Source organism: Planktotalea sp. (genome assembly GCF_965659345.1).
Lineage (GTDB): Bacteria > Pseudomonadota > Alphaproteobacteria > Rhodobacterales > Rhodobacteraceae > Planktotalea.
The window spans coordinates 57672-114931 of record NZ_CBFHVK010000002.1 but is presented as its reverse complement, the minus strand read 5'-3'; the positions used below and the strand labels follow the sequence as shown (position 1 = coordinate 114931).

General features: G+C 52.7%; 57 protein-coding genes (2 of these 57 cut by a window edge). 21 read left to right on the top strand and 36 right to left on the bottom strand.

Annotation, left to right across the window (positions count from 1 at the left end; all coding sequences use genetic code 11):
* From ACTG3Z_RS02010 to ACTG3Z_RS01995, 4 genes are all read right to left on the bottom strand, one after another.
* Positions 1 to 588 carry the 5' end (the start) of a thiamine pyrophosphate-dependent enzyme gene (locus ACTG3Z_RS02010; RefSeq protein WP_439140973.1) on the bottom strand. The gene continues 1065 nt to the left of window position 1, outside the view, so only the first 588 of its 1653 coding nucleotides appear in the window; the start codon lies at positions 586 to 588; its stop codon lies off the left edge, out of view.
* A gap of 157 nt (positions 589 to 745) precedes the next feature.
* Complete coding sequence (locus ACTG3Z_RS02005; protein WP_439140972.1) at positions 746 to 1756, bottom strand: cytochrome d ubiquinol oxidase subunit II; 1011 nt, start codon at positions 1754 to 1756, stop codon at positions 746 to 748.
* A 2-nt stretch (positions 1757 to 1758) separates the two neighbouring features.
* On the bottom strand, positions 1759 to 3147 hold the full coding sequence (locus tag ACTG3Z_RS02000; protein WP_439140971.1) for a cytochrome ubiquinol oxidase subunit I: 1389 nt from the start codon (positions 3145 to 3147) through the stop codon (positions 1759 to 1761).
* 151 nt (positions 3148 to 3298) lie between these two features.
* On the bottom strand, positions 3299 to 4009 hold the full coding sequence (locus ACTG3Z_RS01995; protein ID WP_439140970.1) for a type 1 glutamine amidotransferase: 711 nt from the start codon (positions 4007 to 4009) through the stop codon (positions 3299 to 3301).
* Between the two features lie 69 nt (positions 4010 to 4078).
* On the opposite strand from ACTG3Z_RS01995, the gene ACTG3Z_RS01990 reads away from it, so the two are divergent.
* Together ACTG3Z_RS01990 and ACTG3Z_RS01985 are read left to right on the top strand one after the other, a co-directional pair.
* Positions 4079 to 5338: a cytochrome P450 gene (locus ACTG3Z_RS01990; RefSeq protein ID WP_439140969.1), complete on the top strand. Its 1260-nt coding sequence runs from the start codon at positions 4079 to 4081 to the stop codon at positions 5336 to 5338.
* Between the two features lie 16 nt (positions 5339 to 5354).
* Positions 5355 to 6644, top strand: coding sequence for a glutamine synthetase (locus ACTG3Z_RS01985; protein ID WP_439140968.1), 1290 nt, complete (start codon positions 5355 to 5357; stop codon positions 6642 to 6644).
* Here the strand turns inward: ACTG3Z_RS01985 and ACTG3Z_RS01980 are convergent.
* Entirely contained in the window at positions 6641 to 7966 is a 1326-nt protein-coding gene (locus ACTG3Z_RS01980; RefSeq protein WP_439140967.1) for an ABC1 kinase family protein, read from the bottom strand. The genes ACTG3Z_RS01985 and ACTG3Z_RS01980 overlap by 4 nt on opposite strands.
* A 36-nt stretch (positions 7967 to 8002) precedes the next feature.
* Positions 8003 to 8437, bottom strand: coding sequence for a MarR family winged helix-turn-helix transcriptional regulator (locus ACTG3Z_RS01975; RefSeq protein WP_439140966.1), 435 nt, complete (start codon positions 8435 to 8437; stop codon positions 8003 to 8005).
* Positions 8438 to 8528: 91 nt separating this feature from the next.
* Between ACTG3Z_RS01975 and ACTG3Z_RS01970 the strand changes: the two genes are divergently transcribed.
* The 3 genes from ACTG3Z_RS01970 to maiA are packed head-to-tail and all read left to right on the top strand — an operon-like array spanning position 8529 to position 10953.
* On the top strand, positions 8529 to 10157 hold the full coding sequence (locus tag ACTG3Z_RS01970; protein ID WP_439140965.1) for an FAD-dependent oxidoreductase: 1629 nt from the start codon (positions 8529 to 8531) through the stop codon (positions 10155 to 10157).
* The gene (locus ACTG3Z_RS01965; protein WP_439140964.1) at positions 10154 to 10336 is read left to right on the top strand and encodes a DUF2783 domain-containing protein; all 183 of its coding nucleotides are present in this window, start codon (positions 10154 to 10156) and stop codon (positions 10334 to 10336) included. The genes ACTG3Z_RS01970 and ACTG3Z_RS01965 overlap by 4 nt, the downstream gene beginning before the upstream one ends.
* Positions 10333 to 10953, top strand: coding sequence for a maleylacetoacetate isomerase (gene maiA / locus ACTG3Z_RS01960; RefSeq protein WP_439140963.1), 621 nt, complete (start codon positions 10333 to 10335; stop codon positions 10951 to 10953). The genes ACTG3Z_RS01965 and maiA overlap by 4 nt, the downstream gene beginning before the upstream one ends.
* On the opposite strand, the gene ACTG3Z_RS01955 is transcribed toward maiA, so the two are convergent.
* The 10 genes from ACTG3Z_RS01955 to fnrL form a co-directional block, all read right to left on the bottom strand.
* On the bottom strand, positions 10950 to 12107 hold the full coding sequence (locus ACTG3Z_RS01955; RefSeq protein WP_439140962.1) for a phytanoyl-CoA dioxygenase family protein: 1158 nt from the start codon (positions 12105 to 12107) through the stop codon (positions 10950 to 10952). The two genes, maiA and ACTG3Z_RS01955, sit on opposite strands and share 4 nt — an antisense overlap.
* Before the next feature lie 168 nt (positions 12108 to 12275).
* Entirely contained in the window at positions 12276 to 12413 is a 138-nt protein-coding gene (ccoS, locus tag ACTG3Z_RS01950; protein WP_375266745.1) for a cbb3-type cytochrome oxidase assembly protein CcoS, read from the bottom strand.
* Positions 12410 to 14527 carry a heavy metal translocating P-type ATPase gene (locus ACTG3Z_RS01945; RefSeq protein ID WP_439140961.1) on the bottom strand — a complete coding sequence of 706 codons (2118 nt, stop codon included), beginning with the start codon at positions 14525 to 14527 and terminating at the stop codon, positions 12410 to 12412. The genes ccoS and ACTG3Z_RS01945 overlap by 4 nt, the downstream gene beginning before the upstream one ends.
* Positions 14524 to 14973, bottom strand: a complete 450-nt coding sequence (locus ACTG3Z_RS01940) for a FixH family protein (protein ID WP_439140960.1) — start codon at positions 14971 to 14973, stop codon at positions 14524 to 14526. Before ACTG3Z_RS01940 ends, ACTG3Z_RS01945 begins: the two co-directional genes overlap by 4 nt.
* 2 nt (positions 14974 to 14975) lie before the next feature.
* On the bottom strand, positions 14976 to 16400 hold the full coding sequence (gene ccoG / locus ACTG3Z_RS01935; RefSeq protein WP_439140959.1) for a cytochrome c oxidase accessory protein CcoG: 1425 nt from the start codon (positions 16398 to 16400) through the stop codon (positions 14976 to 14978).
* A 154-nt stretch (positions 16401 to 16554) separates the two neighbouring features.
* On the bottom strand, positions 16555 to 17427 hold the full coding sequence (ccoP, locus tag ACTG3Z_RS01930; RefSeq protein ID WP_439140958.1) for a cytochrome-c oxidase, cbb3-type subunit III: 873 nt from the start codon (positions 17425 to 17427) through the stop codon (positions 16555 to 16557).
* On the bottom strand, positions 17424 to 17648 hold the full coding sequence (locus ACTG3Z_RS01925) for a cbb3-type cytochrome c oxidase subunit 3 (protein WP_439140957.1): 225 nt from the start codon (positions 17646 to 17648) through the stop codon (positions 17424 to 17426). Before ACTG3Z_RS01925 ends, ccoP begins: the two co-directional genes overlap by 4 nt.
* A gap of 9 nt (positions 17649 to 17657) precedes the next feature.
* A complete protein-coding gene (gene ccoO / locus ACTG3Z_RS01920) occupies positions 17658 to 18383 on the bottom strand; it encodes a cytochrome-c oxidase, cbb3-type subunit II (RefSeq protein ID WP_439140956.1) in 726 nt (241 codons plus the stop codon).
* Between the two features lie 12 nt (positions 18384 to 18395).
* Positions 18396 to 19997, bottom strand: a complete 1602-nt coding sequence (gene ccoN / locus ACTG3Z_RS01915; RefSeq protein ID WP_439140955.1) for a cytochrome-c oxidase, cbb3-type subunit I — start codon at positions 19995 to 19997, stop codon at positions 18396 to 18398.
* A 119-nt stretch (positions 19998 to 20116) separates the two neighbouring features.
* Positions 20117 to 20854 carry a transcriptional regulator FnrL gene (gene fnrL, locus ACTG3Z_RS01910; protein WP_439141084.1) on the bottom strand — a complete coding sequence of 246 codons (738 nt, stop codon included), beginning with the start codon at positions 20852 to 20854 and terminating at the stop codon, positions 20117 to 20119.
* A gap of 43 nt (positions 20855 to 20897) precedes the next feature.
* On the opposite strand from fnrL, the gene hemN reads away from it, so the two are divergent.
* Positions 20898 to 22253 (top strand): oxygen-independent coproporphyrinogen III oxidase, encoded by a 1356-nt coding sequence (hemN, locus tag ACTG3Z_RS01905; protein ID WP_439140954.1) that lies wholly within the window; start codon positions 20898 to 20900, stop codon positions 22251 to 22253.
* A 10-nt stretch (positions 22254 to 22263) separates the two neighbouring features.
* On the opposite strand, the gene denD is transcribed toward hemN, so the two are convergent.
* Positions 22264 to 23229, bottom strand: coding sequence for a D-erythronate dehydrogenase (gene denD, locus ACTG3Z_RS01900; protein ID WP_439140953.1), 966 nt, complete (start codon positions 23227 to 23229; stop codon positions 22264 to 22266).
* 259 nt (positions 23230 to 23488) lie between these two features.
* On the opposite strand from denD, the gene ACTG3Z_RS01895 reads away from it, so the two are divergent.
* Genes ACTG3Z_RS01895 through ACTG3Z_RS01880 form a run of 4 tightly spaced genes read left to right on the top strand, consistent with a single transcriptional unit; the run spans position 23489 to position 26658 of the window.
* A complete protein-coding gene (locus tag ACTG3Z_RS01895; protein ID WP_439140952.1) occupies positions 23489 to 24247 on the top strand; it encodes an SDR family oxidoreductase in 759 nt (252 codons plus the stop codon).
* Between the two features lie 37 nt (positions 24248 to 24284).
* Entirely contained in the window at positions 24285 to 25133 is an 849-nt protein-coding gene (locus ACTG3Z_RS01890) for a fumarylacetoacetate hydrolase family protein (RefSeq protein ID WP_439140951.1), read from the top strand.
* Positions 25126 to 26049 (top strand): 2-hydroxyacid dehydrogenase, encoded by a 924-nt coding sequence (locus ACTG3Z_RS01885; RefSeq protein WP_439140950.1) that lies wholly within the window; start codon positions 25126 to 25128, stop codon positions 26047 to 26049. The genes ACTG3Z_RS01890 and ACTG3Z_RS01885 overlap by 8 nt, the downstream gene beginning before the upstream one ends.
* A gap of 18 nt (positions 26050 to 26067) precedes the next feature.
* Positions 26068 to 26658 carry a LysE family translocator gene (locus ACTG3Z_RS01880; RefSeq protein WP_375264865.1) on the top strand — a complete coding sequence of 197 codons (591 nt, stop codon included), beginning with the start codon at positions 26068 to 26070 and terminating at the stop codon, positions 26656 to 26658.
* 16 nt (positions 26659 to 26674) lie between these two features.
* Here the strand turns inward: ACTG3Z_RS01880 and ACTG3Z_RS01875 are convergent, their stop codons facing one another.
* The 8 genes from ACTG3Z_RS01875 to ACTG3Z_RS01840 all read right to left on the bottom strand — a co-directional run bounded on the left by ACTG3Z_RS01875 (position 26675) and on the right by ACTG3Z_RS01840 (position 34864).
* On the bottom strand, positions 26675 to 27439 hold the full coding sequence (locus ACTG3Z_RS01875) for a hydroxypyruvate isomerase family protein (RefSeq protein ID WP_439140949.1): 765 nt from the start codon (positions 27437 to 27439) through the stop codon (positions 26675 to 26677).
* A gap of 33 nt (positions 27440 to 27472) precedes the next feature.
* Positions 27473 to 28498, bottom strand: coding sequence for a branched-chain amino acid ABC transporter permease (locus tag ACTG3Z_RS01870; protein WP_439140948.1), 1026 nt, complete (start codon positions 28496 to 28498; stop codon positions 27473 to 27475).
* The gene (locus ACTG3Z_RS01865) at positions 28495 to 29358 is read right to left on the bottom strand and encodes a branched-chain amino acid ABC transporter permease (RefSeq protein ID WP_439140947.1); all 864 of its coding nucleotides are present in this window, start codon (positions 29356 to 29358) and stop codon (positions 28495 to 28497) included. Before ACTG3Z_RS01865 ends, ACTG3Z_RS01870 begins: the two co-directional genes overlap by 4 nt.
* Positions 29359 to 30066: an ABC transporter ATP-binding protein gene (locus tag ACTG3Z_RS01860; RefSeq protein ID WP_439140946.1), complete on the bottom strand. Its 708-nt coding sequence runs from the start codon at positions 30064 to 30066 to the stop codon at positions 29359 to 29361.
* The gene (locus tag ACTG3Z_RS01855; protein ID WP_439140945.1) at positions 30059 to 30787 is read right to left on the bottom strand and encodes an ABC transporter ATP-binding protein; all 729 of its coding nucleotides are present in this window, start codon (positions 30785 to 30787) and stop codon (positions 30059 to 30061) included. The genes ACTG3Z_RS01860 and ACTG3Z_RS01855 overlap by 8 nt, the downstream gene beginning before the upstream one ends.
* A gap of 52 nt (positions 30788 to 30839) precedes the next feature.
* On the bottom strand, positions 30840 to 32120 hold the full coding sequence (locus ACTG3Z_RS01850) for an ABC transporter substrate-binding protein (protein ID WP_439140944.1): 1281 nt from the start codon (positions 32118 to 32120) through the stop codon (positions 30840 to 30842).
* A gap of 46 nt (positions 32121 to 32166) precedes the next feature.
* Positions 32167 to 33921 carry an FAD-dependent monooxygenase gene (locus tag ACTG3Z_RS01845; RefSeq protein ID WP_439140943.1) on the bottom strand — a complete coding sequence of 585 codons (1755 nt, stop codon included), beginning with the start codon at positions 33919 to 33921 and terminating at the stop codon, positions 32167 to 32169.
* Positions 33922 to 33994: 73 nt separating this feature from the next.
* Complete coding sequence (locus ACTG3Z_RS01840) at positions 33995 to 34864, bottom strand: dioxygenase (RefSeq protein ID WP_439140942.1); 870 nt, start codon at positions 34862 to 34864, stop codon at positions 33995 to 33997.
* A gap of 331 nt (positions 34865 to 35195) precedes the next feature.
* On the opposite strand from ACTG3Z_RS01840, the gene ACTG3Z_RS01835 reads away from it, so the two are divergent.
* From ACTG3Z_RS01835 to mhpA, 3 genes are read left to right on the top strand one after another with little or no spacing between them, the layout of a single operon-like run.
* Positions 35196 to 35582, top strand: coding sequence for a YciI family protein (locus ACTG3Z_RS01835; protein ID WP_439140941.1), 387 nt, complete (start codon positions 35196 to 35198; stop codon positions 35580 to 35582).
* Positions 35583 to 35636: 54 nt separating this feature from the next.
* Complete coding sequence (locus ACTG3Z_RS01830) at positions 35637 to 36293, top strand: GntR family transcriptional regulator (RefSeq protein WP_439141083.1); 657 nt, start codon at positions 35637 to 35639, stop codon at positions 36291 to 36293.
* Positions 36294 to 37862 (top strand): bifunctional 3-(3-hydroxy-phenyl)propionate/3-hydroxycinnamic acid hydroxylase MhpA, encoded by a 1569-nt coding sequence (mhpA, locus tag ACTG3Z_RS01825; protein ID WP_439140940.1) that lies wholly within the window; start codon positions 36294 to 36296, stop codon positions 37860 to 37862.
* Here mhpA and ACTG3Z_RS01820 read toward each other — a convergent pair.
* From ACTG3Z_RS01820 to ACTG3Z_RS01775, 10 genes are all read right to left on the bottom strand, one after another.
* The gene (locus ACTG3Z_RS01820; RefSeq protein WP_439140939.1) at positions 37859 to 39469 is read right to left on the bottom strand and encodes an alkaline phosphatase family protein; all 1611 of its coding nucleotides are present in this window, start codon (positions 39467 to 39469) and stop codon (positions 37859 to 37861) included. The two genes, mhpA and ACTG3Z_RS01820, sit on opposite strands and share 4 nt — an antisense overlap.
* A gap of 138 nt (positions 39470 to 39607) precedes the next feature.
* The gene (locus ACTG3Z_RS01815; protein WP_439140938.1) at positions 39608 to 40741 is read right to left on the bottom strand and encodes an NAD(P)/FAD-dependent oxidoreductase; all 1134 of its coding nucleotides are present in this window, start codon (positions 40739 to 40741) and stop codon (positions 39608 to 39610) included.
* A gap of 223 nt (positions 40742 to 40964) precedes the next feature.
* Positions 40965 to 41570 (bottom strand): phosphoribulokinase, encoded by a 606-nt coding sequence (locus ACTG3Z_RS01810; RefSeq protein ID WP_439140937.1) that lies wholly within the window; start codon positions 41568 to 41570, stop codon positions 40965 to 40967.
* A 75-nt stretch (positions 41571 to 41645) separates the two neighbouring features.
* Entirely contained in the window at positions 41646 to 42803 is a 1158-nt protein-coding gene (argE, locus tag ACTG3Z_RS01805; RefSeq protein ID WP_439140936.1) for an acetylornithine deacetylase, read from the bottom strand.
* A gap of 3 nt (positions 42804 to 42806) precedes the next feature.
* Positions 42807 to 43991: a M24 family metallopeptidase gene (locus ACTG3Z_RS01800; protein ID WP_439140935.1), complete on the bottom strand. Its 1185-nt coding sequence runs from the start codon at positions 43989 to 43991 to the stop codon at positions 42807 to 42809.
* Positions 43992 to 43999: 8 nt separating this feature from the next.
* Entirely contained in the window at positions 44000 to 45373 is a 1374-nt protein-coding gene (locus tag ACTG3Z_RS01795) for an aspartate aminotransferase family protein (protein ID WP_439140934.1), read from the bottom strand.
* Positions 45374 to 45603: 230 nt separating this feature from the next.
* A complete protein-coding gene (locus ACTG3Z_RS01790; protein WP_439141082.1) occupies positions 45604 to 46842 on the bottom strand; it encodes a Tm-1-like ATP-binding domain-containing protein in 1239 nt (412 codons plus the stop codon).
* A gap of 105 nt (positions 46843 to 46947) precedes the next feature.
* A complete protein-coding gene (locus ACTG3Z_RS01785; protein WP_439140933.1) occupies positions 46948 to 48423 on the bottom strand; it encodes a tripartite tricarboxylate transporter permease in 1476 nt (491 codons plus the stop codon).
* Between the two features lie 10 nt (positions 48424 to 48433).
* Entirely contained in the window at positions 48434 to 48973 is a 540-nt protein-coding gene (locus tag ACTG3Z_RS01780; protein WP_439140932.1) for a tripartite tricarboxylate transporter TctB family protein, read from the bottom strand.
* Between the two features lie 97 nt (positions 48974 to 49070).
* Positions 49071 to 50021: a tripartite tricarboxylate transporter substrate-binding protein gene (locus ACTG3Z_RS01775; protein WP_439140931.1), complete on the bottom strand. Its 951-nt coding sequence runs from the start codon at positions 50019 to 50021 to the stop codon at positions 49071 to 49073.
* A 152-nt stretch (positions 50022 to 50173) separates the two neighbouring features.
* Between ACTG3Z_RS01775 and ACTG3Z_RS01770 the strand changes: the two genes are divergently transcribed.
* Positions 50174 to 50956 carry an IclR family transcriptional regulator gene (locus ACTG3Z_RS01770; RefSeq protein ID WP_439140930.1) on the top strand — a complete coding sequence of 261 codons (783 nt, stop codon included), beginning with the start codon at positions 50174 to 50176 and terminating at the stop codon, positions 50954 to 50956.
* Positions 50957 to 51077: 121 nt separating this feature from the next.
* Here ACTG3Z_RS01770 and ACTG3Z_RS01765 read toward each other — a convergent pair whose 3' ends face one another.
* Positions 51078 to 52229, bottom strand: a complete 1152-nt coding sequence (locus ACTG3Z_RS01765) for a DUF2130 domain-containing protein (protein ID WP_439140929.1) — start codon at positions 52227 to 52229, stop codon at positions 51078 to 51080.
* A 266-nt stretch (positions 52230 to 52495) separates the two neighbouring features.
* Between ACTG3Z_RS01765 and ACTG3Z_RS01760 the strand changes: the two genes are divergently transcribed.
* The 7 genes in view from ACTG3Z_RS01760 to ureG are tightly spaced (at most 9 nt apart) and all read left to right on the top strand, a layout consistent with a single transcriptional unit that may run on beyond the window.
* The gene (locus ACTG3Z_RS01760; RefSeq protein WP_439140928.1) at positions 52496 to 53329 is read left to right on the top strand and encodes an urease accessory protein UreD; all 834 of its coding nucleotides are present in this window, start codon (positions 52496 to 52498) and stop codon (positions 53327 to 53329) included.
* A gap of 3 nt (positions 53330 to 53332) precedes the next feature.
* Positions 53333 to 53635 carry an urease subunit gamma gene (locus ACTG3Z_RS01755; RefSeq protein WP_375264889.1) on the top strand — a complete coding sequence of 101 codons (303 nt, stop codon included), beginning with the start codon at positions 53333 to 53335 and terminating at the stop codon, positions 53633 to 53635.
* A 9-nt stretch (positions 53636 to 53644) separates the two neighbouring features.
* Complete coding sequence (locus ACTG3Z_RS01750) at positions 53645 to 53950, top strand: urease subunit beta (protein WP_439140927.1); 306 nt, start codon at positions 53645 to 53647, stop codon at positions 53948 to 53950.
* Positions 53950 to 55689, top strand: coding sequence for an urease subunit alpha (gene ureC, locus ACTG3Z_RS01745; RefSeq protein WP_439140926.1), 1740 nt, complete (start codon positions 53950 to 53952; stop codon positions 55687 to 55689). Before ACTG3Z_RS01750 ends, ureC begins: the two co-directional genes overlap by 1 nt.
* Positions 55689 to 56156 (top strand): urease accessory protein UreE, encoded by a 468-nt coding sequence (locus tag ACTG3Z_RS01740; protein ID WP_439140925.1) that lies wholly within the window; start codon positions 55689 to 55691, stop codon positions 56154 to 56156. The genes ureC and ACTG3Z_RS01740 overlap by 1 nt, the downstream gene beginning before the upstream one ends.
* Positions 56146 to 56775: an urease accessory protein UreF gene (locus tag ACTG3Z_RS01735; RefSeq protein WP_439140924.1), complete on the top strand. Its 630-nt coding sequence runs from the start codon at positions 56146 to 56148 to the stop codon at positions 56773 to 56775. The genes ACTG3Z_RS01740 and ACTG3Z_RS01735 overlap by 11 nt, the downstream gene beginning before the upstream one ends.
* Before the next feature lie 4 nt (positions 56776 to 56779).
* Positions 56780 to 57260 carry the 5' portion of an urease accessory protein UreG gene (gene ureG, locus ACTG3Z_RS01730; RefSeq protein WP_439140923.1) on the top strand. 143 nt of this gene lie beyond the right edge of the window, so only the first 481 of its 624 coding nucleotides appear in the window; its start codon is at positions 56780 to 56782; the stop codon falls past the right edge of the window.

The following is a 57260-nucleotide window of genomic DNA, read 5'->3' as shown; positions in this document are numbered from 1 at the left end:
CATCGCATCCGGATTTGGTTGAAACCGCGGAGCTGCCGCTTTGCGCGGTGCTTTGGGCACAGCAATATCTTCATAAAGCATGTCTTCCGGCAGCGACAAAACCACAGGGCCCGGCCGTCCCGACAAAGCCACACGGTACGCGCGCGATATATATTCCTGAAGGCGCGATGGATCATCAATTTCCGCAACCCATTTGGCGACTTGGCCAAACATCCGACGGTAGTCAATCTCTTGAAACGCCTCACGCTCAACCATGTCCCGTGCGACTTGGCCGATGAAGACAATCATCGGTGTGCTGTCTTGATAAGCCACATGCAAACCCGAACTAGCGTTGGTTGCACCGGGTCCACGAGTGACCATGCAAATTCCAGGCCGCCCCGTCAGTTTGCCATGTGCTTCAGCAGCCATTGCAGCACCGCCCTCTTGGCGACAGGTGATAAACGAAATTTCGTCTTCGCGTTCATGAAGCGCGTCCAAGACGGGCAAGTAACTTTCACCGGGAACACCGAAAACGTGCGTACTGCCTTGCGCCACTAAGAGATCGACAAGGTGATCCGCTGCGCGGCGTGTATTGGCTTGAGTGGGCATGGTAGATCCTTATTGCGCGCTGTAAAACGTCTTTACAGTGCGACCATACTCAAGCCCTTGCGTAAAAGAAAAGCGGAGTCTTTCAGGATCGCTTAGCCATAGCGCCAGATACGTAATATTTGCGTAGTTCTATGATCAGCAAAGGCAGTGAACTGCGCTAGTCGTAGCGCAGTTCCGTCGCTTTTCCGCGAAAAATGTAGTAAGAAAGCACCGTATACCCGATGATCGCTGGCAGTACGAACAGCGTTCCCAGAAGAATGATGAACAAGCTTTCAGGCGCTGACGCGGATTCATAGATCGTTAACTTCTCAGGCACCACATAAGGGTAAAACGAATACGCCATCCCGCAGTAAGCCAAGGTGAAAAGCGCTGTTGCTGCTGCAAATGGCGTCCAAGACAAACGATCATTCTCAAAAGGCATGCGGCGCAATTGTACCCAAAGGAAGACCACTAGCAGACCTGATAGGATTGGCAGCGGCGATAGGTACACGATCTCAGGAAAGCTAAACCACTTATCAAAGATCCGCGTGCTTACAAATGGCGTCGCGAGCGAGATAGATCCGATGCCAAGAATAAGCCCCCACATGCCACCCTTTGCCCAACGCACCGCGTGTTTTTGTAACTCACCATCCGTTTTCCAGATAAGCCATACCGCGCCGATGAAACTATATCCTACCGTCAGAAACACTGCAGTGAGCAGAGCAAACCCCACGTGCGGCAAAGTCCATGTTAGCCCCATAACATACATGCCCAGCATAAAGCCTTGGCTCAATGACGCCATAAGCGATCCCGCGAAAAATGCAGCGTTCCAAACCGGCTTTTGGGCAATCGGGGCTTTCGCACGCATCTCGAATGAAACACCCCGCAGGATCAAGCCAACGAGCATGATGAACACAGGCAGATAAAGCGCAGTAAGGATCACACCGTGAGCAGGCGGGAACGCGACGAGCAAAAGGCCAATTGCGAGCACGAGCCATGTCTCATTGGCGTCCCAAAAGGGGCCAATGGATGCAACAAGACGATCTTTCTCATCCTCTTGCGCCAGTGGCATCAGTAGTCCGACGCCCAAGTCAAATCCGTCCAGCACAACGTAGATCAGGATAGACAATCCCATAAGTGACGCAAACGCCCAAGGGAGCCAAACAGCCGGGTCTCCGAAAAAATCCATTCTTATTCTCCCGGCTGAAGGACGGGCACATCAGTCGTACCACCGCGCGGATATTGACGACTGGTGAGCGGTTCACCGCGCGTCGCTTTGCGGGCGAGATATGTAATGACACCCATATAGGCGATAATCAAAGCAGCGTAGATCACCAGATAGCCAATCAACGTGCTTAAAACCATGCCAGCGGGCACATCACTCACTGCATCTTTGGTGGATAAAACACCTTGCACCAACCAAGGCTGACGGCCAATTTCGGTCGTGTACCACCCTGCAAGCGTTGCGATCCATCCACTGAAGCTCATCGCGCTAAATGCAATCAACGGCAGTTTCGGCATGTGTCCAGCACCATATTTCCGCAACAGCACTACGCCAGCCCAAGACAAAAGCAACATAGCAATGCCTGTACCGATCATAATACGGAAGCTAAAGAAAACCGCAGATACCCGTGGGTGCAGGATCGTGCCATCCTCGGCGACAAAATCGTTCAGACCCGGCACAACACCTTCGGCTTTGTGCTTGAGGATATAGGACGCACCATTCGGGATGCTGATCTCAAAGTGGTTGGTTCGGTTTTCTTGATCAGGGATCGCAAACAAGATGAGCGGGACGTTGGAGCTTGTTTCCCAGTTCCCTTCCATCGCCGCGACCTTCGCGGGCTGATACTCAAGCGTATTCAAACCGTGCATGTCCCCTGCAAGTATTTGTAGCGGGATCAAGCCTGCAGCAGCGATGATGCCGACCCGCAGCGCGGATTTCACGTCTTCACCCTTATCCCCCCAAAGCATTCTGAGTGCAGAGATACCTGCGATCAAGAACGCGACGGTCAAGCCAGACGCGAGCATCATGTGCACAAAACGGTACGGCATGGACGGGTTGAAAATGATTTCAAACCAGTTGGTTGCATGTACGACACCGTCAATCAGCTCATAGCCTTGCGGGGTATGCATCCAGGAATTCAGAACGATGATCCAGAAGGTAGACATGGTCGTTCCGAAGGCGACCAAAAACGTCGCGAGCGTATGCACCCAAGATTTCACTTTGGATGCACCAAAGAGCATGATTCCCAAGAAGACCGCTTCGAGGAAAAACGCTGTCATAATTTCATAGGCGAGCAAAGGACCGGCAACGTTGCCAACAGTCTCCATAAAGCCAGGCCAGTTTGTCCCGAATTGGAAGGACATTGTGATACCAGAGACAACGCCCATCGCAAAGGACAACGCAAACACTTTGACCCAGAACATGTAGGCGTCCATCCATTTACGCTCCCCCGTCGCGCTGAAACGCAATTTGAAGAACAGCAACATCCAGCCCAGCGCGATCGTGATTGTCGGGAAAAGGATGTGAAAGGAGATGTTTGCACCAAACTGGATGCGGGAAAGTAGAAGCGTGTCCACCGAAGGGTACTCCAAGTTTAAGTAAGTTTTTGTATTGATAAACAGGTAGTGTGAAAACGCCGTAAACAATATCTCTGCGACAATCTGCGCGAGACATTTCAGCTCCGATGACAGGCCTCAAACACCAACCTGATAAGGCGAAATATGATGGCTACTCTTTATTCATCTCAAAGAAGCGCGCGATGCTCTCAGCATAGCTATCATTGTCAGCATTGACGGCCATCGATGCGCGCGCAGCATCGCCCACGCCGTCGGGGAGTTTGGGCGCATACTCTTCAATTAAAGCAGTCATAAACGCATGGCTCATCTCTGGATGGTTTTGCGTCGTGTAGACCTTGTCGCCAATATGAAACTCCGTGATCGCACAGTTTTCCGAAACGCTAAGGACGGCTGCACCTTTTGGTAACTGCGTCACCGCTTCAACGTGCGCAGCATATTGCGCGAAGCGGCTTGGCAGGTGTGCCATCCAAGGCATCCGTTTGCGAACCTCTGAATGTGCAACGCCAAATACCCAACCCTTGGGATTGGCTTCAACCGCGCCACCCAATGCAAGCGCAATCGCTTGATGGCCATAGCACGCGCCAAACATCGGGATTTCATTTGCGTAGATATCGCGGATCAACGCGAGCAAGCGTGCAACCCAAGGGTCCTGATCATGCACGGATGCAGGGCTGCCTGTAATTATCACACCATCAAAAATTTGGATGTCATCAGGAAAAATATCGTCTTTTACGTTAAAAGACGTCACCTCCCATCCTGCACGCACACTCGCTATAAGGCGCGAAAACTTCTCACCGTCCTTTGGATGCTGCTGTGCAAAAGCGCTTTCATCTGTGTTCGTCATTAGAACGGCAAGGCGCATGAAAAGGCTTTCCTTTTGAAGACATCTAATTATGGTTTTGTAACCTAGTGCAGGACCGCGACAAACAAAATGACGATCTGGACCCCGACCGACGATGGCTTTGCTGACCTAACGAGCCACGACACTTTTACCAGTGGTCCGCCGCATAATACATTCGCCCGCCTGCGCCGCGATGACCCTGTCAGTTGGACAGATTGGGACGGTGGCAAAGGATTTTGGTCAATCACCCGCTACGACGATATTTTAGAGATGAACCGCAACACGAAGGTGTTTTCATCCGCTCAAGGCATCCGGATGGAGGACCAAAGCTACGAAGAATATCTCGCAAGACGTACCTTTCAGGAAACCGACCCGCCCGAACATATGCAAATGCGGATCAAGCTGGCCAAAGCGTTTTCTAAAGGGGTGATTGCACAGTTTGAAGAGGACTTGCGCGGGCTGTGCACTGATATCCTTGATGAGGTTCTGCAGAACGAGCAGTTCGACGCCACCAAAACAATTGCGCGCGAATTGCCGATGCGCATGCTGGGGCGCATCCTTGGTACACCGGACGAAGACTTGCCCTGGCTTGTGCAAAAGGGCGACGCCTTGATCGCCAATACCGATCCCGATTTCACCTCTCACGTTATGGACAAGATGAGCACGGATGAGTTCCGTATGATGCCCTTCAACTCCCCGGCTGGTGCAGAACTTTACGCCTATGCCAAGGATTTGATGGAAAAGAAAAACGCCAGCGGCGATACCGACGGTATATTGCATCTGATCTTGCAACCCAGCCCTGATGGCACGGTCATTTCAGAGACCGAGTTTCGCAATTTCTTTTGCTTGCTTGTGGCCGCAGGCAACGACACGACGCGTTACTCTATCGCCGCTGGAATGCAGGCGATGTGCTATCAGCCTGAATTGCTCGGCCAAATGCACGAAGGCGGCGCAATTTGGGACACTGCCGCAGACGAGATCATTCGCTGGGCCACCCCCGCGCTCTACTTTCGCCGCACTGCGAACCAAGACTATGACATGCACGGCAAAACGATCCGCGAAGGCGAAAAAGTGCTCTACTGGTTCGCGTCGGGCAATCGTGACGAGAGCTACTTCAAAGACCCCATGCGTGTCGATCTGATGCGCAACCCGAACAAGCATCTTGCCTTTGGGCTTGGTGGTCCGCACCTATGCCTTGGCATGTGGCTCGCACGGCTAGAGGTCACTGTTTTGTTTCAGGAACTCAGCAAACGGATCACCCATATTGAAGCGGATGGGGAGCAGAAATTCCTGCGTTCTAACTTTGTTGGCGGGATCAAATCATTACCAGTGCGCATCAAACGCGCCTGAAACGGGAGAAACTGAAATGAAAGAACGACTGCGCGCTGTGTTTTGCGATCACCTGAGCATCATGCGAGGGAAATATCTGCCGAATTCCAAGATTGGTGATAACGAAACGCGCTTTTGCCGATCCACGTTTGGCGTGCATTACGACAAAGACCTACTGCCCTCCCCCGGCTCCATGATGATGGAAGGTTTGCCCGACATGGAGCTGCGCTGGAGCGGTGATAACATTCGCCCGTGCTGGGAAAACGGTACCCAGATCGTTCTTGGCGATCTCTACGATGCTGACGGCGCGCCACTCGAAATGTGCCCGCGCGGTGCATTGAAGCGCGCGATCGCAGCTTGGGAGGCCAAAGGCCTGACACCCAAAGTCGGGATCGAGCTGGAAGCGTTTGCCTTTATCCACAATGACGCTGGCGAGTTAGTGCCCTATGACAGCCTTGGCGCGGTGGTATACGGCACCGGCCCGTTCACTGATCCGCGCGGCTTTAACGATGCGATCTGGGATGTGGCTGAAGAGTTGGGTTTCAAGCTCGATATGATCACGGCTGAATATGACAGCCCACAGTTCGAATACACGCTCACCTTCGATGACGCACTCAAAGCCGTCGATGACATCATCCTGTTCCGTCAAATGGCGCGCGAAGTCGCGTTGAGCGAGGGTGTGATCCTCAGCTTTATGCCGAAGCCTATTGTCGAGGCAGGCGGCTGCGGGATGCATATCAACTTCTCCTTCGCGGACAAAGACGGCAACAACGCTATCGCCTCTGGCGATAAGGGCGGGCCAGATCACCTCAACGATCTCGCACGTGGATGCCTTGCAGGGGTATTGCATCACCACAAAGGGCTGGCCGGTTTGATCGCACCCACTGCCAATTCTTATGACCGTTTACAGCCTGCTTCGCTTTCGGGTCACTGGCAAAACTGGGGTGGTGATCACCGCAATGTCACGACCCGTGTGAGCACAGAGGGCGGTGCAAAAGCGCGCCTTGAACATCGCATGGCCGATGCGTCGTCCAATCCCTACACGGCCGTTGCAGCGGTTTTGCAGGCCGCTTTGCTAGGGGTCGAGAACGGGTATGAGCTACAGGCGATGGAAACGGGGGATGGGTTTGAGCAAACCGATGCCACTGTTGGCGCGGCCGCAGATCTCGCGGGAGCGATTGCGGATTTGAGCAGCGATACGGCGCTCTCAGCGGCAATCGGACAGGGGCTCGTGGACAACCATGTGTTTATGAAAGAGGCGGAGGTCGAGAAGACCAAAGACCTCTCGCCCGAGCAATTGCGCGACTTCTACATCTACTACATCTAAGCGACAGCGCGCGAGATAAGCTGTTTTAGATTCACCTGCGCGCCAAGACGATTGACGAGCAGGAACATCCCGCCAAACTTGCGCTGAAGCAAAAGCACATCAATCGGCAAAGGTGGTGGAATAAACCCGTCATTCGCCAATTTGATCCCCATTTTTTGCATCTTTGCTTGCAGGGTTGGGTCTGTGAAATCGTAGCTTTCAGATTGTGTAATCGCCTCGAACACAAGTTCGATCATCGCGCTAATCTGGGCTTTATGGGTGTCTTTGGTGTCGCTTGAAAAGAAGCCGATTTGTTGAACAATGCTTTGCAAAGCGCCAAGATCTTTGGCGAGTCCTGCCCTAAAAAGTTCGTGGTACTGTGCCACGGTATTTGGCCCGATCTCTTGTGTCGCCCCAAAATCCAAAAGCACGATTTTTTGCGTGTCTTCATCAAATTGATAATTGGCAAAGTTCGGATCCGTTTGCATAACGCCAAAAGAAAACAGCTCTTGCAGGGTTAGCTCGATAAGTGCGCTTGCAATGTCATCCCGCGCCTGTTGCGACAGGTGGGTCATTTGCTCGATCGCTTTACCCGAAACGTGGCTCATGCAAAGTACCTGAGGTGTGCTCCACTCCGCCACCAACTCTGGCAGCACGAAATTACTATGGTCTCGCAAAAGATCATTAAAACGTTTCAGATTTTTGCCTTCGCGCAGATAGTCCGTCTCCTGATGCAACTGTTTACGCGCTTCTTCTAAATATGGGGCAAGCTCAAACCCTTTTGGCATAAGACCCGACATCTTAATCAATGCGCCCACATTGGCCACATCACTATCAATGCTCTTCGCGACCCCTGGATACTGCACCTTAATCGCCAATCTGCGCCCGTCTTTGAGCACCGCAGAATGTACCTGTCCGATAGAGGCCGCAGCAATGGGATGCACATCAAAGCTCTTGAAGTCTTTCAACCACCCTGCGCCCCATTCAGCGTTCAACACATGCTTTAATTGCGCGGCTGGCATAAAATGCGCATCATTGCGCAAACGGGCCATGATCTGGGACAACTCAGGTGGCAGCACATCCCCCGTATCCATCGAAACGAGCTGGCCAATCTTCATCGCCGCACCACGCATCTGTGCAAGTTGCTCTGTCACGCGTGTGATATTCTTCGGGGTCAGCAAAAGATCCCGCATGTTTGGCCGCTTGGCCTGAGCGAGCTGTGACAAGCCACCAAGCGCCATGTTGCCAGCCACGCCAGCCGTCATCGCGCCAAGCCCGCCCAAACGCGACAAGCGCTTTTCAGGGATACGTAACGCGCGAGAGAGTTTAGGATCGTTGCTCATGTTCCTGAGTTAGGTCTGAAGGTGACCTTTGCAACTTTAGAAACCTGCAATCTGACGCAAACAGCGGCGTAGCACATCTTGATCAGCCTGCGAAATATGGCTCACAAGATCCGTATCAAAGCGCGCGGCTTCCTTGCTCAAGTCAGCATAAGCGCTTTGGCCTGCACGCGTCAGGTTCAACTCTTCATGGCGGCGATCATCTGCGAGCTCAGAACGCGTTAAAAACCGTTTATTTTCAAGCGCAGCAACACTTCGCGACACTTTGGTTTTGTGAATACGTGCGCGTTCACAGATCTCTTTTGCCGTCATCTTTCCATAGCGCCCCAGATGAAACAACACGCGCCATTCCGTGCGCAGCATGCCATAGCGGTCTTTATAATATGTCTGAAAATCTAGACTTGACGCATCAGCGGCCTGATTAAGCAGGTAGGGCAGGAAATCCTGCAAATCAAAGATGTTTTTCTTATCCATTTTTCAAAATTAGCCGTTGTTAGTTACATAAACAACTAATATTTCGATTTACGAACTGAACCTATAGTATTGCTCACGGAGAGTGTTGAACATGGTCGCGGTAAGATACGAAACAGCTTTCAAGCTTTATCCTTATGAAAAAGTGCCTGCACAAAGTGGCGCAGTGCAGCGACATCCCGTTGTGATTGTTGGGGGTGGTCCTGTGGGCCTTGCCCTCGCTCTTGATCTTGGCAAAAAGGGCACACCTGCCCTCGTGCTTGATGATCATGATGGCGCGGGTTTGGGCAGTAAAGCAATCTGTTTTGCCAAACGCACGCTTGATATCGCGTCGCGTTTAGGGGCCAGCGCGTCAATGGTGGACAAAGGCGTCGTGTGGAACGTTGGCAAGGTCTTTCACGGTGAAGGCAACTTGTTCAAGTTCGATCTGCTGCCGGAAAGCGGCCATCGCAATCCTGCATTCATCAATTTACAGCAGCCCTATTTTGAGCGTTTTCTTGTCGATGAGATCCGCAATGCTCAAAAGGCGGGCGCGCCAATCGAAATTCGCGGTCGCAACAGCGTCACTGCAATGAAGCAGTTTAGCGACTACACAGCACTAGACATCCAAACGCCCGATGGACCGTATCAACTTGAAGCAGAGTATTTGATCGCTTGCGATGGTGCACGTTCTAGCATCCGTGACATGATGGGACTGTCGTTCGATGGACGTGTGTTTGAAGACAATTTCCTGATTGCAGACGTGAAGATGAAGGCCGACTTCCCAACGGAGCGTTGGTTTTGGTTCGAACCACCCTTTAAAGATAGCGGTCAATCAGCGCTGTTACACAAGCAACCAGATGATATCTGGCGCATTGATTTTCAGCTTGGCTGGGACATTGATCGCGAAAAAGAGCTTGATGCAGACCGCATCCGCGCGCGTGTGGATGCCATGCTGTCAAGCCAAGCAGGCAGCGTGCCAGAGTATGAACTGCATTGGACCTCTATTTACACCTTTCAATGTCGCCGCATGGAAACCTTTCGTCATGGCACAGTCCTTTTTGCGGGTGATAGCGCGCATCAAGTTTCCCCGTTTGGTGCGCGCGGTGCGAACTCGGGCGTACAAGATGCGGAAAATCTTGCATGGAAGCTGGATCTCGTCCTCAAAGGTTTGGCAGAGGATAGCTTGCTCGACACCTACGCGAGTGAACGTGAGTTTGGCGCAGATGAAAACATTCTAAACTCTTCGCGCGCAACGGATTTCATGACCCCTAAATCCAACGTCTCCAAGACATTCCGAAATGCGGTACTTGATCTTGCAGGTCGCCATGCCTTTGCGCGTCCACTGGTCAATTCTGGCCGACTTTCCGTGCCGTGCACCTATGATGGCTTTGACCTTTTCGGCCCTGACGCCCTTGCTGGCCCAGATATCACGCGCCCCGGTGCCACCTGCCCTGATGCACCTGTTTCTGAAGGGTATCTGCTAGATCACCTTAGTGGTGCATTTCACATTTTGAACATTGGGAATGGCACAGCGAACTCAGTGACGTCAGAGGGAATAACTGCTGATGTGATCAATATTGCAGAGCCGTCTAGCGAACTAAGCGCGCGCTATCTTGGCGATGCACCTTGTGCCGTCTATCTTATCCGGCCCGATCAACATGTGGTTGCGCGCTGGGCCTCTTTCGATGAAAAAGCAATTTCAGCCACACTTAAAAATTCTATCGGAAAGGGCGCAGAATGACGTTAATCCTAGAGCCGAATATTCCTGACCCTGATGGTTTTTATGATGAGCTTTTGCGCGCGCACGAAGAGCTTACGGATGACGAGAGCGAAGCATTTAATGCGCGTCTTATCCTTACCCTTTGCAATCACATCGGAGATCGCGAGATCCTGCGCGCAGCACTAGAGGCGGCAAAATGAACGAAACAGTCCTGTGGGATTACCCTAAATCATCCGCCAGCTATCGCCTTCGGATCGCACTAAATCTTGCGAACATCGAATATCGCTTGGAAGGCGTTGATCTTTTGACCGGCGCGCATCGCTCGGCCGAGCATCTTGCCCGTAATCCCCAAGGTTTGGTGCCCGTGCTTGATATCGATGGCCATCGGCTCACTCAGTCTTTGGCGATCCTAGAATATCTGGATACCACACGCGAATTGGGTCTGCTCCCAAGCGATCCCTTTGAGCGCGCCAAAGTGACGGCCCTTGCGCACTCGATCGCTGTTGACTTGCATCCGGTCTGCAATCTGTCGGTCATGCTCCACGCCACAGGGGGGAAAGAACCCGGTCGTACCGATTGGATGAAGCGCTTCATCCGCCCCGGATTAGAGGCATTTGAAGCCCTGCTCGGTGACTTTGACCAAACGCCCTTCGCGACTGCGGCCGCACCCGGCCTCGCCGATATTTGCCTTATGCCACAACTCTACAATGCCAATCGCTGGGGCGTGGAATACGGAGATCTCTCGCGGATCAAAGCGGTTGAGCAAGCCTGCTCAGACCATAACGCGTTTAAAGCAGCGCATCCTGATCTGGTCTAGGCCTGCTGTTTAGCAGCCATTGCATCTAGCGTTTCATTGAACTCCGCAGGTACAATTTTTTCCGTCAGAGCCCGTGCGAAAAAGGCCTGTTGAGTTTCTGGCGCAAGGCCACCAATGGGCGGATCACTGTCGAGATTGGTGGGGAATGAATACCCTTCAGCCGCAGATGCAATTGCCGCGTTTAATTCTGAGGCGGAAAGCTTTGCCGCAAGCGCGTGCGGATAAAGTAACTTGCACATTTTACGGCGATCAATTGCTTCCAGAGCCCGACCAAAGGCGGAGGACACCTGCAATAGATTAGCAAAGCGATGAATACTGTCGCTGCTATTGGCCCCCGCCGCGTGAAAAATCGCGGGATTGAAAAAGAGAGCGTCGCCCTTTTCCAAGGCCAGTTGAACGAAGCGATCATTAAACACCTCGCGAAACGCATCTAATCGCCAAGCCGCATATCCGGGACGATAGGCTTGTGAAAACGGTAGCAGTTGAGTTGGCCCGCTTTCAATAGGCATATCACAATGTGCAATTGCGCCTTGCAGGGTTAAAACCGGCGACAAATCATGGACATGTGCCGGATATTGCGCCGCGATATCAGCCGTTTGAAACCCAAGATGGTAATCGCGGTGCGCTTGCTGCGCAGCACCGCCTGGATGCACCAAATTAACTTGTGCTGTCATTTGGTAATTGGGTCCAAGCCAAGCTTCACTCGCCGCCGCGATACAGGTGTTTGCAAAGTAACGCAGAAAAACCTCTGGATTTGCTTCGCATAACTTTTGTAACGCATTCCAAACGCGATCATTGGAACCGGCGGCAGCGAAATGGTCACTGCCACCCCCGCTTTTACGTTTTTCTTCAGCTATGATTTGTTCATAAATCGCAGTGGCTTCGTCCAAAACGACCGTGTCTTCATAGGCCCCTTTCAGAACAATCGCACCGGCACTTTTCAACATCACGCATGTCCATTCAGACATAATGCTTTTGCGGGTTTCGGCATCTTCGAGCAACGGGCGCAAACGCGTCATGTCATAGATCGGGATATTCTTTTGAACATCATCTGCAAAAGGCACCGACGACGGCTCGAGTGTCTGGCTCACCAACGCTTTGAACTCATCAATATCACAGCTTTTCGCGTCAAAATATCCCGGTGTCTGTTGCATATGCTGCCCCTCAGTACTGTTCGCTAACACTCTAAAAAGGAATCTCACCGCTTGCCAAGGCTGAACACACTTACATTACATGACGAGACGCTCTCGATTCTTGTAGGACGCGGTGGTCAATCTGAACTTAGCACTTTTGCAGTTATCGCGATGGCCAACTAACGCGCATTAGTCATCAAGCAGGATGCGTGCCGCATTGCCTTGCTCGTCATCATATTGATCGCTGCGTACCGTATAAATAAAGCCCCACAGCCCGATAGCGCCAAGAATAAGAGAAACAGGTATTAAGATAACAAGGACATTCATTGTGCGAACCTGATGCGTTGGGAATTAAGAAGGACAGTGATGGACGACAGCGACATGGCCAAGGCTGCTGCAAGCGGAGTGGCAAAACCAGCCAAAGCGATAGGAATTGCAATCGCATTGTAAATCGCTGCAATTGCAAAGTTCTGCTTGGACAGTCGGCTCGCGAGTTTGGCGACTTTAATCAGTAGCGGAAGTTGCGCAAAGCTCTCTTTCAGGATGACAACATCCGATGCAGAGCGCGACGCATCAAGCGCTGTTGCAGGCGCAATAGATGCATGCGCCGCCGCAAGCGCCGCAGTGTCATTCAACCCGTCACCAATCATCAAAACACGCTCGGATGCATCCGTAAGATCATTGAGATAGGTAAGCTTTTCGTCAGGACGCACATTCGCAAGCACTGGTAAAGATAACTGTTGAGCAAAGGCTTTTGCAGGAAGCTCTGCGTCGCCCGTTACGATCTCACACGGTAGATTGAGCGCTGCAATTGCGTCGGCGCTGCCCTCGCGCGGTGTTTCTGTAGTTTGGATCGCCAAAGCATCGGCGTCCCCGACTTTAAGGCCCAATTCAGTAAATGTCGCGCCAAGCCATGCACCGCGCCCAAGCCGCACAGATTTGTTGCCCCATATCGCTTGTACGCCCTCGCCTGCGCTCTCTTCAATCGCAGTCACATTTGCTGCCTTGACGCCATCTAGCGCGACAAGAAGTGCGCGTGACATTGGGTGATTGGAGGCTTGCGCGAGCGCCTTGGCAACTGCGCGATCTGTCTTTGACATCTCGCTTGGCAAGATAACGCAAGGCTGGCTAAGCGTGCCAGTCTTATCAAACACCACGCGCGTGACTTCTGCCAAACGCTCCAATGCGGTGGCGTGTTTCACCAAATAACCCATGCTGAACAACCGGCTGATGGCAGCGGTGGACACCGCTGGAACCGCCAGACCAAGTGCACAAGGGCATGTGATAATCAAAACGGCAATGGCGACGTTCAAAGCATGACGGATATCGCCTGTTGCCAGCACCCACCCCAGGAAAGCAGCGAGCGCCAAAAAATGCACGGCAGGCGCGTAAATCTGCGCGGCTCTATCGGCGAGTGCGGTATAGCGATTGCGGCCGTTCTCCGCCGTTTCAACCAACTCGGCCATCCGGCGCAATGAAGTATCGTTACCAACCGCAGTCGCGCGCATCGTGATCGCAGCAGCGACGTTGATTTCACCAGCTTGCAGGATCGCATTCCCATCGATCTCAACCGCTTCAGACTCTCCTGTCAAAAGCGAGCGATCCATCAATGCGTGATCTGATGTAAGATATCCATCAACCGGTATGCGCGATCCTGTAGCGATCAGAACTTCATCATCGATAGCGAGGTCACACACACGCACACTTTCGACGTGATCACCTGTGATCTTTTGCGCATGTTGGACTTCAAGCGCGGTTAATTCCTTCGCGGCTGAGCGCGCAGCACTGCGCGTGCAGTGATCCATGTAGCGACCAATGAGCAAGAAAAACGTGAGCGACAAAGCCGCGTCAAAATACGCGTGAGCGCCCCCTTGCAACGTCTCGAACAGTGACATCGCAGCCGCAAGAATAATTGCGAGCGAGATCGGCACGTCCATATTTAAGCGCTTCACACGCAATGCCCGCCATGCATTTTGGAAAAACGGTTGGCCGGAATATGCAACAACGGGCAAAGCAATCATTGCTGATATCAGATGAAACAAATCGCGCGTTGCATCCGCTGCCCCAGACCAGACCGCCACAGACAGCAGCATCACATTCATCATTGCGAAACCTGCAACAGCCATGCGCATCAACAAGCTGCGCCCAACAACGTCGCGGGCTTTGGTGAGCGATTCCAGATCAAGCGGATAGGCTTCATAGCCAAGATCGCTCAGCGCCGTTTCAATCTGTGTAGGATCGACCTGCCCCACCACTGTAAGGCGCTTCAGCGATAGGTTAACCCGTACCGAGATAACACCGTTGAGCGCGCCAAGCCCGCGTTCAATTTTACCAATGCACGCGGCGCAATGGATGGTTGGCAACGAAAACATCAGCCCCGGCGCAACATTTAGTTCCTCGATATCAGGAATACCCGCGCACGCGGGGCAAGCGGCTGTCATGACGAAACCTTCACAATAATACGTTGCTGAAAGAGAGTGCCGTCCTCTGCACGCGCTTTGAGGCGCAGGTTCCAGTTCCCTTCGCCCGCGATCACGTCAGCGCGCAATGCCTGACCGTCAAAGGAGAACTCTGGGGTTTCGTCAAACGCAACATTGGTTGCAAGCCCAAACGTCGCAGAGAGAATTTGCGGTGTAATCGCCACCCCGTCTTGGAGAATCTTCAGCGAAAGAACATGCCCTTCAAGATGCGCGGACACATCCCAGCCCAGTGCAAGTTGCGCGCGGCGATCCCTGTCAAACGATTGACTGGCAACATATGAATTCTTCACTTCCAAGCCCGGAAACGTCGCGACGGCTTTGTACGCCAAGGTCAGATTCACCGCGATGATGATGCCAAATGCACCTGCAAAACCGGAAAAAACGTGCCATCCTTTTACTTCGGTCATTGTTATTCCTTCCCGTTGAAAATTGTTGATTGGCTGGCTTTGTCTTCGTTGCCAAGATCTTCGACCCAAAACCGCAGATCAGTGCGCGCTTGGCTCGCGGCCGGATCCTGAGGGCGTGCAGTGACATAGACGCGTTGTAAGATTGTGGCGTCCGCAGGCATGGTGAAGGAAAGCAAATTGTTGCGGCTTTCCAATTCAATACGCAGGTTTTCGTCGCTGGTCAGGCTCAGGTGGAATTCACGATCCTCGCCCAGCTTATTGCGTAAACGCACGTCATAAATGTTGCGAATAGAGCCATCAGATTGCAACACATAGGTTGGGTTGCGCACAGGACTGACGGTCATTTCAATATCGCTGCGCACGAAAAGCGCATAGACAAGACCGACACCAATAAGGGACCAAACGGCGGTATAAAGTATCGTGCGCGGACGCAGGATATGACGCGTCAGCTTCTTCGGGGCCGCACCTGCGCGTTCGGCGTCTTCATCGGATAACGCAAGATAGTCGATTAAACCACGCGGCTTGCCGATCTTCGCCATTACATCATCGCAGGCATCAATGCACAGCGCACAGGTGATACATTCCATCTGTTGGCCATCACGAATATCGATGCCCATAGGGCACACGTTCACGCAGGCCATGCAATCAATGCAATCCCCTTGCGGCGCGCCTGCTTTAACTGCATCGGAATTCTTGCGATCTTCACCGCGCCAGTCGCGATAAGCGACTGTGATTGTTTCAGGGTCCATCATCGCCGCTTGAATGCGGGGCCAAGGGCACATATAAATGCACACCTGTTCGCGCATGAACCCACCGAACACAAAGGTCGTGGCCGTCAAAATCGCGATGGTAAGATAAGCGGCTGGATGCGCACTGAAGGTGAAAAGATTGGCAAGCAGCGTCGGCGCATCGGCAAAATAAAACACCCAAGCGCCACCAGTCGCCACAGCAATCAACAGCCAAACGACCCACTTGGTCAGGCGCAAACGCCATTTGTGCAATGTCCATTTGCCGTTCCAAAGACGCACGCGCGCATTGCGATCGCCTTCGATCCAACGTTCGACCAGAATGAACAAATCCGTCCAAACGGTTTGGGGACATGTATAGCCACACCAGACGCGCCCTAAGGCAGAGGTAAATAGAAACAGGCCCAAGCCAGCCATGATCAAAAGACCCGCAACAAAGTAGAACTCGTGCGACCAGATTTCGATCCAGAAGAAGTAAAAGCGACGGTGCGCCATATCGATCAGCACAGCCTGATCTGGCAAATTTGGTCCACGATCCCAGCGCAACCATGGGGTCAAATAATAGATCCCAAGCGTGACAGCCATGATCCACCACTTAAAGGTCCGAAAGAATCCTTTGACCTTGCGTGGAAAAATCGGCTCTTGCGGAGCATAGAGTACGGGTGGTGTGTCTGTAGACATAGCTTTGGTTTCCTGTTCGCATTTTCAATCTACAGCAGCCCGATTCCCGCTGCTTTGATCTGAATCAAAAAGCCCCAAGACGACACGTTTTGCGAACAGGGTCATCTTGGGGCTTTCGGTCTGCTGGCGCATTGCCAGCGACCATGTCAGCCAATCATTCGCCACCTCCCAGGGCGTGAACATAGGCTGAAACTGCGCGCACATCTTCATCCGAGAGACGTTGGCCCCACGCGGGCATCACACCAAAGCGCGCGTTCACAATCGTATAGGTCAGGCTTTCGCGATCCCCGCCATAAAGCCAGATCGCATCGGCGAGGTTCGGCGCACCCTGATCTTGATCGCCAAGGGCTGCATCACCGTGACAAGAGGCGCAATTCTCCGCAAAAAGCTCTGCACCTGTAGCGGCCAAGTCGCTGTCAAACTCGGAGTTTGAAAGCGAAACGACATATTCAACAGTCGCTGCAATCTCTTCCTTTTCCAACATGTCGCCAAAGGCAGGCATCTGCGACCAATGGGCATCATCATCGGTATCGTTGCGGATACCATGACGCACGGTATAGGCGATCTGCGCAATTTCACCGCCCCAAAGCCAGTCATTGTCCAGCAAGTTGGGATACCCTACAGCACCAGCCGCACCAGAGCCGTGACACTGCGAACATTGCGCACGAAACACAGCCCCACCGCGCGCAATTGCGTAGCGGTTAAGGTCCGCATTTTCGTTCAGCGTATCCAAATCTGTTTGCAAAAGTGCTGCGACAAGTTCGGCGTTTTGACCTTCGTGCTCCTTAATATCTTGGGCAACGTTGCCTCGTGTTGACCATCCAAGCGCACCGGTCGTTGCACCCGAAATCATCGGCCAAGCGGGATAGGCAATTGTATACCCAATGCCCCAAATGATGCACAGATAAAGCGTCCAAAGCCACCAACGCGGCAAGGGATTGTTCAGCTCTTCGATACCATCCCAGCTGTGGCCAGTGGTCTCGACGCCGGTTTCTTCATCGACTTTACGATCAGCCATGTCGGTCATCCTTTCAGCTCAAAGTTTGAGTTGGAGCTCGCGCAACTTTCGCATGTTCCTGAGCATGTTTTTTGATCACCACCGTCCCGCAGTGGGATCATGCTGGCATCCACGCGGGCTGCATTTTGACTGGGCAAGAACGCCCAGATGCCCACGCCAACGAAGAAACAGAACATCGCCAGAAGGACCCAGCTGTCTGCGATTTCTCTAAGGAGTGAATAAGTATCCATGTCTGCCCCCTATCGGCTTGCATCTGGTGTGAAGGTGGAGAAATCGACCATTGTGCCAAGCACTTGCAGATATGCGATAAGCGCATCCATTTCGGTCAATTCCGGCTGCCCGTCAAAGTTGGACACAGCCGCACCGGGATAGCGCTCAACCAGTCCATCCCAATCTTCATCTGGATCCGCCTGTACTTTGAAATCAGCAGAGGCCGACGCGATCTGCTCATCCGTATACGGCACACCTACGAAACGGTGCGTCTTGAGCAGCGTCTCAATATGTTCGCCATCAATGCGCGCATCCGCAAGAAAGGCGTATTTCGGCATGATGCTTTCTGGAACCACCGATTGTGGATCCATCAGGTGATCAACGTGCCACGCATCAGAATAACGCCCGCCAACACGCGCCACATCCGGCCCTGTGCGTTTTGACCCCCATTGAAACGGGTGATCATATTGAGATTCTGCAGCCAGTGAGTAGTGACCATACCGCTCTACTTCGTCGCGCATAGGTCGGATCATCTGGCTGTGGCAGGTGTAGCATCCCTCGCGGATGTAGATGTCGCGCCCCGTTAGCTCCAGCGGAGAGTAAGGTCGGACCCCTTCCACATCCTCAATCGTGTTTTCGAGCCAAAAGAGAGGCGCGATTTCCACGATCCCGCCGATCGTCACGACGAGCAAGGATGCGGTCAAAAGCAAGGTCGGGCTTTTTTCCAGGATGGCGTGTTTATCAAGAAAGGCCATTGTGTGCGCTCCTTATTCGGCTGGGATTGCGTGAGGGAGGGTAGTTGTGGCTGGCTTGGCCCCGCGGATTGTCATCCACATGTTCCAAACCATCACCAGCGCTCCACTGAGGAAGAGGACCCCGCCCAAGCCACGCACCACATACATTGGGAACTTGGCAGAGACTGTGTCGGCGAAGGAGTTCACCAAGAAACCTTGATCGTCCACTTCACGCCACATCAGGCCTTCCATGATACCGGTCACCCACATGGACGCCGCATAAAGAACGATACCCAGTGTCGCGAGCCAGAAGTGCCAGTTGATCGCACTCTCGGAATACATCTTTTCGCGGCCCCAAAGCTTTGGTGTTAGGAAGTAGATACAAGCGAAGGTGATCATGCCGTTCCAGCCAAGCGCGCCAGAGTGTACGTGCCCAATAGTCCAGTCAGTGTAGTGGCTGAGGCTGTTCACGGCGCGGATCGACATCATCGGACCCTCGAATGTGGACATACCGTAGAAACCCAGCGACAGAACAAACATCCGCATGATTGGATCGGTGCGCAACTTGTCCCACGCACCTTGCAGCGTCATCAGACCGTTGATCATACCACCCCAGCTTGGCATCCACAGGATGATGGAGAAGACCATACCAAGGGTAGACGCCCAATCTGGCAAAGCGGTGTAGTGCAAGTGGTGTGGACCTGCCCAGATATAAAGGAAGATCAGCGCCCAGAAGTGAATGATCGACAATTTGTAGGAATAAACCGGACGACCCGCCTGCTTTGGCACGAAGTAGTACATCATCCCAAGGAAGCCCGCAGTTAGGAAGAAGCCCACGGCGTTGTGACCATACCACCACTGCGTCATTGCATCTTGAACGCCGCTGAAGACCTGCACAGACTTGCTGCCCCAAATGCTGACGGGGATGCTGAGATTGTTGATCACATGCAGCATCGCAACGGTGATGATGAAGCTTAAGAAGAACCAGTTCGCAACATAGATGTGACGCTCTTTGCGCTTATAGATCGTGCCAAGAAACACCGCGAGATAAGCGAGCCAAACAACCGTGAGCCACAGATCGACATACCATTCAGGTTCTGCATATTCTTTGGATTGCGTCGCGCCAAGTAAGTAGCCAGTCGCCGCCAAAACGATGAACAACTGGTAACCCCAAAAGACGAACCAAGCGGTGTTGCCGCCCCAAAGACGCACAGCGCTGGTGCGCTGCACGACATAGAAGGAGGTCGCAATCAGAGCGTTGCCGCCAAATGCAAAAATCACCGCACTCGTGTGCAGTGGACGCAAGCGACCGAAATTACCAAAGGGTTGTGCCCAATCAAAATTCAGCGCCGGAAAGGCCAATTGAAACGCAATGAAGGTTCCAACCAAGAAACCCGCGACACCCCAAAAAGCAGTGGCGATGACACCTGCACGAATGACGCCATCTTCATAGATGCCCGTTGGCGCTGCTATAACTGGCTCATCGGTGACGCGCAAAACGCGGATAAACATGATGAATGCGATCACCATGATGATTAAAGCATGTATCTGGTAAGCCAGATCGTGGGCCCAGCTGGCAGCCAAGGCGGCTAGCAGCGTGATCCCTCCTAAAAGGATGAGCTTGACGTAATTCATAAAATGTCCCTCACGGTTGGTCGAGCCCCCTAAGGACGCTCCTGTTCGCAAGGATTAATTATGAGAGTGTCGGCCGCGATTCTTTGATCTGTGTCAAACGCCCGCGAAAAGTGGTGCAATTAGATAATCACACCACCATCGGCATCATCGCCTGTCGCATCGCGCAACGCTGCGATGTTGAGAACATTCAGATCTTTGCGGCCTGAAAAGCCAATAATGCCATCTTTTTTCATCGCATTTAACTGGCGGCTTACTGTTTCTAACGTCAGTCCCAGGAAATTTGCAATTTGGTCCCGCGTCATCGGAAGGTTAACTGCAATCTGCGTTGTCACCACATCCACATCACTGCGTCGCGCCAGCAATTCCAAGAACGTTGCGATCTTTTCCCGTGCTGTTTTACGTCCCAAAAGAATCATCCAATCGCGCGCCGCATCCAACTCATCCAGCGCCATTTCCATCAAGCGCTGCGCCACGTGAGGCGTCTCTATAACAAGTTTCTCAAAGGGTTTCCGCTCGAACCGACAAATTGTCAGATCAGTGGTTGCGACAACGTCAAATTCTACATGTGTACGTCCGGGACGCCCAATAAAATCAGATGGCAACAATAGTCCGACCATCTGCGTGCGCCCATCTTCCATCGTCTTGGACAAACTCGCGACCCCTGAAACCACAGAGGCTACAAATTCCATAGGTTCGCCGCGCCACAGTATCGTGTCACCCGCAGAGTAGGTCTTATAGGATTTCATCCGCTCGAGCATCAAAAGCTCTTCGCCTTCACACCGCGAGCAGACCGCACGATGGCGGATAGGGCAATCTCCGCATCTTTCAGCAGATAAGTCTAATTTCGACATTTTGATCTACATCAAAGTTGTTGGCTACTTTTTCAGATTACGTAGGTATATGGAAAATATCGACCCCTTTTTACGACATGGCCTGTTTGATGCGAAAGTGCCGCGTTACACAAGCTATCCTCCCGCCAACCACTTTCAGAATGATGTCGGTCATAGACATCAAGCCGAGTGGCTTTCTTGCGTAAACAACGGCGAAGCTATTTCGATTTACGTGCACATCCCCTTTTGCAAGCGCCTATGCTGGTTCTGCGCCTGTCGCACCCAAGGGACACAAACGATGCGCCCGGTGGATGCCTATGTCCAAACGTTGATAAAAGAAGTTTCGGCGGTTCGGGCCGCTTTGCCAAGCAAAATCACTATGGGTCGGCTTCACCTTGGCGGTGGAACGCCCACGATTCTTTCGCCTGAAACGATGAACACTCTGTTAAACGCACTGTTTGACGCGTTTGATCCAAGCGATGATTTCGAATTCTCCGTTGAGATTGATCCAACCGAAGCGAGCGAGCCGCTTTTGCAGACCTTGATCGATTTTGGCATGAACCGCGCAAGCATCGGCGTGCAGGACTTTGCACCAGATGTGCAGGCCGCGATTGGACGGCTTCAATCATTGGAGCAAACCACTACTGTTCTTGATTTCTTACGTGCTGCCGGACTGAAGGCGATCAACCTTGATCTGCTCTACGGCTTGCCATTTCAAACAGAAGAAAGCTTTCGACAAACGCTTGCGCATGTGGTTGACATGAACCCCGATCGCCTCGCGATCTACGGCTATGCGCATGTGCCTTGGATGTCCAAACGTCAGGTTCTGATCAAAGCAGAGACCCTGCCCGACACACAACAACGTTTCGAATTGGCCAACATCGCACGCGACACAATGCTTGCGGCTGGCTTTGCTGCGATTGGCATCGACCACTTCGCCAAGCCAACAGACAGCTTGTATAAAGCAGATCAAGCCGGAACGTTGAGACGTAATTTTCAAGGCTATACAGACGATCAAAGCGAAACACTGATCGGCTTCGGTGCTTCCGCAATTTCGCGTTTCAGGGGGGGATATCAGCAAAATGCAGTCGCGACATCCGCCTATCAAGAGCGCATCCTAGGCGAAGGCTTCGCAGCCCACAAAGGCTATGAGATGAGCGACACAGACACGTTATTGTCCGCAATGATCGAAGAATTGATGTGCAGGTTTCATTTGCCAACTAAGTCGTTGCAAACGCAATTCCCTGAACACGCGCAGCTTATTCGCCAAACCGTTATCGCATTGATGTCGCGCTATACTGATGTCTTCAGTATCAACAGTACGGGTCTTCAAATGCATCCAGAAACATACCCACTCGTACGGATTGTTGCGCACTATATTGATGCATTTAACAGCTCAGAAGTTGCCCATGCCGCCGCGATTTAGGTCCAGGCGTTTAACGTTGTAAATCGTCTTCGATATAGACGGCGATGATCTCGTCAAAATTTGCTTCTGAAACAAAGCCAAGCTCAATCGCACGTTGCGGATCAAAATCGCGTGGCCAACCATCAACCATAGACATAATCGCCTTGTCTGGAACAGGTTTGATCAGATCGACTACTTTCTGGCCAGCAGCACGGCGCAAAGCGTCGATTTGCTCTTCAACCGTGCAGCTATATCCCGGCAGGTTCAACGCGCGCCGCCCATCCAGCAGGTCGGTATCAAGCATCGCTGCATGGGTGATGAAATTCGCGGCGGACCTTGGGCTGGCGTGCCAGTGGCGCACACTATCGTGCACTGGCAACACCGCTTCGAGGCCGTTCAAGGGTTCGCGAATGATCCCGGAAAAGAAAGATGACGCTGCTTTATTTGCTTTACCCGGTCGGACGCAAATTGTCGGTAAACGCAATGAAATGCCATCTACAAATCCCTTGCGTGAAAAATCAGACAGCATCAGTTCGCACGCAGCTTTTTGCGCACCGTAACTTGTTTGAGGTGCCGAGAGGAAAGTGTCGCCGATCTTGTCCGGATAAGGCCCACCAAACACCGCAATGGAAGACGTAAACACAACACGCGGATGATACGTGCCACCAGAGGCGTCATGTTGATCTTTGAGTGCGTTAAGCAAGTACCACATGGACATCATATTGACGTCCCAACCCAACTCAAACTCTTGTTCTGCCTGCCCGGACACGACGGATGCCAACTGGAAAACATAATCAGGCTGGTTTGCAACAAGCCTTGCCGCCGTCAACGGATCGGCAATATTACCAGTTTGCGCATTCAACCCAAGATCACCCGTCGGGAACGCACGATCAAAAAGCGTTATTTCCGCTGCGCCAAAGGTCTTTTCACGCATAATTTTCTGCGCCAGCTTTTGGCCGATCATGCCACCGCCACCAAGGATCAAAATCTTGTTCAAGACACGTCGTCCCCTCTTGTTAGCTCACGTTACTTCGCCGTTCGCCGCAAATCAACGTAGCCAAATAAGTGCCGTGCGATCCACTGATTACGACAAGTAACGCTTGCCCAAACAAAACCCGAAGTGAGCTTTCACATTGCAAAAAATCGTTTTCGATCTTCACGAAAGATGGTCAAATCAAACATGCTATCCTACGCTCTTTAGAAAGATCGTGCCGGCGCGCTTGGCGCACTCTCTAAAAGGTTAAAAAAGGACCGATATGGGAAACAGACTACAAGGAAAGCGTGCGCTTGTGACAGCGGCCGCACAAGGTATTGGGCGCGCAAGTGCGCTCGCGATGGCGCGTGAAGGGGCACATGTTTTTGCGACCGATGTAAACACCGATGTTCTGGCAAGCCTCGCGGGTGAAGGTCTCCAAAACATCGAGGTCTTCGCGCTCGATGCCATGGATGCCAGCAGTATCCAAGACGGCGTCGCTCGCGCCAATCCTGACATCTTGTTTAACTGTGCCGGCTTCGTGCATAGCGGCACGATCCTAGATGCGAGCGATGATGACTTTGAATTCGCGATGGACCTCAACGTACGTTCGATGATGCGTACGATTAAGGCCGCGCTGCCTGGCATGTTAGAACGCGGCTCTGGGTCGATCATTAACATGTCCTCAGCGGCTGGCTCGGTCATTGGCGCGCCCAACCGCTTCATCTACGGCACGAGCAAAGCCGCAGTGGTTGGTCTGACAAAAGCTGTCGCCGCCGACTTTATTGCACAGGGCATTCGTTGCAATTGCATTTGTCCCGGCACTGTTGAAAGCCCCAGTTGGCACGAGCGTGTCACAGCGCTTGGCGAACAGCTTGGCAGCCGTGATGAAGCGCTTGCACAGTTTGTGGCGCGCCAACCTATGGGTCGCGTCGCCAGCGCCGAAGAGATTGCCGCCTTGGTGGTGTATCTCGCCAGTGATGAGAGCGCCTTCACCACAGGCCATCCTCATATCATCGATGGTGGGTGGTCGGGCCAATAGACCCGATGCACGACAAATTTGAACGTAAGGAACTGATATGAAACTTCTACGCTACGGAACACTTGGAGCTGAAAAACCTGGCCTTTTGGACAATGCAGGGCTGCTACGTGATCTTTCGGCCCATGTGGACGACGTTACAGGAGCAACACTGGATGACGCGACGCTTGCCAGATTGCGCGCTCTTGATCCCGCGGATCTCCCGATTGTCGAAGGCGAACAGCGCATCGGCACTTGCGTCGGCAATATTGGCAAGTTTTTGTGTATCGGACTAAACTATTCTGATCACGCCGCAGAAACAGGTGCTGCTATTCCCGAGCATCCGATCCTATTTTTCAAAGCCAATTCAGCCATCGTTGGACCCTATGACGATGTCGTTATGCCACGCGGGTCTGAAAAGACCGATTGGGAGGTCGAACTGGGTGTCGTCATCGGTAAAGAAGCAAAATATGTAAGCAAAGACAATGCGTTGGACTATGTCGCTGGCTATTGCATCGTCAATGATGTGTCTGAGAGGCATTTCCAAGCAAACCTGACGGGCCAATGGACCAAGGGCAAATCATGCGACACATTTGGCCCAACAGGCCCGTGGCTCGTGACGCGGGATGAAATAGAAGACCCTCAAGCGCTCGATATGGCGTGTGATGTGAATGGTAAACGGATGCAAACGGGCAATACCTCAACCATGATTTTCACAGTTGCCGAAATCATCGAACACTTGAGCCAACTGTTCACGCTTCATCCCGGTGATGTAATTAGCACGGGCACACCTCCTGGTGTAGGGATGGGGATCAAGCCTAACCCAATCTATCTGAAAAAAGGGGATGTGATGGACCTCACAATCGAAGGATTGGGCCATCAGCGGCAACGCGTTGATCAAGATGGCTGATTTGTTGCAAATCGGTGATGTGACCGACGCTATGAAAGCGCGGCTCTCGGCCGCGTTTTCCATTCATCGGCTCGAAGATTTTGACCCTGAAAAAATAACCCATGTGATTACCAACGGTCATGACGGCATTGACCCAGAACTCATGGCGTCGCTGAGAAATCTTCAACTGATCAGCAGCAATGGTGTTGGCTATGACGCGATTGATACCGCTGAAGCGGCGCGGCGCGGGATTAATGTGACGCACACACCCAACGTTTTGAACGCAGAAGTTGCGACAACTGCTATTTTGCTCATGCTCGCTTGCTACCGAGAAGTGCTGCGCGACGACGCTTATGTGCGATCAGGCAAATGGGAACAGCAAGGAAACCCAGCGCTGACACGAAGTGCCGATAATCAAACTGTCGGCATCTTGGGGCTCGGTCGGATTGGCCAAGAAATTGCGCACAAACTCGCGCCTTGGAACGCAAAAATTCTTTATCATGGTCGGACCAAAAAGGATGTAGCCTACACATACTATGACAACTTAACTGCGATGGCGCTGGATTGTGATGTGTTGATCTGTATCACGCCCGGTGGTCCTTTCACGCACAAGATCGTCACCAAAGAAGTGATCGAAGCGCTCGGGCCGAATGGAACGTTAATCAACGTCAGTCGTGGCTCAGTCGTCGATGAAGCGGCGATGATAGAGGCGTTACAAAGTGGTGCTCTGGGCTGGGCCGGTCTTGATGTGTTTGAGGCAGAACCAAACGTGCCACAAGCACTGCGCGACCTGCCCAACACAGTTTTGCTTCCTCATGTTGGCAGCGCAACCGTAGAGACACGCGCAGCAATGGGTGCTTTGACGGTCGATAACCTTTTGCAACATTTGAAAGACGGCACTGTGATCAGTCCAGTCCCAGAGTGTGCGCATTTGTGAAGATACAGGCCAACAGACATGATTGAATTCATCATTGCGGTAATCTTTTTACTTATCACACCGGGCCCTGGCGTGTTGACAACCGCGGGGATTGGCGCAGCATTCGGTTACCGCGCGGGGTTTGGCTTTGTGGGTGGGCTGATGTTGGGCGGCTTCATCAATATGATGATCGTTATCTCTGGCGTCGCGGCCTTGGTTCTTGCTGTGCCCTCCTTGCGCAATGTGCTTCTTATCGCATCAGTGGCGTATCTGATCTACCTCGCTTGGCGCATCGCAAGCGCTGGGGCAAAGGTAGGGTTTGCGCCAGCAGAGGCACCGCTTGGCTTCAAAAACGGCTTGATGCTGCAATTCATCAACCCCAAAGCGTACGTTGTGAGCACAACACTGTTTTCAGGCTTTGTATTTTTACCCGATAGCCCTGTGATCGAGGTGCTGTTGAAACTGGTTGTCTTCAACCTCATTTGGCTACCAGTTCATTTAGCGTGGCTCGCATTTGGTGCGAAAATTGGCAGTCTCAACCTGCCGCATAACCGTCAGCGTGCAATCAATATCGCAATGGCCCTTGCACTTTTGGTCGTTGTTGGCATCGCTCTGTGGACGTCATTGTGAGGTTGCAAAAACGCTTTTATCGAAAGGTTTCCATCCACTTCAAACTCTGCTCGGTTGCGCCAAACGGCTTGTATTCAGCGCCTAACGGCCGCTCCCACCCCAGCGCATCGATACGTTTAAAAATGGCTTCATAGTCGACATCCCCCCGCCCCGGCGCGCCGCGGCTGGGGACAGCGGCAAATTGAATATGCCCAATGATCGGCATCAACCGTTCGAGAGTTGTCACAACTTGACCCTCAGTCCGGCCAACATGATAGCAATCAAACATGAGCCGCAGATTTGGGGCATTCACCTCTTTCACAATGCGCTGCGCCTGCGCCATGTCACGCAAGAAATAGGTCGGTGCATCGACGGCATTCAAAGGCTCAATCAAAACAGTAAGCTCATGTTTTTCCGCCAGTGCGCAGGCTACTTTAAGATTGCGCACAAAAGTGTCATGCGCAACGTTCCCATGTGCGTTTCCAGCCATGACATGGATCGACCCTGCGCCAATCACGCTAGCGTAGGCAATGGACTCTGACAGCGCAGCAAATGCTTCTTCTTCACGGCCAAGCAACGCAAACAACCCGTTCTCGCCTTTTGGCACGTTACCACGTCGCGTGTTCAGACCAAGGACTGCCAAGCCCGTTTCATCCAGCGCCGCTTTCACGTCTTGCGCGGGCGTTTCATAGGGCCAATGGAGTTCTACGGCATCAAAGCCAGCAGTTTTCGCAGCCCGTACAGCATCTGGCAAAGGCAGCTCTGTCCATAAAAACCCAAGATTTGCTGAAAAGCGTGGCATACACGAACCCAAACTCTCGTTGTGAAAGCAATGCTATCGCTTTGCATGTTCTTTCAAATTCACCCTATAGCGCAGCGGAAAAAGCTGAATGTCATATCGCTCAACAATAAAGCCCCAAACGCCTTTGGGCGCTTTTAACATCACCACGATCGCCACAACGCCAAGTACGATCAGATAGGTCGTGCCAAGGTCGGCCAAAGTCTCGCGCAGCGCAAAGAAGATCAATGTGCCGATGATTGGCCCCTCAATAGTACCAATCCCACCGATTACGACGATGAAAATAACAAACGCAGTCCAATCATTGACCGAGAACGCCGCATCCGGTGATATCCGCAGTTTCTGAAGGAAGATCAAGGCACCAAGCATCGCTGTCAATCCGCTCGCAGCCACGTACACTACGAATTTGGTTCGCCAAATGTCGATCCCTAGGGACCCCGCCGCCAATTCATTGTCGCGAATGGCTGTCAGGGCCAAACCTCGACGCGAGCGCAGCATCAGATAAACGACGGTAATTGCCGTGACCGCGGCACCAAGTGCCATCCAGTAAGACAGGCTCTCGCGCCCTGATCGCGAACTTGCAAGCGAGCGCACGATACCCACAGGTAAGGAGGAACCTGATCCGCCACCCAATGCAGAGATTTGCGCAAACGACAATCGAAACACCTCTGCAATGACCCATGTGCCAATCGCAAAATACGCGCCGCGCAAGCGAAAGATCAGCGTTGCAACAGGAATAGCAATCAACGCCCCAAGGACCCCTGCCCCAGCGATTGCAAACAGCGGGTGCAACCCGCCAAAAATGGTAAGCGCAAACAGCATATAGCCGCCAAACCCAACATAGGCTTGCTGACCAACCGAGACGAGGCCCGCATAACCGGCCATCAAATTCCAAAGGCTTGCCAGAGCAAGGTAGAGGAACAACTCCCCCATAAGCCGCATGTCCGCGCGGCCCGCCCACCAAGGCGCTGCGACCAAGATGATTAGGACAAGCGTGCCAAGAACGGCTGCAACGCGGGCGGCTTGAGAGCTTCGTGAAATTTCGTGAATTTGACCGCTCATCCACTGACCCTCGGGAACAGACCGTTGGGGCGTATCGCAAGCACAACCAAAAACGCGATATGGCCAGCCAGCAGTTGCCAGCCCGGATCAATCTTTGCCCCGACCGTTTGCGCAACACCCAAGATGACACCGCCCACAAGCGTGCCCCACAGATTGCCAAGCCCGCCAATGATCACAGCTTCAAACCCGTAAATCAGACGCGCCCCGCCAGCCGTGGGATCAAAGCTCGTGCGGATACCCAAAAGAATGCCTGCAATCGCCGTCACCGCAAGTGCCAGCGCCATCGAGAGGCCAAATATGTGACGTTTGTTCAGCCCCATCAATTGCGCAATCTCCTGATTATAAGACACTGCACGGAATGAACGGCCCAAGGGCGTGCGATAGAAAATGAACTGCAACGCCGCAATAACAACGATTGCGATGCCAAAGGTCAAAAGCGGCAAAACCCCTAAGGACAAGCCACCAACGCTCACACTTGCGGTTTCAAGCGCGCCTGCATTCATCTTTTGTGGATCAGCGGTGTAGCCTTCAAGAAAAAGGTTTTGCAAAATCACTGACAGGCCAAAAGTTACTAAAAGCGGCGGCAAAATATCATCACCCAAGGTTTTGTTCAGAATGCCGCGTTGCAAGACATATCCAATCGAAGCCATCGTTGGGACCACGAAAACCAACGCCAACAGCGGATGCAGCCCCGTCGCCATGACAACCGTAAGTCCCAAATAAGCCCCCAAAACAATCAAATCCCCATGCGCGATATTGACTAAGCGCATGACACCAAAGATCAGCGAAAGCCCCGCAGCAAAGAGCGCATAAAGCCCTCCAAGCAGCGTTCCCTGAACGACAGCATTCACCCAATCCATCTATTCCACCCCAAAATATGCACGGCTAATGGCCTCGCGACTGATATCGCGGGAACGCCCCTCGAGCGAAACGCGCCCCTCCATCAAGCAATAAACCCGATCAGATACCGACAGTGCTTTGGAAACATCCTGCTCAACAATAATCGCCGACATGCCATCGCCAACAATGCCGGGCAAAGCTTCATAAATGGACTTGATAATAACCGGTGCGAGACCCAGTGATATCTCATCAAACAGGATCAGGTCAGGATTAGACATGAGCGCCCGACCAATCGCGACCATTTGTTGTTGTCCACCCGAAAGAGCCGTCGACGCAAAGGCGCGGCGTTCTTTAAGGACAGGGAATAGCTCGAATACAGCGTCAAGCGACCACGGCCCCTTGCGATTAAGCCGCCCGCCAATGAGCAAATTTTCCTCAACTGAAAGTGAGGGGAAAAGCTGCCGTCCTTCGGGCACCAAGGCAATCCCCAGTGCTGCAATTTCATCAGCGCGCAGAGCGCCGATAGGCTGTCCACGATAGACAACTTGGGCCGCATCGTTTGACATCAAACCAGACACAGAGCGCAACAGCGTCGTTTTGCCTGCACCGTTTGCTCCGATGATAGCCAGAACTTCACCCTCGTTAAGCGCCATTTCAACACCGTAAAGGGCTTGAAAATCACCGTAGTGCGCTTCGAGTTTGCTAAGCGATAAGATCGGCTCAGGCATCCACTTCGATCCCCAAATAGATTTCCTGAACTTCCGGGCTCGCCATAATTTCCTTTGGCGCGCCTTCGGCAATTTTTGATCCAAAGTCTATGACGATCAGGCGATCAACAACCGCCAACAACGCATGCACGACATGTTCGATCCAAATGATCGACACGCCGCTTGCGTGAATATCTTTGATGGTTTGAATGAGGGACTTACACTCACTTTCTGTCAAACCTCCCGCAATCTCATCAAGCATCAACAGCTTGGGTTTCGCACACAGCGCACGCGTGAGCTCCAAGCGTTTGCGATCCAGCAAGGTCAGGCTGCCCGCCAAAGTGTTCGCTTTGTTCAAAAGCGCGGTTTGATCGAGCACATCAAGGCATAATTGCTCCGCCGCCTGCCCTGACAGGCCAGATGATTGCGTTGCTGCGACCATTGCATTCTCAAAGACGCTCATCCCAGAAAACGGCTGTGGCACTTGAAACGAGCGTGCCATACCAGCGCGACAGCGCCGCGCGGCGGAGTGTTTTGTGACGTTTTCACCTTCAAACAAAATAGCGCCTTTGTCTGATGCCAGCGTTCCAGTGATCAGATTAAACATCGTCGTTTTGCCAGCACCATTGGGACCAATGACGCCCAGCGCCTCACCTTGTTGCAACGCAAAACTGAGGTCATCCGCGACCGTCACTGCGCCAAAGGCCTTACTCAGCCCATCGATTTGCAAAATTGGAGACATTTGTACTTTCAATAAAAAGGTGCGGCGCTCGGAGACGCCACACCCTAAGCGCTTAAATAAGCTTCAGCTCACCCGTGAGTGGAATGTCAGGTTGCGCAGAGTTGGCGACGATCTTCAGATCGAACGTATCCCCTTCTTTCTGCCATTGTCCGCCCACCAAAGGTGTTTTGGACACATTCTTAACAGGGCCATTCGACCAATCGACCGCGCCGACAATCGTGTCGAGCTTGGTGGCTGCAATGGCAGCTGTGATCGCTTCATAGTCCTCTAGATCATCGGCACGTTTGATCACGTCTGCAGCAACTTCAAAAAGCGCGTGCTTGAACCCGATCGGTTGTGTCCATGGACGACCCGTCGCAGCGGTGTAGCCACCGGCAAGATCTTTTGCGGTTGTTCCATCAAGCGAGGACGCAAACGGATGATGCGGTGACCACCATACTTCAGAAGTGAGACCATCCGCGCGGTCGCCGTAGCTATCAATTACAGTCGGGAAAAGCAGTGCTTTACCAACCGTAACAACTTTCGGCGCAAAGCCTTGTTGCGCAGCTTGTGACCAGAATGTGCCAAAGTCAGGCGGGATCATCACACCTGTAACGATCTCACAGCCCGCGTCACGGAACGCTGCGATCTGGTTCGAGAAATCATCCGAAAGCGGCTGATAGCGACCCGGATCAACGAGGTTATAGCCCGCACCTGCAAGCGCTGGCGGCATACCAAGCTGCGCATCGCCCCAGGCGTTGCCGTCTGCATCATTCGGGAACAAGCCCCCAACGTTTTTCGCAACACCGCTTTGGCCCCACATATCAAGAAAGACGCCGATAACGTCCTCCAGACCCCAGAAAAAGTGATATGTGCTTTGAAACCCTTCAGCAGGATTGCCGTTGCGCCCAAAGAAATAAGGCTGCCACGGCGCATCCGTGGTGATGCATGGTACTTCGTTAATTTCGCATTGATCAGCGACAGGGTTCGTCGTGTCAGGCGTCGCGGCTGCGAGCATGATGTCGACTTCTTCGCCAAGAATTAGGTCTGCCGCAACTTCAGCCGCTCGGTTCGGGTTAGACTGGCTGTCGCGCGTGATGATTTCAACGTTCCAGCTCGATCCGTTGTTCTCCAGCCCACCAGCAAAAGTTTTTCTGATCCCCTCAAGGACATAATCATCCGCTTCGGCGAAACCCGCGAGCGGGCCCGTCTTCGGGCTAACAAAGCCGATTTTCAGCGTCTTGCTCTGCGCATAAGCGCGCGTGCCAGATATGATCGCAGGTGCCACAACCGCGGCTGCGGTGCCTGCAAGAAAGCCACGCCGTGTCGGGCGCACAAGTCTCGTCTTTGTCATTTTCGTTTCCTCCCTTTAGTGGCCATTTTTGGCCTTCTTTCATCTTCTAAAGCGCGAGAACTGCGCTCATAACGCGCTTCAAGTCAGCGCTTGGATCATCGCTCAGCGCATCACTGCGCCAGCACACATGTTGATCAGGGCGTACAAGCAGACAGCCCGCATCGCTTACTTCGCGCGCGCGCGCCCAATCACCCGTGTGATCCACAAAAGTCTGACGTGGTCCAATGACATGACTTGCAATCTCAATGCCCAGCGCGTCGCCAACTATGTTCGCAGCCTCCACCCATGCTTCGCCTCCCAGACCTGTAAGCAGGGTGAACTTGCCCCCTCCGACCAGATCAAGCGTTGAGTGTTTGCCACCAATCGCATCGAAAACCCACGCATGCGGAATGCGCGCACCGGGCCAAGTTGTGGGTTGGTAATGCAGCTCTGCATCTTTGGTGAAGACGGGTTCGTCCTGATCATCTGTGACAATCGCATCCGAGCGATAGCGCTGGTTCATCTCTACACCATGCGCGTCAAATTCGTACTTCTTGAAAGCAATCGCAGCATTCAACGCTGTGCGTTGTGCCTCAGCCTTATCGTCCTTGCCACACCGCGCATCCATATTTGCTTTGATATTGTCGATATCGCTGCCGCCTGTCATGCCAAGCGCTTCAAAGATTGGCCCGAACTCGCCAATGGATTGGTTCGCCCGCGTGACGATCTGCTTCGCAATCGGTGCGCGCTCCGTGTTGTAACTGTCCAGAAGACCTTCGCCCGCGTGTCCCTTCAGAACACTTGCCAGCTTCCAGCACAGATTAAAGGAATCCTGAATGGAAGTGTTTGAACCAAGCCCATTGGACGGTGGATGACGATGCGCGGCGTCGCCCATGATAAAGACACGCCCGCTTGAGAGCTGCTCTGCATAAGCGTCATTCACGGTCCACGTGTTTGCGCTTAACAGTTCAATCTCTAACTCTGGATCGCCCACAAGTTGGCGTGCAACATCCGTCGCCATTTTCTGATCTACGACAGGCGCAGGTTCGTTGATGTCATAGCCCCAAACGATCAACCATTCGTTCCAAGGCCGGATCATGCGAACAAGGCCCATGCCAATCCCGCCAACATCCGCGCCGGGCTGCATCACCCAATAAAGCACAGAAGGCCGATGCGCGACGTATTTGCTCAAATCCGCTTTGAACAAAATGTTCATCGAGCCGCCGACGCCCATTTTGCCCGCAATGGGAAGGTTCTCGTGTTCTGCAACCAGTGAATTACCACCATCTGCGCCAATAAGGTATTTTGAGCGAATAATCAGCTCTTTGCCCGTCATGCGATCAAGGCAGGTTGTTGTCACACCATCCTCATCTTGCACGTGGCTCAGGTATTGCGTGCTCATACGAGCTTTGCTGCCACGGCTACACGCGGTTTTGAACAGCAAAGGCTCCATAAAGGTTTGCGGCAGATCGTTCATCAAGGTCGGGCTGCTCATCAAGTGTTCTGCCTTGGACAGCGGGTGTGTCCCCCAGCTTTTCATGCGGCCGATTTCTTCACCTGCCAAGCTTTCGCAAAAGACGTTCTCGCCCATGAGGTCTTGCTCGGTCGCAAAGAGATAGGCCTCTTGTTCTACGTCTTTACCAAGATCACGCAGGACTTCCATTGTGCGCTGGTTGGTAATGTGCGCGCGGGGTGTGTTGGCGAGCCAGCTGTAACGATTGATCACAACGTTCTCGATACCGTAACTCGACAACAGCGAGGCTGAGGAAGAGCCCGCTGGCCCCGTGCCGATGATGAGAACGTCCGTCGTGATATCAACCATTTTCATGTCCTTGTGCAGAATTTAGGTAGCCAGATGCCAACTTTCGAAAAGCTGGGCGCGCAAAACTCAAAGGCTACGCTTTGCGTGCAAGTGTTACATCAAATTCCACATGAAGGAAGTTTTCCGTAACTTTGCCCGACACCTCCATGCCCTCTGGAAATTCTGATGCTGGCTTTTCAACGTATGTCATCACCAAGTCCTTGCGCACGCCAAAGACCGTATCTTCGTCAAGATAAGGATCGTCATCAGGGAAAATCTCGGTCACGAGTGGCTCGAACCCCGGTGCTTTGACGATGTAGTGCAGATGCGATGGTCGCCACGGGTGACGACCACAGGCGCGCAAAATATCACCAACCGGACCATCGGAAGGCACAGTGTATTCGACCGGCTTTACTGTGGTGAAGGCGTATTTTCCGTCTTCACCAACGGTCATGAGACCATGGAAGGAATAGGTGTCTTGTTCTTGGTCCTGGCTCGCGTAAAGCCCGTTGGGCGCAGTTTGCCAGATGTCGATCTCTGCCCCTGCAATTGGGTTGCCATCCGTGTCCTTGATAACACCCTGTGCCAACAGCATCGGCCCGCCATAATGACGTTTCATATCCCCACCATACGCCAGCGCAGGGGCTCCAGAAACGTGAAAAGGTCCAAGCACAGAAGAGCTTGTCGCATCTTCGCTGGAGTTGATCATATCCACAAGTGAGGACATCCCAAGTACATCAGAGGCGAGCACAAATTCATGACGATCCTCTGTTTCAATCGCAGCACAGCCTTCAAGAAACGCGATCCCTGCACGCCACTCTTCGTGGGTCAGTTTTGTCTCACGCGCGAAATCATGCAGATGCTGCACTAAGGATCCCATTATCTCTCGCATCCGCGGACTGGTCTCCTCGGAGACATACCCCATGAAAACTTCGGTGATATTGTCTTTAGTGACAGTGCGCATGGGATGGCTCCTTTAGTTTTTACAAGGCCTAGGGCTAAGAAAATGGCTCTCGAGGGCTTCACGATGCGCATGACAGCGACGAAAAGCAAGGCATGCGCAGCGAGATCGCTTTTGCAGATACAGCGATGTTCGAACGCTTATATGAGCGCCGTTCATTCCCTCGCAAAAGTATCCGTTAACAATCACAGGTCATATCCTTACGCTCACCCAACAACGATTATTTCGCGCCAAACTCCTGATCTAATCGATCCAATTCAAAGTATGACACTTGATTTTTGCCGATGATCAAGCCTTATGTAAAGAAATATCGATATTATTTAGAGGGGCCGAAATGGTTGCCTGGTCAGACTATAAATCACAAGCCAAAGCGCGTGGCGCACTGGCACTTGAACTCTACGCCGCGCATTCAACCCCCGCGATGACGCCGGACGATATAGCCGCTAATTTGCCAGAACATTTAGCGTATCAGGCCAAATTGGAGCGCGCGGGCCAACTCGCCTTTGCAGGCCCCATGTCAGATGAGAGCGGCGAACACATGCAAGGTGTAGGGCTAATCATCTACCGTGCCGACAGTCTTGAGGCTGCACGCGCATTGGCAGACGGCGATCCTATGCACAAATCAGGGGCGCGCAGCTTTGTGTTGCGTCGATGGCTGATAAATGAAGGCTCATTTCATTTGAGCGTCGGCTTATCCACAGGCGGCACAAAACTTGCTTAAGCCCCGCCTTTACTCGCGTTGGAACTTTAACCTTGGAATGTCGTTTTGAGTTTAGTGCATACCCCACCAAACAAAGAACGATCCGCGACGCATGGTTGCTATGTTCGGTTACGCGCTATGATCCTGACGGGTGAACTGCCGCCGGGACATAAACTGAAGATAGAAGAGTTGCGAAGCTTGCTCGATATTGGTGCCAGCCCCGTGCGCGAGGCATTGAGCTTGCTCACCTCCGATTTGTTGGTCGAGCGGATGGACCAACGTGGATTTCGTGCTGCACCTGTCAGTAAATCGAACTTTGAAGAGATCCTGGCGCTGCGCTGCATGCTAGAAGAAAAAGCATTGCGCGCCTCACTTGCCGTGTCCGACAACGATTGGGAAGAAACACTTGTTCTGTGCCATCACCGTATGAAAAAAGCCGCGCAATCAGACAATTCTGATTGTGAAGACGCGCATAAGGCGTTTCATATGGCCCTTATTGCAAACACGAATATGCCCATGCTCGCGCACTATTGCGCGCAACTCTATGACCTTAACATTCGTTATCGCAATCTTGCGGCACGAGGTCCGCATTATCGTACGCGCAGCGTTCAAAATGAACATCAAGACATTCTGGATGCGACGCTAACAGGGGATGCAGATCTTGCTGTGCGCTTGTTGATTGATCACTATCGCAACACCGGCAACTATCTCAGCAGTCAAATGGACAAATAAATGCAGAACACAGCTAAAACTCTGCCCAATGCGGACATCGCAATCATTGGCGCAGGTCCAGTGGGTCTTTTGCTCGCGATCTTGCTCAGCAAACACGGGATTTCTGTAACCGTTGTAGAACGTTGGCCCGATATTTATGACCGCCCCCGCGCGGTGACGATGGATGCAGAAGTCGCGCGCATCTTGGCGACCTTGGGCATAAATGTGGATGACGATCCTGCATTCGAGAACCACAAAGAGCTGTATTATTGGAAGAACGCCGACCTCTTGGATTTACAGATTGTCGATTGGGAAAGCCTCGCGCCCTCCGGCTGGCACGTAACCTATTGGTTCAATCAACCCGAGCTTGAAGCGCGTTTGATCGAGATGGCAAACGACATCCCGCTCATTACCATATTGCGAGGATGGACTGTGAACGACGTCACGCAAGATCCAGATGCCGTCCAGCTTCACATGAGCGACACCGCGAAAAGTGCAGAGCACCAAACACTTAGCGCGCGCTTTCTTGTGGGTGCCGACGGTGCGAACAGCTTTGTGCGCGAACATCTTGGTATTGGTGAGGTCGACAAAGGTTATTTCTTTGACTGGCTCATCCTAGATATGATCCCTAATGAACCCTACACGACATCCCCAGCACAGTGGCAGCTATGTGATCCAAAGCGCCCCACGACCATCGTGCCGGGCGGCCCCGGTCGTCGTCGTTGGGAGTTTATGCTGCTCCCGGATGAGGATCGCGAAGAGATCGCAAAACCTGAGGCCGCGTGGCGCTTGTTAGAACCTTGGGGACTGACGCAACAGAACGCCCAACTAGAACGCAGCGCCGTTTACAAATTCCAAGCGAAATGGGCCGAAACATGGGTTCAAGATCGCTGCATGATCGCAGGCGATGCGGCACATTTGATGCCACCCTTTGCGGGCGAAGGAATGTGTGCAGGCCTGCGCGATGCCGTCGCCTTGTCCTGGCGTTTGGCTGGCATTTTGGACGGATCCCTGCCGCAAGACGTGCTGCAAAGCTATGAAAGCGAACGCATGGAGCATGCAAAGCACTATATCCAGTTTTCCCAAGACTTGGGCGAGATCATCTGTATCACAGATCCCGACAAAGCAGCAGAGCGCGACGCGCGTATGATTGCAGACCTTAGAGCCCGTGATCACCTGCCCATCACTGGTGACTTGGTCAAGCTTGGCGCTGGCGCATGGTGCGAGGAGAGCGCGGGTGCGGGCGAGCTGTCTCCGCAAGGGTTTGTACGTTTTAACAAAATTGAAGATCGTTTCGATCAAGCCGTTGGGCAAGGCTGGCTCATCCTTGCCATCAATCAAAGCGCAGCCGAAATTCTAACGCCAACACAGTCTGAAATATTCGTGCAGCTCAACGGGTGCGTTTTATCTGTTGGTGATGGCGACTGCGATGTGCAAACCCTTGATGACAGCTACACAAATTGGATGCAAAACGTAGACGGGAACTTCGCCATCATACGCCCAGATTTCTATGTCGCTGCCACTGCGAAAACGCCTGAAGGCGTTCGTGCGTGCTTTGATCAAATCATAACAAAACTGGCTCTCACCTAAGGCTCGATATGCGGCGGCATTTTCAGCCCTTCTTTTTCTAGCGCAGCTTGATCGATATGCGCGATATAGATACCTTCAGGTTCGCGATCGTCTGTCATTGCTTCGACGATTTCGGCTGATCTGGTGATGCGATTATGGTGCTGACGTGCCCAGTCAAAATGCAACGCTCGCAAGCGTTCAATGTGCCCAATATGCGCAGGGTCAGCACCAAGATCATACAATTCATCAGGATCAGTCTTTAGATCAAAAAGCATCGGAGCCATGGTTTCCACGTGAACATATTTCCAACGTCCGTCGAACACCATAACAAGTCGCGCGTCGCTTTGATCCACACCCACCATCCTGCGAGCATCGCGCGTTGCGTAATCATATTCCGAAATACAATGGTCACGCCACTTAACGTCTTTCCCATGTAAGAGTGGCTCTAGTGACCGCCCCTCGTAAATATGCGGTTTCGCAGGTCCGCCAAAGAAATCTTGGAACGTCGGTGCAAGATCAATGCCTTCGATCAACGCATCACTTGACGTGCCACGTGTCGCATTCGCCGCCTCTCTTGGATCATAGATGATCAGTGGAATGCGGGCAGAGCAATCGTAAAACAGATCCTTCTCACCGAGCCAATGATCCCCCATATTATCGCCGTGATCTGAGCAAAAGACGACCATCGTGTCTTTCATCCTGCCACTGGTTTCCAAGTAGTCGAAAAGCCGACCAAGATTGTCATCGAGTTCTTTGATCAACCCCATGTAGACGGGTGCCACCATATCGCGCACATCTTTGCGCGAGAAGTTTTTGCAAATACGGGTGGCTTCCCACTCCTGCATGAGGGGATGAGCATGTTCATTCTCACGCCGGTTCACCTTTGGAAGATCGTCTGCGCTATACATGTCATTGTAAGGCGCTGGCGCGAGGTAGGGCCAATGCGGCTTGATGTAGCTCAAATGGCAGAGCCAAGGCTCATCGCGCTGTTGCTCCATAAATTCGATGCCGCGTGTGGTCAGCCAAGCTGTTTCGGAATGCTCTTTTGGAACACGCGCAGGCAGCGGTGCCGTCTCTAAAAGCCAACCTGATTTCTTCTTTCCATCAGAGCCAATCGCAGTGTTCGCCCACTCTTCCCAAGGCGAGTCGCCGTCCATGCCATGTGATCGCAAATATGCATCGTAGTCTTCTGCATGACGGTTCTTGTAGGTCACGGCGTTGGTGCCATCATCGCGCACAAAGACCTCGAACCCACCTTCACTCACGAGCGAGCCAATTTTGCTGTCAGGATCAATTCCAAGGCGGCGCATGCCTTCAATATCTGCCGTCATATGTGTCTTACCAACAAGCGAACTGATGACTCCTATCTCGCGTAGGTGATCACCGAGCGTCGGCGTGCCAACGGGCAGCGGAAAACCATTCCACGTCGCCCCATGAGAGCGCACATAGCGCCCTGTGTAAAAGCTCATCCTTGAGGGGCCGCAGATCGGGGATTGCACATAAGTTTTGTTAAACCGCACCCCTTTTGCTGCAAGTTTATCGATGTTTGGCGTGTCGATATGATCTGCACCGTAGCAACTCAGATAGTCCCAGCGCAGCTGGTCTGCCATAATCCACAGTACGTTCATATCGATCTTACCTTTTGCAATTTTGGCGAATAAGCCTGCAATTTTATTAAGCACTTGGACTTTGCGTTGTTCAACATTTTTCGCGGCCTAGTCTGTCGCCCATTTTTGATACGCCCTCTTGTCGAACAGCCACTGCTATCACTGCAACGATGCACGATCCGGCTTGAGCCTTGCAGGATCAAATCCTTCACCAAGAATATGTTCTGGTATGTCTTGGCCTAATATTTCCGCTGCTGCGTATTCCGCCAAAGCAGGCGCAGATTGGATGCCATACCCCCCTTGACCTGCGAGCCAATAAAATCCCTCAACCTGCTGAGAAAACCCAGCAACGGGACTTTTGTCGGCAACAAAACTGCGCAACCCTGCCCATGATCGCTCGATCCGGCGCACGGAAATATCAAACGCCCGCTCTATCCGATCAACGCAAATTGCAATATCCATCTCATCAGGCTGCACGTCACATGGAACTTCGCGATCCTCATTCGCTGGGGATATCAATAACTTACCCGCTTCGGGCTTTAGGTAAAATTCCTCATGCACATCCACGGTTAATGGCAAATTGCTGATATCATACCCATCAGGTGCATCGATGATCAAAGCTGTGCGGCGTTTCGGGATCAATCCAATACGCTCGGCCCCCGCCATTTCGCCCAAGACATCTGCCCAAGCGCCGCTGGCATTAACCACGCATTTCGCACTGAACGCGCCTTGCGCAGAAGCGAGCGTCCAACCATCTGAGGTCTTAGTGATCTTTTGAACCTCTCCATTGGTGTGGATCGCGCCACCGTTGGCTTTGAACTGACGCAGGTATCCTTGATGCAGCGCAGCGACGTCAATTTCAGCCGTTCCATCATCCCATAATGCTGCGGCAGCATAGCCCTTTCTTAACAGCGGAATACGGGTTTGGAGCACGTCTTGATCTATGGCAGAAATCGCCCCACCACCACCGAGTTCGGTTTGCAAATCGGATAGGTCGCTCAGCTGATCTTCACGCGCGAGAAAGCAAGCGCTTCTGGGTCGAAGCAACGGGCTGTCCGAAAAACCATGCGGCGGCGTATTGAAGAAAGCGTGGGAAGCACGGGTCAAAGCACGGATCGGTTCAGGACCATAAACAGGTGAAAATATCGCCGCAGATCGCCCGGTCGTGTGATAGCCAGGCTGGCTTTCCATTTCCAGCAATAGCACCTGTTTGCCAGTTTTCGCCAAATTGGCCGCAACGGACGCCCCTGCGATGCCCGCACCGATCACCGCAATATCGTAATTTTCACTCATACGTGTCCCCTTTTCATCGTTGCTATTTAGGTTTTGCGCTGGACGGAAAGCAAGATCAACTCACCCAGAGCGCACACAAAATTGCCCTTGTTAAAGAGCTCGTCCTCATCTTTGTCTTCACAGGTCTCAAACCCAATATGAATAAGTGCGCTCTGTTCACAAACCGAGCCGAAAAGATGGTTCAGGTTTTTCCCAAAAACGACTGTCGGGCGTATGTGAAAGCCTAGCGCTGGCTGATCACAAGATCAGCTGCCACCGAATTTTCCCGCATAAATAACGCATTTGGCAAATCATTGCTGCGCGCACGTGCAAGAGCTGCTTCTTCCGTATGACCATGCGCCAACCAGCGATCTACAAGGCGGCGTTCCAACTCTTTTGGGGCCACATCAAGCATGATGCTGAAGTCCCAAAAGTCGATCAAACGATCCCACGGCGCGATGTTTAAAAGCAGATAATTGCCCTCGACCAAGATCGTTTCATCACTTTCACGGATTTGCCCACCATTCGGCACCGTGCAATCATGTGCGCGATCAAACGTTGGGAAATGCAAGGTCTGCGCATCACGGACTTCCTTAACAGTTCCCTCCAACCCCAAAACATCAAACGTCTCAGGCGCGCCTTTGCGCTCGAGTAGCCCATGTGCGCGCAGATCAGAATTGTCTCGGTGAAAACCGTCCATCGGAAGCACACGCGCATTATCGACTTTCTGCGCAAGGTCTGCGGCCAAAGTAGACTTGCCGCTCGCAGGTGGCCCGACAATCGCGACTATGCGACGACCGTTTTTCAGCGGTATATCTTCGATCGACCGAGCAATGCGTTCAAGATCCATGACTCTGTATCCTTTTACAGTACTATTGAGCGTTGCTCGGCATGTGCACAACACTCTTTCAGTTGAAAATTTTACCTAAGCGTCTGCCAACTTGGTGCCGAGCTTTCCCAGCATTTTCAGACATTGCTCTAACTGTTCAACCGCGAGAAATTCATCAGCTTTATGCGCCTGCTCTATCGAGCCGGGTCCGCACACCACCACATCCATACCCAGCGCTTGGAAAATTCCAGCCTCTGTCCCGAAAGGCACCACATCCGCGCTATTTGCACCGGTCAGTTCTGACACGATCCGCAGCGCTTCATTGGTGTCGGTCGGGATCAAGCCTGCGACTTCACCGATGACTTCGGTTTCGATGCTTGCATCAGGGTGCACGCGACGCATCGCAGGAAGCAAGACGTCATCGCAATAGCTGCGCAGCGTGTCTTTTACAAAGCGCGCGTCAGCCGCTTGGACAGGGCGCATTTCCCAATCAATCTGCGCTTTCGGTGCGATGACATTATGAACCGTGCCACCGTTCAACGCGCCAACATTAAGGGTCGTCCAAGGCGGATCAAAACGGCTGTTTTTTGGTGCGCGCCCTTGCAGCTGATCGCGCAGTTCTAACAAACGCGCAACGTATCGCACAGCATATTCAACGGCATTTACGCCAAGATCAGGGTTTGATCCATGCCCCTCAAGCCCTTGGAAACGTGTGCTATATTCATAACACCCTTTGTGCCCCTCGATAATGCGCATCGATGTGGGTTCACCAATAATCGCTAAGCTGGGTTTTAGATTTCGTTGTTTCAAGCTCTCAGCGAGATGCCCAGCGCCGATACAGCCCGTCTCTTCATCGTAGGTGAACGCGAAATGCAAAGGGCGCGCGCGCACTTGTTGTGCGACCGTTGGTGCCATCGCCAAACAGCCCGCGATGAACCCTTTCATATCGCAGGTTCCGCGTCCGTACAGGTGACCCTTTGCTTCAAGCATTTTGAAAGGGTCACTCGACCAATTTTGATCACTTACAGGAACGACATCACTATGTCCCGACAACACAATACCACCATCAACATCAGGACCAAGCGTGGCAAACAGATTTGCTTTGCTGCCCGTGGGGTCCTTCATGATATCTACGCGCGCCCCAGCATCGCTTAAGCGGGTCGCAAGATAGTCAATCATCGCGAGATTGCTATCTGCAGAGACGGTTGGAAAGCCGATAAGATCCGCCAGAATGGCCTTGGTCGCATTAATCAAAGATCAGTCCTTCACAAAGAGCTTTCGCTCAACTTCGCAGAGCGTTTCGGCGGCACCGTCTTCGCGAATAAGGATCGTTTCTGTCGTCTCGAGCCCCCAAGTGTCCATCCAAAGAGCGGGCATAAAATGAAAGATCATTCCCGCCTGCAAAACCGTCTGATCTTCGGTGCGGATAGACGCTGTGCGCTCACCCCAATCAGGTGGATAGCTTAATCCAATCGGATACCCCATGCGACCAGAGCGTTCGATGCCATGCTTGCCCATCACCGCCATAAAGGCATTGGCGATATCACAGGTGCGATTACCAGCACGCGCGGCGTTTAAGCCAGCTTCGATGCCCTCCATCTGCGCCGCTTCCACGCGGCGCATGTCATCAAGAGGCGTGCCCAAGTAGATGGTTCTGCACAACGGCGCATGGTAGCGGCGATAACATCCTGAGAGCTCGAAAAACGTCGCTTCCCCCGTTTGCATCGGTGCGCCGTCCCACGTGAGATGCGCGGCCGTCGCATCCAATCCTGAGGGCGTGAGCGGTAGGATCGCGGGATAATCACCCCAATCATCGTCTACACCGGTAATTCCTGCGTGCATAATGTCAGCGACAAGGTCGTTCTTGCGCACGCCGGGTGCCGCCCGCGCTATCGCAGTTTGGATCACCTTTTCTGAAATACGCGCAGCTTTGCGTATAAAACCGATCTCAGCGTCCGATTTAACCAAGCGCTGCCAGTTCACCAAGGCCGTCGCATCGACGAGCGTCGCCTCTGACATCTCTGTCGTAAGCACAGCATGGGCTTTTGCAGAGTAGTAGTAATTCTCCATCTCCACGCCAATGCGCGCGCGCTCTAGCCCAAGGTCTTTCAAACGCTCAGCAAGGTCTTGCATCGGGTGGATTTCAGTCGACTGAACGTAGTGATCCCCGTAACCGATGATGTACTCGTGGCTCATCCAACAGGTGCGCCGTCCACCAAGCATATCCATGTGCCGACCCCACCAGATTGGCGGACCATCTGCGGTCACAATGACTCCTTGGTGCACATAAAAAGACCAGCCATCATACCCCGTCAGCCATGCTTGGTTCGATGGGTCTGTGACGAAAACCGCATCAAGCCCTGCTTTTGCCATTGCTGCGCGGGTTTTAGCGAGGCGGGCTTCATACTCTGCAATTGCGAAGGGTGCTTTGCTTTGTGTCATCTGAGTTCCTATCCTAAAACCGACGTGACAGCGCGCAGAGTTGCGGCGACAACGGTATCTGCTTCCTCGCGTGTGAGGCAAAACGGCGGCGCAAAGCCAATGATGTCCCCTTGCGGCATCGCGCGCGCGATCACGTTGCTTTGCTCAAGCATTTTGGCCGCGATTTGCGGACCAATTTTGTCAGCAGCATCAAAGAACGTGCGTGAGTCCTTATCGCTGACAAGTTCTACCGCACAAATCATACCCTCGCCGCGAATATCACCGACGTTTGGATGATCGCCCAGTGCCGTTTTCATTGCGTCGTTGAGATAGGTCCCAACGCTGCCTGCGTTTTCGACGAGGTTCAACGTGTCGATCAACTGCAAATTAGCAACCCCAGCCGCCGCGCCAATCGGATGTGCGGAATAGGTCCACCCATGACCGATGGGGCCATTTTCATCGGTTCCTTGCTCTAGAACTTTCCACATCTTGTCAGAGACAATCGAGCCTGACAAAGGCGCGTATGCGGAGGTTAGACCCTTTGCAATGGTGATAAGATCAGGGCGCATGCCATAATGATCAGAGCCAAACATTGAACCAAGGCGGCCGAAACCTGTGACGACCTCATCCGCGATGAGCAAAATATCGTGTTTGTCCAACACCGCTTGGATCGCGGGCCAATAGCCTGCCGGGGGTGGTACAATGCCGCCCGTCCCAAGGACTGGTTCGCCAATGAACGCCGCAATAGTTTCTGCGCCCTCATGTGCAATTTGCGCTTCAAGCTCTGCAACACAATGCGCGACAAACGCACTCTCGCTTTGCGCCAGATCATCGCGGCGGAAATAGTCAGGCGCAACAGTGTGCGTAACCTGTGCCAATGGCAGGTCAAACTTCTTGTGAAAAAGTTCCAACCCCGTCAACGACCCTGTCATCAGTCCGGAGCCGTGATAGCCACGCCACCGCGAGATGATTTTCTTTTTCTCAGGGCGACCAAGGATGTTGTTGTAATACCAGATCAATTTGATGTTGGTTTCGTTCGCATCCGAGCCGGACAGGCCGAAGTAGACTTTCGACATATGATCCGGCGCGCGATCAAGCACCATTTTTGCCAGCGTGATGGATGCCTCTGTGCCGTGGCCAACGTATGAATGATAATAGGCGAGCTCTTTGGCTTGATCGGCAATCGCTTCGGCGATCTCAGGGCGGCCATACCCGACATTCACACAATAAAGCCCCGCAAAAGCATCAAGCATACGGTTGCCATCACGGCCCTCAATGTAGCAACCAGAGCCAGATTTGATCACACGCTGCGGCAGATTTCCGCGTGCAAATTCCGCAAGATGTGTGGAGGGGTGAAAGAAGTGTTCACGGTCCCATTGTTCGAGTTGATCATTGTGAAGCATGGCTCAATCCCAAAAGCATATGCGGCGCGCCGCGTGTCAAAATAAGGAAGCCAAACGCACACTCAGCAGAAAGGCTCCGCCGACCTTATGCAGCAGCGCGCAATGCCTTTATTGCCAAGGTACGCGCCATTCAAAGCACGCAAAGTCTAGGCATGGCAATAGTAAAATGAACGCGCGTTGTCAGTTGAGGCACTTAGGCGAAAGATCCGCTTATTTAGGGTTTTGGGACGTTACGCATTTACAGTCACAACCCCATCAGCAATCCATCCATCCAGAATAGTCAAAGCTGCGTTCGCAAACGCTTCATCATTGATGTGACAATCGATCATTGTAAGTTTTGAAGGCGCTTTGATGGCCTTGCTCATTTCATCGACCATTGCTGACAGACCTTCAGGATCATACGCGGGCTCACCTTCTTTATCCCATTCTTCAACGCCTTGCGTTGGCATCAAGACATGAACCGGCCCCTTCGCCCCCTTCAAACGCGCAGCGATATCGCGCACTAACGCGCGTCGTTCATCTGGAGAAAGGCCAGAGGACTTGATCAGGCGATTATGCGCATGGAAGGGGCGATCTGAATATGCTTCTGGAATGTCTTGCCAACCAGCAAAATCGATCAGGTCCGCGCAGCCCGGCGATACGATCTGAGGAATAGCCTGCGCACCTGCGTTGGTCAGGCGATCTGTTCCTGCGTTGACCACAGAACCAACCATCAAATTACTCAATTCTGGCAAAGCAAAATCCATAACGGCCGCGAAATATCCTTGGCGCGCAAGCGCTTCAAACGCCATTCCGCCCATACCCGTCGCGTGAAAAACAGCAACTTCAAAGCCGCGCTCTTGCAGCGGCTCTCGCAGGTATTTCATGTAACGCAAACAAGAAGAACCCAGGCTCATCATACCAATAACAGGCCTGTCTGATTTGGGTGGCTCCACCGCATTTGCAGCACCAAGAACAGCGCCTGCTGCTTGAGAGAGCGACGATTTACAGATCGAATTCAGGCCATAAAGCCCGCCCGCCCAAAGGATCATCTGGATATCTGGGCTTAGGCGATCTGCAGGGATCAAAGGTGAAAAAGACACGGTCGACACGACATACTTGGGCACACCTAACGGCAACGCCTGCGCACAATCTAGTGCGAGATCCGTGCCCATGGTGCCACCTAGCGCAAGCATCGCATCAATTTTACCCGCAACATAAAGCTGGGCGCATAAGACAGATGCCCCCCGCGCCATGATCTGCATCGCTGTATTTTCGTCACCGCTGTCAATCGCCGCTTGAATGGAGGATCCGGCCGCCTCTGCGACCTGATGCTTGGAGACATCTGTGGGTTTGGAAGGGTCCCCTAAAACGCTTACATCCATCGACAAAACACGACCACCCTGCGCTACGATACGATCACAAATGTAGTGCAGCTCTTCATCTTTCGTGTCGTATGTCCCGATCACAAGTATCGTTTTTGTCATCACATTCCCTTTCGCGTCATCGTTGCGCATTTTTTCGTTCTCTAAATCATAGAGCCACTCAAAGATTGTATGAACTAGGCCATTCTATTGCTCAACCGTAGGTTAAAATCATCCTTTGCGATGCTCACGGATTAACGTTCGGATATGCAAAGCGATAACCAGCAAGATCAGTGCAAACAGGATCATCGCGATCGGGCGATCAATCATATCAAGCGGCGTTTTCACCCGTGGCATGGATGAGCGCAGCTTCACTTCCATAATACCGCCTAAAACCATTCCAAGGATAATCGGAACCAACGGCAGATTAAGCCGCTTCAGGATCACTCCCAACACACCAAAAACCGATGCAATCACGCAATCCGTCATCGAATTGCGCAGGCTATACACACCAACGAAACTTAGAAGCAGGATGACGATACCAACCAAACGTGTTGGCACCTGAATGATGCGGGTGAGAATATTGGTTGAAAACAGCAAGAACACCAAAACCAGCACATTTAGCAACAAAAGCGCGAGATAAAGCGCCATGACAAAGTCCATTTGGTTCTGAAAAAGTTGAGGACCCGGGATCACATTATGCACGTAAAAGACGGAAAGCATCATTGCAGTTAGCGCTTCGCCCGGTATGCCCAATGCAAGCAACGGGATCATCGCCGCTGCGGGCACGGCATTGTTCGCCGCTTCAGATGCGATCAATCCTTCGGGGGATCCTTTGCCAAACATTTCTGGCGTTTTGGACGTCTTTTGCGCGTAGGTATAGGACATGAATTGCGCGGTGAATTCCCCAACGCCCGGCACCATGCCCATCATCACACCAAACCCAGACGCAACACTTGCGACGCGTTTATAAAGCCACAACTCTTTAAGACCCGACAAGACAGACCCTTGCACCGACGTGGCTTGCGGTTGCTCATCAGGTTGGCTCAAAAGCAAGAAGGCTTGGCTCAGTGCGAAGAGGCCAAGCACAACGACAATCAAATCGACACCGGACGCGAGCCAGCTTTGATCAAAGGTAAAACGGCGCGTGTAATTGACGGGCTCTAGCCCTACCGTGTGCAACAAAATCCCGAATGCCGCCAACATGCCTGCTGCAAATGTCTGTCCACGATGGGCAAGCACCACCAAAATGATGCCCAAAAGTGCCGCAAGAAAAATCTCGCGGGAGCCGAACATCGGTGCAATTAACGCGAGCAGAGGAGACAAAGCAATCAGCGCAACAATCGAGATTATGCCACCAACGAACGATGAAGAATACGCCAGCGCGACTGCGCGGCGCCCCTCGCCGCGTTGGGTCATCGGGAAGCCGTCATAGGTTGTCAGCGCATTGACAGCAGTGCCCGGTGTGTTGAGCAAAACCGCAGGCAGCGCGCCGCCATACATGGACGAGCCGTAAATCCCCAAGAGCATGGTGAGCCCCACCAGTGGCGGCAAGGAAAACGTCGCGGGCAAAAGAATTGCGATTGCGACGGCAGCCCCGACCCCGGGAATGGCACCGATTACGACGCCGCCAATTGAGCCAATAAGCAGTGCAATGATAACTTGCCAATCAAGCAACAGCCCTGCGCCGGAGATGAGTGCGTCCACAGGTCAGCCCCTAAAAATAAGTAAGGAAGAAACTGCGCAAGGCAGTCGGAAGATATTCATAAATTGCCGCACCCGGAATTTTTACCTGCAGAAAGCCTTTGAAGACGACGACAATGACAATCGCGAGGATCAGCAGAAAACCCAGTACTTTAACAGAGCGATACCCAGCCCGCAGCCCAAGCAGCACGGCAAAAACCATGGTCATGGGAAGGTATCCAAGCTTGGGGACCAAAGACACGTAGGCCATAAACCAGCCTGCGTACTCAACCGATTTCACCCAGCTCCAAACTTCACTCCACCGCCCCTCGAGCCGTTCTGAAAGAAATGAGGACAGCAAATGAAACGCCGCAAAAAAGCTCATCGCGTAGACCGCGACAGTGGGCCAGAACGCGGGTTGGGAGAACGTTTTGCCGTTTGGTTTCCACGGTGCTTGGCTATCAAGTTGACTGACAAGAAAGAGCGACAAAATCAGAAATATCCATGCAAACACGATGTCACCGGGACGTCGGTAGCGTTTGAACAATTCTTGCAATGTCTTCACACGCGACATGGGATTAACTCTGTTTCTGGAAAGTCTTTGGGCAAAAGGCCTAAGCGCCTTTGGTAAAACCGGGCGACGCCGCCGCCCGATTTTGAAACTGTGATACTTACTCAGAAAGCATCTTGTCGATGCCCGCGAGCGTCTCAATGTCGGTCGCAATCAAAGATGAGACCGCTGCAGCATCCTGCCAATAGACCAATGCGCCTGTCTCAGCGGCCAGCTTTTGCGCGCGCTCTGACATCACTGTCTTTTGTGCGACTGCAATGATCTTTTCGCGCACATCCGCAGGCGTATCTTTATGAACAAAAAGACCATTCCAAAGCGCGACATCTAAAGAAGGGGCAAGCTCTGCAACCGTTGGTGTATCAGGGGTCAGTGAAATGCGTTCTGCCCCAATGGAAGCAAGGACTTTAACATCGTCTAGGCAGGGCAGGATCAGCTGAAGCGTTGTGTTGATCACATCCACATCACCAGACGCAAGCGTGTTGCAATCAAGCGCATCGAACGCTGCGTCAGATGCAAACGAAAAGCCCATTTCCTTAGCAAGACCCATCGTCACCTGCGTCGGAACCAAGGGCGCGCCGAAGTGTCCCAAAACCACATCATTGGACTTTGCGTGTTCTGCAAGACCTGCAACATCGTCATAAGGCGCATCGCCGCCCGCCGCGATCACAAACGGATATGTCAAGAAATTGCCAAGTGGCTCGAACGGGTTCGGATTTAATTCTGGAATGCCGATTTGCGGACCAACGACTGGGACCGCAATAATGAAAGACCCAATTGTGTACCCATCGGCTGGCGCATTCGCGACCTCGATCGCACCGGGGAATGGTCCACCACCGCCACCGGGTTTATTCACCACCGCAGCTGCAACACCATATTCTGCTTGAAAGTCTTCTGCGATCATCCGCGTCAGAATATCCTCAAGATCACCCGGAGGCCATGGAACCACGAAGGACACAGGCTTTTCTGGATATTCTGCGAGGGCGACAGACGGCGCCACAAACGCGGCTGCGGTCAGGCCAGCGGCCAAGATAGTTGAGGTTAAATATTTCATGTCATCTCTCCCATTTGAGGGTAAAGCGCCAAGCTCTCTTGCGGAGTCGGTTCACTATTGCTACCATTTGGTTCAACAACTTTGCGATGATCCAGAATACCTGTCAACGCTCGAATTGCCGATGAAACCGTACCAACGAAGATTTTCAACCTATGCCAAAGCAAATGATGGGAACAGTTGATAAAGCGCTTTCGCTTATGCGCTTCTTTTCGCCGCAACTTCCTGAAATTGGTCTTTCTGAGCTGGCGCGCAAATCAGGCTTTGACAAGGCGACAACGCTGCGGTGTCTTAATGCGTTAGAACGCAACGGTTTCGTCGAACAAGATTTGCTCAGCCGCAAATATAGGGTCGGCCTCTCCCCCTTCCATCTGGCGCAGATTAGGGAACAAAGCTTTCCAATTGAATCAATTATTGCAGAGCACTTGGATGCCTTGGTCGCGCGGGTCGGTGAAACAGCACACGGCACCTTGATGGCTGGTCGTGATCCCGTAACGGTCGCAATTAGCAATCCAGATCGCGCGTTGTTTGTGAATGTAACACCGTCAAGCGCACTTCCATGGCACGCCACTGCCTCTGGCATCGCTATCGCCGCGCATTTACCTGATGATATGCAAACAGAGCTTCTGGATCGGCTAGACTTTTCACTTTTCACGCAAAACACACCGTCAAACAAAGCCGACATTCGAAAAGCGTGGGACACTTGCCGCAAAAATGGTCTCGCACGGGCGCTATCAACATTTGAAGATGATGTGATCGGAACGGCGGCACCCATATTTGGGCAGACTGGTCATGCGGTTGGCTCTGTTGCGATCGCTTCAGTGGCCTTGCGGATGACCGCTGAGCTGGAGACACAAATCGCTAAAGAACTACGCAATATAGCACAGGCTATCACCCATAAGATTGGCGGCGTGTTGCCCGTCGCGCTTCCAACTTAATATTTAATCGAAGTTGTTACCGAACCAAACGAGCCAATTTCAACTGCCTCAAGAATTTACATGAACGGTGACTTCAAGACGCCCGATCTTAGACACCCTCTGCGACATGCAAATCCCTGCTTCAGCCATCCTTTTCAATCAACAACGCTTCAACGCTTTCAATTTCCGGCATCGAGCGTCCGGCAATGCCTTGCAAATCACCGTGCATTCCAACTGTTGACGCTATGACCAAATCAATCTGCTTGGCACGCAACGCCCATTGCTTTTCGATAAACACACGCTCTTTGCGCAAGTTGTCTTGCATGTCTTCAAAACGCTCCACAATCGCATCAACCCGCTGCTTGAACTGCGTGCCTGTCAGATAATCGTAGATCATCTCCATCTTGGTTTCCTGACCCATCGCACGCCCTTTGGCACCCGCCACATCAATCAAGCCTTGACGCAAAGACGTGGCCAGCGGAACCGCGTAGCGCGGACTACACACCCAAATTCCTTCAACGATACCAAAACTATCGACGCCCTCTGGCAACGCATGTGACGTTATCACAGCAATTTCACACCCAGACGCACGTTGGTCATCGCGCAATTTGGCCAGCCACCCAGCCGTCCAGTTTTTGGTGCGTTTACTTTCCCAAAGAATGCTGCCTGCTTTACCGCTGGGCCCAATGACATCTTGGCGCACATCTGCGCCGCTGACGCCTTTGGCCACAGGCACAAATTCATCAATAGGAAATGCGGCCGCCAAAGTTTCCTCGAGTACGATTTCAGCCGCCTCTCCTTGCGTTTGCATCGATCCTTGTTCTGACTTCTGTTTCAGCGCTTCAATCTGGCGTTTCATTCCTTCCATGACCTGTGCTTGCTCGGCCAGCTTCAAACCGGCTTTCGCTTCGGCATCTCGCGCCAGCTTTTCGGCCATCGCAGGGCGCTCTTGTGCCAGCATCTTTTGTAAGGTCAGCTCCATCTCTGCTTCTTTATCTTTGAGCTGCTGTTCGCGCTTCAATGCTGCGGCTTGGGCTGACTGTGCTTCTTTCAACTTTTCGTCCTGAGCCTTAATCCGCTCTTGTAAAGCGGCCTGCTCAGCTAAGGTTTCAGCCTTAGCGAGCTCTTTGGCCTGTGCTTTGGCTGCGGCCAATGCCTCCGCCGCGTCCGCCTCTCGCTTTGCAAGCTCAGCGTTAAAGGTGGCCTGCAAATCGGCGACCATCGGTCCGGCCAATTGTTCTGTGAGTTCAATTTCATTGGCACATTTTGGACATTGGATCGTCAACTCAGACATGCATTCACCTATGATATTTAAAGAGAAGCAAAATTAACACGGAATCCACTGAACCGCTAGGACATGAAGGGCAATGAACTGCCTTTCCATTGCTTGCAAAAACTTACAGAGCAACAGCGGAGGAGCTCAAAGTGACACCCACCAAAGCGGCTAAAAATTGTGCAGATGTGCAAAATTTATGCGTAACAGATTAGATTACCGCCATTCGCTTGCCCCGTTCAACAAACCCCGCCACAGTGCCAAAAAGTAACTTTAGTGAGACGCGCGTGACCGCACACACCCCCATCGCTACCAAGCCGATGCTACAACGCGCGCGCGGCCTATTAAATATCAGTGCACGGCAATCGTCAGGCGGCGTCTCGCGCTTGAAAAACCTGCGCCAACAAGGCTCTTACCGCACTATTTTTCCGCGCTCCAGCAGTGGCAATGTCGAGGCGGTCATCATCAATACCGCAGGAGGTGTCACGGGAGGCGATCAATTTTCAACAACTGCCGTGGCGCATACCGGCGCGAGCCTTAGTATCACGACACAAGCCGCTGAACGCATCTACCGCGCCCCCGACATTGCAAAAGGCTCGATGAAAACAAAGTTGAGTGTTCATGAAAATGCTCAGATGTTTTGGGTACCTCAAGAGACCATCCTGTTTGAGGGTGCGCGCCTCGAACGGCGCTTGGATGTCGACCTCCATGCAGGTGCCAAATTCCTGATGGTGGAGCCTTTGATATTCGGACGCGAAGCCTCGGGCGAGACGTTGAGATCAGGGAGTTTGGACGACCGCGTTTCCATCAAACTTGACGCACAGCCACTCTACCTTGATCGCATAAAACTAGACGGTGATATCGACGAGCAACTTGGCAGAACGGCCTTAGCCAATGGTGCACGCGCTGTAGCAAATATTGTTTTGGTCGATCCAAACGCGGCCAGCTTTCTTGATAAGGTCCGCGCCAAACTGTCGTCCAGCGCGGGCGCAAGCTTGTTAAACGACAAAACGCTCGTCGTGCGCATTTTAGCGGCTGATAGCTTTGCACTACGCACCGCGACCTTGCCAATACTCACCCTACTCACTGATGATGGCGTGCCCAAAAACTGGAGACTTTGACCAATGCAACTGACACCACGAGAGAAAGACAAGCTGCTGGTCGCGATGGCTGCTGAAGTTGCGCGCAAGCGTTTGGCGCGCGGGGTAAAGCTGAATTATCCGGAAGCGATTGCGCTTATCACTGATGCGGTTGTTGAGGGCGCGCGCGATGGGCGCTCGGTCGCAGATATGATGGAGGCTGGAGCACATGTCATCACGCGTGATCAATGCATGCAGGGCGTGGCTGAGATGATCCACGATGTGCAGGTCGAAGCCACATTTCCCGATGGCACCAAACTTGTCACCGTCCACAACCCGATCCGATAGGAGAAGAAGATGATCCCTGGAGAGATTTTTCCCGCAGATGGCGAGCTGATCCTAAATTCGGACCGTGAGGCCATCACGATTATGGTCGCCAATACGGGTGACCGCCCAGTGCAAGTCGGCAGCCATTATCATTTTGCCGAGTGCAACGCAGCTTTGGATTTTGACCGCAGCGCAGCTCATGGTCGCAGACTCGATATTGCGCCTGGCACCGCTGTTCGTTTCGAACCCGGTCAACGCCGCGAAGTGAACTTGATCGAGATATCAGGTGCGCGTCGCATCTTTGGGTTTAACAACAAAGTCATGGGAGACCTCTGATGGCCACTTCAATAAGCCGCGCGGATTATGCAGCCATGTTCGGTCCCACCGTTGGCGACAAAATTCGCCTCGCAGATACTGAGCTTATCATCGAAGTCGAGCGCGATCTCACGGCTGAGCGCGCAAACGGTGCCAACGCGATGACCTACGGCGAAGAGGTCAAATTTGGCGGTGGAAAAGTTATTCGTGACGGCATGGGGCAATCGCAAGCGACCCGTGCTGCGGGAGCTGTAGATACGGTTATAACGAATGCTCTGATCGTCGATCATTCCGGCATCTACAAAGCAGACGTGGGTCTGCGCGATGGGCGTATCCATAAAATTGGTAAAGCAGGCAACCCAGACACACAGCCCGGCGTGGATATTATTGTGGGTCCCGGCACAGAGGTTATTGCTGGCGAAGGCCGCATCCTTACCGCTGGCGGATTTGATTCACACATCCACTTTATCTGTCCGCAGCAGATAGAGGACGCTTTGCACTCTGGATTAACCACGATGCTTGGCGGTGGCACGGGTCCGGCGCATGGCACTTTGGCCACGACTTGCACGCCTGGACCGTGGCACATTGGCCGTATGTTGCAAGCCGCTGATGCCTTTCCAATGAACCTTGCTTTTGCGGGCAAAGGCAATGCGAGCCAACCTGACGCTTTGGTCGAAATGGTCAAAGGCGGGGCGTGTGCGCTGAAATTGCATGAGGATTGGGGCACAACCCCTGCCGCCATTGATTGCTGCTTGTCCGTTGCGGATGACATGGATGTGCAGGTGATGATTCACACCGACACTTTAAATGAATCAGGTTTTGTCGAAACCACAGTTGCGGCGATGAAGGGACGTACAATTCACGCCTTTCACACAGAAGGCGCAGGCGGTGGACATGCGCCCGACATCATCAAAATATGCGGTGAAGAGCATGTGTTGCCCTCCTCCACGAACCCAACACGGCCCTATACGGTTAACACGCTTGAAGAACATCTCGACATGCTGATGGTCTGTCATCACCTTGATAAATCAATACCAGAGGACGTGGCATTTGCTGAAAGCCGCATCCGTCGCGAGACGATTGCCGCAGAAGATATTCTTCATGACATGGGCGCTTTTTCGATCATCGCATCCGACAGTCAAGCGATGGGGCGCGTCGGCGAAGTGCTTATCCGCACATGGCAAACCGCCGATAAGATGAAAAAGCAGCGGGGTCGTTTACCCGAAGAAACGGGTGAGAACGATAACTTCCGTGTGCGCCGCTACATCGCAAAATACACAATCAATCCTGCGATTGCCCATGGTATCAGCAACGAAATCGGCAGCATCACGGAAGGTAAACGTGCCGACCTTGTGCTTTGGAACCCTGCGTTCTTTGGGGTGAAGCCCGAAATGGTTCTGATGGCTGGAACAATTGTTTGCGCACAGATGGGCGACCCTAACGCGTCCATCCCGACGCCACAGCCCGTCTATTCACGACCGATGTTCGGCGCCTTCGGACGCTCAGTAGAGCACTCTGCCGTCTGCTTCGTCTCCGAAGCCGCGCAAGCGGATGGTATTGGCGAAAAGCTGGGATTGGCGAAGCAAACGGTTGCGGTGCAAAACACGCGCAACATTGGCAAATCCGACCTCATCCACAACACCGCGACACCGCATATGGAAGTGAATCCGGAGACTTACGAGGTCCGGGCCGATGGCGAACTGCTAACCTGCGAGCCCGCAATTGAGTTGCCAATGGCGCAGCGATATTTCTTGTTCTAATGGCCGATTTTACATCCAATACGATCCGTAAAGCGGGGGTTTGGTCGGATGCCTTGTCATCCTGCGTTCTGACATACGACGACCGCTTTCTGCGACGGAAGGTCATCAAGACGCGTGCAAATCAAACACTCTTGGTGGATTTGGCACATACGACTTCGCTGGATCACGGCGATGCTTTTGAGTTAAGCGATGGTCAGTTTGTTGAAGTCATCGCCGCTGAAGAGCCTTTGCTGCAAGTGACTGGTGATTTAGTTCAATTGGCATGGCATATTGGCAATCGCCACACCCCTTGCCAGATCGAGCCAGAGCGCTTGTTGATCCAAGACGACCCTGTGATTAGCCATATGCTTGAACATCTCGGGGCAAAAATCACGCGGATTAATGAGCCGTTCACACCCGAAGGCGGCGCCTACGGCCACGGGCGAACCCATAGCCACGAACACGTTCATACCGCCCATGAGCACTGATGTTCTCACTCTTGCCCAACTGCTTTCCCCCAGTTTTCCTGTGGGCGCATTCGCGTACTCAAGTGGCTTGGAAACAGCAATCCACGAGGGCTTCATCACAGACGCTGCAAGTTTACAAGCATGGCTCGAAACCCTTTTGGCAAATGGCAGTCTACGCGCAGATGCGGTGTTGTTAAACGCAGCTTATGGATCAAGTGATCCAATAGTCGATGCCAGCGCGCGCGCCTTCGCGTCTTCTTCAGAGCGCTTGTTGGAAACGGACCTGCAAGGGGCGGCGTTCTGCGAAACTGTTTTGGCCGTTTGGGGGCATGATTTAGGGCGTCTTTGCTATCCAGTCGCGGTAGGACGGACCGCCGCTCACTTAAATTTGGATGTCAAACTCGCGACTGCGATGTATCTGCAAGCCAGTATGAGCAACCTTATCGCCGCAGCAATGCGCTTGGTACCTTTGGGGCAAGTCGATGGTCAAAAGACGCAGACTGCGCTGAAGCCTATGTGCAGTGAAATTGCTGCACAATTGCGCGGTGCAACGCTGGAAGATCTGCACAATTCTGCATGGATGTCCGATATTGTGGCAATGCAGCATGAAACCCAATATTCACGCGTCTTTCGGAGCTAGCGTTATGACCTCACAAAACGGACCTTTGCGCATCGGGATCGGTGGCCCCGTCGGTGCCGGAAAAACAACTCTGACTGCCGCCCTTGCCCGTATTTTGCACCCAAATCTGTCGATCAGTGTGATCACCAACGACATCTACACGCAAGAAGACGCAGAAGCCTTGATGCGTATGCAAATTCTGCCCCAAGATCGCGTGATCGGTGTCGAAACTGGCGGCTGCCCGCATACTGCAATTCGCGAAGATGCGTCGATCAACCTCGCAGCGATCGCAGAAATGCGCACGCGTCACGACGACCTTGAAATCGTTTTGATCGAAAGCGGCGGTGATAATCTCTCAGCCACTTTTAGTCCTGAGCTGGCCGATGTAACGGTCTATGTCATTGATGTTGCAGCAGGCGAAGAAATTCCGCGCAAAGGCGGCCCCGCGATCACAAAGTCAGACATTTTGGTGATCAATAAGACCGATCTTGCACCGCATGTTGGTG

Bases quoted from the DNA above. Each gene is read 5' to 3' on its own strand.
- ACTG3Z_RS02005 (WP_439140972.1), bottom strand. From the start codon at position 1,756: ATGGATTTTTTCGGAGACCCGGCTGTTTGGCTCCCTTGGGCGTTTGCG.
- ACTG3Z_RS01995 (WP_439140970.1), bottom strand. From the start codon at position 4,009: ATGCGCCTTGCCGTTCTAATGACGAACACAGATGAAAGCGCTTTTGCA.
- ACTG3Z_RS01990 (WP_439140969.1), top strand. From the start codon at position 4,079: ATGACGATCTGGACCCCGACCGACGATGGCTTTGCTGACCTAACGAGC.
- ACTG3Z_RS01985 (WP_439140968.1), top strand. From the start codon at position 5,355: ATGAAAGAACGACTGCGCGCTGTGTTTTGCGATCACCTGAGCATCATG.
- ACTG3Z_RS01980 (WP_439140967.1), bottom strand. From the start codon at position 7,966: ATGAGCAACGATCCTAAACTCTCTCGCGCGTTACGTATCCCTGAAAAG.
- ACTG3Z_RS01975 (WP_439140966.1), bottom strand. From the start codon at position 8,437: ATGGATAAGAAAAACATCTTTGATTTGCAGGATTTCCTGCCCTACCTG.
- ACTG3Z_RS01970 (WP_439140965.1), top strand. From the start codon at position 8,529: ATGGTCGCGGTAAGATACGAAACAGCTTTCAAGCTTTATCCTTATGAA.
- ACTG3Z_RS01965 (WP_439140964.1), top strand. From the start codon at position 10,154: ATGACGTTAATCCTAGAGCCGAATATTCCTGACCCTGATGGTTTTTAT.
- maiA (WP_439140963.1), top strand. From the start codon at position 10,333: ATGAACGAAACAGTCCTGTGGGATTACCCTAAATCATCCGCCAGCTAT.
- ACTG3Z_RS01955 (WP_439140962.1), bottom strand. From the start codon at position 12,107: ATGCAACAGACACCGGGATATTTTGACGCGAAAAGCTGTGATATTGAT.
- ccoS (WP_375266745.1), bottom strand. From the start codon at position 12,413: ATGAATGTCCTTGTTATCTTAATACCTGTTTCTCTTATTCTTGGCGCT.
- ACTG3Z_RS01945 (WP_439140961.1), bottom strand. From the start codon at position 14,527: ATGACAGCCGCTTGCCCCGCGTGCGCGGGTATTCCTGATATCGAGGAA.
- ACTG3Z_RS01940 (WP_439140960.1), bottom strand. From the start codon at position 14,973: ATGACCGAAGTAAAAGGATGGCACGTTTTTTCCGGTTTTGCAGGTGCA.
- ccoG (WP_439140959.1), bottom strand. From the start codon at position 16,400: ATGTCTACAGACACACCACCCGTACTCTATGCTCCGCAAGAGCCGATT.
- ccoP (WP_439140958.1), bottom strand. From the start codon at position 17,427: ATGACCGACATGGCTGATCGTAAAGTCGATGAAGAAACCGGCGTCGAG.
- ACTG3Z_RS01925 (WP_439140957.1), bottom strand. From the start codon at position 17,648: ATGGATACTTATTCACTCCTTAGAGAAATCGCAGACAGCTGGGTCCTT.
- ccoO (WP_439140956.1), bottom strand. From the start codon at position 18,383: ATGGCCTTTCTTGATAAACACGCCATCCTGGAAAAAAGCCCGACCTTG.
- ccoN (WP_439140955.1), bottom strand. From the start codon at position 19,997: ATGAATTACGTCAAGCTCATCCTTTTAGGAGGGATCACGCTGCTAGCC.
- hemN (WP_439140954.1), top strand. From the start codon at position 20,898: ATGGAAAATATCGACCCCTTTTTACGACATGGCCTGTTTGATGCGAAA.
- ACTG3Z_RS01895 (WP_439140952.1), top strand. From the start codon at position 23,489: ATGGGAAACAGACTACAAGGAAAGCGTGCGCTTGTGACAGCGGCCGCA.
- ACTG3Z_RS01890 (WP_439140951.1), top strand. From the start codon at position 24,285: ATGAAACTTCTACGCTACGGAACACTTGGAGCTGAAAAACCTGGCCTT.
- ACTG3Z_RS01885 (WP_439140950.1), top strand. From the start codon at position 25,126: ATGGCTGATTTGTTGCAAATCGGTGATGTGACCGACGCTATGAAAGCG.
- ACTG3Z_RS01880 (WP_375264865.1), top strand. From the start codon at position 26,068: ATGATTGAATTCATCATTGCGGTAATCTTTTTACTTATCACACCGGGC.
- ACTG3Z_RS01875 (WP_439140949.1), bottom strand. From the start codon at position 27,439: ATGCCACGCTTTTCAGCAAATCTTGGGTTTTTATGGACAGAGCTGCCT.
- ACTG3Z_RS01870 (WP_439140948.1), bottom strand. From the start codon at position 28,498: ATGAGCGGTCAAATTCACGAAATTTCACGAAGCTCTCAAGCCGCCCGC.
- ACTG3Z_RS01865 (WP_439140947.1), bottom strand. From the start codon at position 29,358: ATGGATTGGGTGAATGCTGTCGTTCAGGGAACGCTGCTTGGAGGGCTT.
- ACTG3Z_RS01860 (WP_439140946.1), bottom strand. From the start codon at position 30,066: ATGCCTGAGCCGATCTTATCGCTTAGCAAACTCGAAGCGCACTACGGT.
- ACTG3Z_RS01855 (WP_439140945.1), bottom strand. From the start codon at position 30,787: ATGTCTCCAATTTTGCAAATCGATGGGCTGAGTAAGGCCTTTGGCGCA.
- ACTG3Z_RS01850 (WP_439140944.1), bottom strand. From the start codon at position 32,120: ATGACAAAGACGAGACTTGTGCGCCCGACACGGCGTGGCTTTCTTGCA.
- ACTG3Z_RS01845 (WP_439140943.1), bottom strand. From the start codon at position 33,921: ATGGTTGATATCACGACGGACGTTCTCATCATCGGCACGGGGCCAGCG.
- ACTG3Z_RS01840 (WP_439140942.1), bottom strand. From the start codon at position 34,864: ATGCGCACTGTCACTAAAGACAATATCACCGAAGTTTTCATGGGGTAT.
- ACTG3Z_RS01835 (WP_439140941.1), top strand. From the start codon at position 35,196: ATGGTTGCCTGGTCAGACTATAAATCACAAGCCAAAGCGCGTGGCGCA.
- mhpA (WP_439140940.1), top strand. From the start codon at position 36,294: ATGCAGAACACAGCTAAAACTCTGCCCAATGCGGACATCGCAATCATT.
- ACTG3Z_RS01820 (WP_439140939.1), bottom strand. From the start codon at position 39,469: ATGAACGTACTGTGGATTATGGCAGACCAGCTGCGCTGGGACTATCTG.
- ACTG3Z_RS01815 (WP_439140938.1), bottom strand. From the start codon at position 40,741: ATGAGTGAAAATTACGATATTGCGGTGATCGGTGCGGGCATCGCAGGG.
- ACTG3Z_RS01810 (WP_439140937.1), bottom strand. From the start codon at position 41,570: ATGGATCTTGAACGCATTGCTCGGTCGATCGAAGATATACCGCTGAAA.
- ACTG3Z_RS01800 (WP_439140935.1), bottom strand. From the start codon at position 43,991: ATGACACAAAGCAAAGCACCCTTCGCAATTGCAGAGTATGAAGCCCGC.
- ACTG3Z_RS01795 (WP_439140934.1), bottom strand. From the start codon at position 45,373: ATGCTTCACAATGATCAACTCGAACAATGGGACCGTGAACACTTCTTT.
- ACTG3Z_RS01780 (WP_439140932.1), bottom strand. From the start codon at position 48,973: ATGTCGCGTGTGAAGACATTGCAAGAATTGTTCAAACGCTACCGACGT.
- ACTG3Z_RS01775 (WP_439140931.1), bottom strand. From the start codon at position 50,021: ATGAAATATTTAACCTCAACTATCTTGGCCGCTGGCCTGACCGCAGCC.
- ACTG3Z_RS01770 (WP_439140930.1), top strand. From the start codon at position 50,174: ATGCCAAAGCAAATGATGGGAACAGTTGATAAAGCGCTTTCGCTTATG.
- ACTG3Z_RS01765 (WP_439140929.1), bottom strand. From the start codon at position 52,229: ATGTCTGAGTTGACGATCCAATGTCCAAAATGTGCCAATGAAATTGAA.
- ACTG3Z_RS01755 (WP_375264889.1), top strand. From the start codon at position 53,333: ATGCAACTGACACCACGAGAGAAAGACAAGCTGCTGGTCGCGATGGCT.
- ACTG3Z_RS01750 (WP_439140927.1), top strand. From the start codon at position 53,645: ATGATCCCTGGAGAGATTTTTCCCGCAGATGGCGAGCTGATCCTAAAT.
- ureC (WP_439140926.1), top strand. From the start codon at position 53,950: ATGGCCACTTCAATAAGCCGCGCGGATTATGCAGCCATGTTCGGTCCC.
- ACTG3Z_RS01740 (WP_439140925.1), top strand. From the start codon at position 55,689: ATGGCCGATTTTACATCCAATACGATCCGTAAAGCGGGGGTTTGGTCG.
- ACTG3Z_RS01735 (WP_439140924.1), top strand. From the start codon at position 56,146: ATGAGCACTGATGTTCTCACTCTTGCCCAACTGCTTTCCCCCAGTTTT.